Genomic DNA, 57,671 nt, shown 5'->3' with positions numbered 1-57,671 from the left:
CAGGCCGCTGATCTGGAAGAACATGCTGGCCACCACCGCCGCCAGCAACACGAAGAAACCTGCGGTGATGAAGCCACCCAGGAAGCTCATGTCCTTACGGCTGATAAGCACGTAGGCCGACAGACCACCAAACACCAGGGCCGTCATGGCAAACGCCGAACTGACCACTTCCGCACCGCCGGCCATGCCCAGGTAACGGTTGAGGATCGGGCCGAGGATAAAGCCCATGAAACCGGTCAAGGCAAACGCCGACACCAGGCCCCAGGCCGAGTCACGCAGCTTGTTGGTCAGGAAGAACAGACCATAGAAGCCGATCAACACGACAAAGATATTCGGGTAACCGACGCGCATCTGCTGGGCCACGTAAGCCATCACGCCGCTGAATGCGAGGGTAAGGGCGAGCAAGCCGTAGGTGTTGCGCAACACGCGGCTGACTTCAAGCTGCTCAGCCTGCGCGTTGCCATTCACTGCGTAATTCTGTTCGCGCATGGCGACACTCCTTCAGTTTTGAAACGTTCAGTCGCAAAGATCATAACAGACGCCTTGTAACAAGCGATGCAGAGAGTTTGACAGTGTGTTTCATTCGGGTATTATGGCGCCCGCTGACACGGGATGGGCTACTATAATCCTGTGATGCACAAGGGAAATTGGCAGAGTGGTTGAATGCACCGGTCTTGAAAACCGGCGGACGTTAATAGCGTCTCCAGGGTTCGAATCCCTGGTTTCCCGCCAAGATTTACACGAAAGCCCCGCGAAAGCGGGGCTTTTGCGTTTCTGGGGTTTGGCCGTGGCGGGTTTGTATTTGTTCCGCGTTCAATAACTATTGTGGATGTGTTCAAGAACTTCTCTATTTTGACGGCTTCGCAGTGGCGCCAAGCCTTCTGTAAACGCGCTTTGTGATTTCCTGATCGCTATGCCCAAGCAACAAGCTTGCATCGCCAGTATCTACGATTTCCGACGCCGCTTTAGGCCGAATATCCCGGAACTGGAACCCGCCGATCTTTGCGGCAAGCGCAGGATCTCCCTGCTCAATTGTTTTCTCGCAAGCCATCGCGCGCGCCTTGCCCCAGCGCAAGCGCAGCATTCCCTTCGCCATCCTCTTCCCATGCTGTTGATGCCCGAGACGGGTTACGAACCAGAGCATGAGGGCCGGGCGGATGTGCAGCGTTATATTTCGCGCTACAACATCACCAAGCCCCACAGTTACAACGATTACCGGTCGCCGGTGGTCAGGGAGAGACTGGCGGCGTGAACCCTAAATGGTGTCCAAGAATACTTGACCAGTTCACGCTGCTCCACCTAGTTGGACAATTCCAGGATGGAAGCTTTGAGGGCGAGTTGGTTTTCGTAGAGTTTGGAAAGCGGCGAAGGGAGTAGATCTGAGTTCGGCATCTTTGTTTCTCCGTGGAGCAAACAGCGTAGCGGGCAAATTATTGAGTGGGGTATCGTTCGACAGGACACCGGGGGAGGGTGAAAACAGTGCGGCTGACCGGGTATTGTCTGGCACGGCACCCGACCCGACCCGACCAGCGGGCCACGCCCTGCTACGCCACCACACTGCCCAGAGCCCCTGCCCGGGCGGAGATGGCAAAGCAAACGCTGCGCCTTGGGCATTACGTCTTCTTCAAAGACGTGCCGTGATGAGGCCAGGGCGGATGTTTGGCTTGAGTATGCTGGCGCTGGCCATCGGGTTTGCTGGCGCGTGGTAGGTTCAAGCCTGGCGCACGTGCTAGCAGCACGATATGCCTTATATTTGTATGTTCGTTCAAATGTAGATCAGTGCAAACACCCGGGGGAGCTTACTCGTAAGCTAGAGTGACGGTAACTCCCGCATTGACTTTGCCCGGTCTTACTATTTCATTGCCACGGACATAGCCCACGCTCAGCATCTTTTTTTGAATTCCACCCGTAATTGCCATCGTTCCTATTGGTTTGAGACTGCCTTTAAGTCCGAAACTTACCGGTTGCCCGTCGTCGAGCACTTTTAGCCCCACACCAGATGCTTGGTCTGGTAGAGGAGCCAGTGTCAAATTACTAGAGGTGTTGGAGGGGGGGTTCACATCAGTCATACTGTAGTACACACTATAGGCAGCAAGTGATTTGTTACAGGAGACTCCCAACTGAAAAGATGCAACCTCGACTGTTGCGCCCCCACTTGGAAGGCTAGAAGTATCGATCGATCGCAATTTGACCAGAGCGGGTGCGTCCAGTGTGCATGAGATGCTATTTACGTTAAATGATACTGGGCTAATGAAGATAGAGGGAGTGCCCCAATAGCAACCGCCGGTGCACGGATATAAGTTGTCTCCTGTAAAATGTGAAGCTAGAAGCTGCAAATCTGTAAGGGTTTTAAGTCCGGCTTTCAAGTTTAAGTTTTTTGAAAAATATCTGATGCGCACCCGAATTGTCTCATGTATATTCCCATTGGAGTCTGCTTTTGGAATATCTACATAGTTTGTGTGGTAATCGGAGTTGGTGAGAGGGGAATAATTTCCGGTCGAGTTAGCGATAGAGCCGATCATGAAAATATCTGGATCGCTCGTCGACCATAACAGGTAGGATTGTCCCTCAAACTGTATTGAAGAGCCAGCATACACGGCTTTCATGAAATATCTATACTTGAACGTTGCGTTAGAGTTGGTGGACATCTCTGTACAAGACAGCGGTTGTGCGAATTCATGCCACGCACTCGATAGCATCCCACCTTTGCCGGCGGCATTGGCGGCAAATTGAAATTCACTGGCCGTGGGTTTTATATATACATTATCGGTCTTGCAGCTAGTAGCGCTGCCAAATGAAGAGTATATAATGAGTATTATAAATATTCCTAGATGTTGTAAATTTTTACATTTAATGGATGGGGTCATGATTTCATCGTGCTCTCTGAGCTGAGTTTACATTGATAGAGTCGCCCTGGTAAGTTTTCGCTAAAACCCATCTAGGTAATTGAGGATTATCCATTGCGGCGCGACCGGAAAAAACTAGATGTTTCCAGCTAAGTCTTAAGAAAAATCTTAGTATCGCGATGAAAGCTCTGAAAAATTGGCGAGCGCGGCCATACGATGAATCTCAAAGCTGGTGGCCTTTTTGGAGGTTTTTTCCGGTCAGCAGGACGCCGAGGGAGGGGGGGAACAGTTCCAAAACTACAACCGCACTCCTTGCAGAATGCGGCTTTCAGGTCGGTTGATTCTGCTGAGTAATGGAACTCCTTAAGCATTCAAGGCCGCAGCCAGCCTGCATTTGCATAGCGGTCTTGAAAACCGGCGGACGTTAATAGCCTCTCCAGGGTTCGAATCCCTGGTTTCCCGCCAAGATTTATACGAAAGCCTCGCGAAAGCGGGGCTTTTGCTTTTCTGGGGTTCGTCTCAGCAGAAGCTCTAAAGCCTGATCGTTTCCGCATCATTTCCGGCAGTTCCCGTACCTCTTGCTCATCGCGGTCAGCGCGTCGGCTTCGCAATCTCCCCAACACGACGGTAAACCGTCTCGGTTATCCGCTTGTCCGTATGCCCCAGCAGGCGGCTGGCATCGCCCAGGTCCAGGATCTCACTGGCAGCTTTTGAGCGGATGTCTCGGAATCGAAACTGTCGAACACTGGATGCAGGAACACTATCGCCTGCCTCTCTGGCGATGGCGATGGCGATTGCGGCGTCACGAGCGTCATCGAAGCGTAGGCGGAGCATGTGCTTAGTTACCTGCCTGCCGTCTTCGGTAATTATCAGGTAGAGGGTTCGTACGCCCCGGGAGCGTCTTTGTTCTATCAACTTTGCAACCAAGGTGCCCAGATCATTGAGTGCCCCGGCAGCGGTGATGCTCAAGCTCTACGGCGCCCACATAGAGCGCAAGGTGTGGGGTCGGGACTGGGAACAGGCGTGGAATTTACCTGCTCGATGCCATTGAGGACATGGATATTCGCGTGTAGATGCCTGTTTGGCAGGTCGTTAATTCAGAAAAAGAATACCTGCAGGTATAAAGGTGTTGTTACGTTGGGTTGTTGATGTACTTGTCCGATAGTGCACAAGTAACGCGGACCGCACACGAAACCCCAAGTCCGCCCAAGAGCCGGTTTTTTTATGAGCTTGGTATATGCCTGATCTGTTGTAATGATGGCTATTGGGATTGCAGAAGAAATAGTCAGCGAGGTTTGTGTGTCATACCGGCGTTTCTGGCAACGAATCGCCGGGCTGCATCAGCATGGGTTTTTCGCGTCGTTCTTTTGTACATGCTAGTGTTCTCGCCAAACCAAAGAGGGATCGACATGCGGGTTTTGATGGCGGCTGTAACGATAATTGGATTGCTGGCAAGCAATGCGGTATTCGCTGAAAATAATGCCGGAACAAGATTTTTAAGCGGATGCAAGGTTGCCTTACGCTTTTTTGAAACGAAACATATGGCTGCGGACGAAAATCAAGTTGATATGGGTTACTGCGTGGGTGTGGTTGCTGGGGTTCGTGAAACTCTTCAATATCTTACCGGGGGAGCTGTAAACAAGTTCCCCGGTATTTGCTTACCTGAAAACTACGTTGATCAAATGGGCGTACAGGCAATCGTCAAGCACTCTGAAGGTCGCTCTGATCTCTCAACGAAAAGACCTACGCTAACAGTATTGCTCGCACTCAAAGCTGAGTACCCCTGTAAATAGCACCACATCCACACTGGATGCCTGGCCAGGACGATAGCATGTTGTACGCCCGCTTCCGACACAAAGCTGTGTTTCGCAGAAGGCAGCAATCGGCCGAAGCGATCACTTATTATTTAAAAATCAATGACGATTTACGGCGCTTTGTAAAGAACACATTCACTTGGCGATTAGTGCGTTTTTTCTTATCGCGACTTCATCCTTGCCCCGGTCCGTTCTCGGCTACCATTCATGTCGAATGGGTATTGCATACGCCATGGAGGGCCGATTATGCAGAAGCGGATAATTATTGTGGGCGGTGGCCTGGGCGGCACGATGCTTGCTAATCAACTAGTCACCAAGCTCTATCCTGAAATTCTGCGGGGGGAGCTGAAGATCGTTCTGCTCTCTAACTCTGAGGACCACTTCTACAAGCCCGCCTTCATGTACGTTGCATTCAATCTTTTTTTTCAGGAAGAGCTCAAACGTCCAGAGCGCTCATTGTTACGTCCGGAAATAGATTTTCAAGTCGACGAGGTAATTCGTTTTGACTTCGCCAGACAAGAGCTGAGAACCCTTACTGGAAAGCGTCATGGCTATGATTTTCTGGTGATCGCCACCGGTTGCGTACCTGCTCCGGAACGTATCGAAGGCCTCAAGGAGGCCGGCGACCACTTCTACCAATACGAGCCAGCGCGACAACTGGCTCAACGGCTAAGTACCATTGAAAAAGGTCGAGTTTTTGTCACGGTCTCCTTTCCCCAGACCCCCAATGTACCGCATCAGTGCGGCATTGCTCCCATCGAAACGACGTTGATGCTTGATGACTTCCTTCGGCGTCGCGGCGTCAGGGACAAGGTAGATATCATTTACACCTATCCCACTACTGCCCAGTTGTTGCGCAATTGCTTATTCCTACAACGACCCACCGGGGAGATTTTGCCGGGGATTTTCGAACAGAAGAATATTCGCTTTCAACGGGGTTTCACACTGAGCAGAGTCGACCCGGAACAACGAATAGCTTACTCGGAAGAGGGAGATGCACAGCCGTTCGACATTCTGATGGCGACCCCGCCGATTCGTGCAGTTGATGTGGTGCTTGAGTCCGGTGTTTCACAGGCTCAGAACAATGAAGGCTGGCTGCCAACTCATCATGAGACGCTACAGGTCTATGGGCTTGAAGGTGTTTATGTGATCGGTGACACGGTCGATCTACCAGTCAGTAAGGCGGGTGGGGCTTGCCACAACCAGGCGCCGGTGATCGCCAACAATATCGCCGCTGAAATCCGCTTGGGTAGCCCCAATGCAGTGTATGACGGGCGTGTCCAAGCTGTGGCGCAGATGGGCCTAAATGCTGGGATGCCACTTTGGTACGACTATGCCCACGATGTGATGCCGACCCCGCCAAGTAAACTGGGTGGCCTTCTGCGCAATGGATTCAATCGCGGCCTTTATTGGGCTGTGGCTCGCGGAATGCTTTAACCACGCACAGGGAGGAGTAAATTCACATGGATGTCTTCAATGAGTCACTCGCAAAGAGTGCAGATAGTAATACCGACTCGCTAGACCAGAATGCGGGGATAGAGGCATTACTGGACAAGCTGAAACCGCTTCTGGATGGTGGGCGTCTGGACAATCTGGTCGACCTGCTGTCACTGATATCCGACACCGTAGACCTGCTTGACCTCGCCACTGTGGAAAAACTCGCCCGGTTGTTCGAGAGCACCACCGCCGTCACCTGGAGTCTTGGAAATGCGCTACGCATGGCCACGGCTGAGACTGCCGCAGAGGCGGCGCCTCCCAACCTCTATGGGTTGCTGTCGCTCCTGCGCGAAACGGACACCCGCCGTGGCGTTGCACTGCTCCTCAGAACTTTGAATGTCATTGGACGACAACTCTGATCGGAAGGAATCACGTATGGACATTAAGCCTCAGCCGTCCACGGCAAGGCCTAGTAATACTCAATGGGACCCTCAGGCCTATCTGAAATTTGCTCGACTACGGGAGCGTCCGGTGGTCGAGTTACTGGACCATATTTGCTTGGAAAACCCAGAACGAATCTATGACTTGGGATGCGGTACTGGCATTGCCACGCACCTCCTGGCCAAGCGCTGGCCGCATGCCGATCTGACGGGAGTCGATAGCTCGGCAGAGATGCTTGGTGAGGCCAGCTATCTGCCGATCAAGGCCCTTTGGCATAAAAGCGACTTACAGAGTTGGCAGGCAGAGCAACCTGCTGACCTACTGTTTGCTGCAGCAGTACTGCATTTCATCAGTGATCACGACGTGTTGCTTCCACGCCTGCTGCGGCAACTCAACCCTGGAGGTTGTCTAGCAGCACACATGCCTAATTGGCGTGACGCGCCGTGGTATCAATTGATGCTAGAAACTCTTGATCACGCAGGACTCGACGGCGGTCCATTGGGTACAGTGGAGTTACGTCGGTTCATGGCTGAGCGCCCGGTGCTATCGCTGGATCGTTATTACCGTTTGCTGGCACCACTGACCAAGGATTTGGATATCTGGGAGACTGAACACCTACAGGTGGTGGAAGGTCAGTCGCCGATTTTCGATTGGGTCAAGGTTTCGGCGCTACGGCCGGTGCTCTTGGCGCTGGATGAGTTCGAGCGGCAGTGTTTCCTAGATCACTTCCTGAAGCTGGTTCATGAGTATTACCCGCCTGAGGGGGATGGGCGAACGTTGTTTCCGTTCAAACGCATCTTTATTCTCGCTACCGTCTGAGTATTTATGCCGGAACGCAGTTGATGTGTGACTTTGCTCATCTTTTGCAATCAATGGCGTTTACAGTCATCGTCACTTGATGGGCCGCTAGTGAGTGAGGAAACAGTGCGGTTGCTCGATGAGACCGCCGGACTTTTTTATGATGGTGCAAGACAGTCTGTGGGACTCAGCTCTTCTTGGGATTTGCAGATTAGCTGATCCGCCACAGATGTCCGGGAAACAAAACCTCTCGATTCAAGCTTTACCACCCCTGATTACAAACGAGAGGGCGCGACAACAAGTTGTTAGCGTATGGTTCTAGGGGGAGGTAGGCTTCGGTCAGTTTTTTTGCGGCCAACGACCATCGCACGGACGATCATGATCAGGCGTTCCAGCCTTGTTGGCGCAGCTACTTTACCAAGCGAAGAATCGTCACTCGTGAAAGGTCCGTCTGGATTTCGGCGTGACTTTCAATCGAATTGGGTTCCTTTCTGAATCAGCTCGATTTTGAATCCGTCGGGGTCCTCAAGAAACGCGATCAACGTGCGCCCGTGCTTCATCACCCCAGCTTCGCGGGTTACGAGGTAGCCCATTTTTTTTGCTTGGGCACAAGTTGCAGCCACGTCCGCCACCTCTATTGCAATATGGCCAAAGCCGTCACCCAAGGTATATGCATTTCGATCCCAGTTGTGAGTCAACTCCAGTACCGGGGAATCCTGTTCACTACCGTAACCGACGAACGCCAATGTGAATCGTCCCTCCGGGTAGTCCTTACGTCGTTGCAGGCGCATACCTAAAACTTGTGTATAGAAGCCAAGCGCGATCTCGAGATCGGCTACACGTAGCATGGAGTGCAAAATTCGCATGGAACCTCTCCGTTAAGGGTCCGGCAACATTGCGCCGGACCAAGAAGGTTAACCTTCGATGCGGTAGCCCTTAAATAAGAACACCGGGCCAAAGGCATAGTTGTCGATTAGCTCGTAGAACCGGGCGATCGTTTCGTTTTTGCAGTGTTGAAGGAACGCTGCCTCGTCGGTGTATACCTCGTCCAAGTAGAAGCGATTACGGTTGTTCTCATCGCGAATTACCTCAAAACGAAGCGTGCCTGGCTCGTTTTCCAAGGAGCCATTTGCATCGAACAGACCCGCGCTTGCAAACGCTTCGCGCTTGTCAGAAGGAACGTCAAATTGGACCAGTACGTGATAAGTCATAGCTATTTTCCTCATTAAGAATCGCTGGAAGCGATTGCGTCGAGGATGGTAGGCTGAGCGTACAGTCATTAAAAGTGACTAATAATCAACTGGTAGCTCACAAAAAGAGAATGCGTTGAAACTCTCTCAATTAGGCTTTTTCTGTGCAGTAGTAGAGCGTGGCACCGTCGCAGCCGCGGCAGCTCAATTGCACTGCGTACCGTCGAACGTTACTACTCGTCTGCGTGAGCTGGAGGACCAGCTAGGCGTGGCTTTGTTTAATCGCGAAAAAAACCGTCTACTAGTGACGCCGGAAGGGCGTCTGCTGTACCGCAATGCCAAGCAGCTTTTGGCACTGGCAGATAAAACGCGTTCGCTCTTTACCGACGATGATGTGAGAGGCGTGCTCCGTGTGGGCGCGCTAGACGTAGCGCTGGATAACCACCTGCCTCAAAGACTTGCACGCTATCGCGGCGAGGCGCCATTGGTGGAGTTGCACATTCGCCCTGAGCACTCCTTAATGTTAGAGCGTCTACTCATGGAGGGTGAGTTGGACCTGATACTCACTGACGGCCCAATTGTGCATCCGCTGTTGGTTAGTCGTCTGGCCTTTCGTGAGCGCTTAGTGAGGGTTACGCCTATCAACCTGACGACTCCAACCATTGATGATTTGGCCAGGCTCGAGCTATATGTATTCGGCCATACGTGCCATTACCGTCGTCAAATAGACCACTGGCTGGAGATGAGTGGTATAGAGCCGCAAGTGACATTGGAGATGGAGTCGTACCCAAGCATCTTTGCCTGTATCGAGGCGGGGCTAGGTTTCGCCTGCGTGCCAGAAAGCGTCGTCGCGCAGGTTTCTCTTACGAAGAAAAAGGTTCATGCCGAAGCCGTTGCTAGTTTGGACTCAAGTGATATCCACTTCGTCTGGCGGAAAAATCAAGCATCTCCTTTGATTCAGCGTTTCATTGACAGTATTAGCTCTAGTTAACGTAAATGTAATCCGCCAAGTTATTCTGAATGTCCTTGGCTTCGTACGCTGTTCCTCGAGCGCGACGTCACGCTGTAACACCAATGGGCGCCGGATCGAGTACAAGGTTGAGCTGGTGACTGACGGTTGTACCACCATTCGTCTAACGCCCGGCACTCTCAATCCCGTTGCAGCCTCTGAATCTTAAGCACGGATATCCCGAGCCTATGAACGGAGTGCCAGCATGGAAATCAACGAAAAAGCCCCAGGCAATATTTCCCAGCAAGCGGTTACCCGGGGCACCGATAACGAAACAGGGCACGACCCGCGGCGTGATGAGGACAATATCCCGCTGCCGCCGGACGACGAGGCGCCTCTTGAAGAAGATATGTCGGATGTGGACGCGGCCGACTCAGTAGCTACTGAACATCCCAAGACCTGAAGGCGTTCAGGCAAACGAGCCCGGCCCCGTGCCGGGCTTTGTCTGCTGGTCACCGTGGTCTCGTTCACCTCCCTGTTGCTGTAGTCCTATGCTGATCTGACCCGCACCGCTGCACTTTTTTCCATTTTGCTGATCTACCCCTGTCCCGGCCACCCGACTCCCGCGCGTGGCCCACAGAATTAGACCCGGTGCCGATGGATCGAACATTAACGGTTTTTACCACCCGATGGCCGCTGTTGCTGGCTGCGATGTTCGCGCTGTGCGCAGTGGGCTGCAGCCAGCAGCAGGGCCGCGATATCGCCAGGCAGTTCAGCGATGGCAAGCCCGATGAATTCTTCCAGACCAGCGTCGATCGCATGGCCACCCTGGGGATGCGTGACAACCTGCAAAGCCTCTACTTGCTGATGAGCAAGCTCTACCTGCGCAACCCCAACCAGTGGCGTCAATCGGGCTATCCGGATGCGGTGACCGCCGCCCGGCAAATCCGCCAGGCCATCGAAAATCGCCAACCCTTGCCCGCACTGGGAGATCGTAGTGACCTGGCTGCCCTGAGTTATTCCTTGAGCCCTGACTTTCGGGGCGACCGCGTCGGCGCGTTCATCTACGCGATTGGCAGCATGCTCGTGACCGCTCACGGCGGGCGTACGCAGTTTTATGTGACCGACTCGATCAACCCGCAGTTTGTCAGCAATGCCGCGCGCAATATCGAAAAGGCCACCTGGCTGCTCAGTCAGCGTCAGGATGCCAATGGCGTGCTGCTGTTGTTTTCCAACGAGATATCAGAGGAGGGCAGTAACCTCAGTTTTGCCGTTGAGTTCGGCAAGATCGTCGCGCGTTTGGACCTGCTTACCCAAATCCTTGATGAGCGTTACCGGCGCATTGGCCTCAATTATGCACAAAGTCTGTTGCTGATGAACTTCCTGCCGGTGCAGTGAGGCCATTGCATGGACCAATCGGTGCGGTGTTTCCCTTTCCGTTGTAGGAAGCGGCCTATCTTGCCTCGCGCTGCTTGAAACGCCTGCCTGCGGGCAATAGCCTCGGATTTTTCTTAAACACGAGGCCCTCCCTTGGGTAAACGAAAAACGGTTTGGCCCACGGATCGCGAAATACGCTTGCGGTTTATCCTCTATGCGGTGATTGACGCCGCGACCGCCCAGGGCGTGTCTGCCGAGTTATTGCTGCCGGCGCATAAGTTATTGCGTGACTCGCCCACGGAAGTCCAGTTGCGCGACACCTTGGGGGAGATTCTCGCCACTGACGAAATGTATGGCTTCCGCTTTCCGCCGGGGTCGGATGCCGATGACCTGATGCGGGCATTGGCAACGCCTGACGGGCAAACCTGATCCATCCTGTTTTTAAAACGCCCCTGTCCGTCATCAAGGAGTGACCTGACGGGCATGCCTGCCTTCCCATCACTGTTCGCGTGGTGGGTTTGGCCCGGCACGTTCCCGGATTCCAAGGACCTGCCCCAATGCTGCTGCGCCACCCCCCGTTTATTTTTGCCGCCTTGACCCTCAGTTCGCTGGTACAGGCTGAAGGCTTGCAATTGGCGCCGGTTGAAGTCACCACGGCTGAGGCCAGCGCCGCAGAAATCGCCCAGGCACAGCTCAAAAGCGTGCCCGGTGGCACCAATTACATCGATATGGATAGTGTGCAACAGGGACGGGTCAGCACCAACGAGGATGTCTTCAAGTACCAGGCCGGTGTGTACGCCAAGACGGCCAATAACGAAGGGGTGAAGGTGTCCATTCGTGGCTCGGGCCTGAACCGCGCCCCCGGTGCCCATGCATCCGGCCTGTATGAAATGTTCGACGGTCTGCCGCTTACCGGCCCAGGCGGCACGCCCTATGAGCTCAAGGACCCGCTGTGGCAAAGCCGGGTAGAGGTGCTGCGTGGCGCCAACGGGTTCGATCAGGGTGCATTGGCCTTGGGCGGTGCGGTCAACTACGTCACCCGCACCGGCTTGGACGCGCCCAAGCTACAGGTGCGCTATGAGGTCGGCAGTCGCGGCTATGCCCAGCGTGAAGTCAGTTCCGGGCAAGTGCTGGGGGACGCCGACTATTACATCAGCCTCACCGATTCGGAGTCCGACGGTTATCAGCACCAAAGCGCTGGTACCGGCAAGGGCATCGCCGCCAACTTCGGCTACCGCTTTAACCCGGACCTGGAAACGCGCTTCTACTTGCGTTATCGCGAAACCACCAACGATTCTCCCGGCAGGCTCACGCGTGACCAGATCAGCCATGATCCGCGTGCCGCCAACAGCCTCAATGCCGCCCGCGATTCAAAGCGCCTGCAACCGGGCTCTACCTGGATTGCCAACAAGACCATCTTGCGGTTGGACGATAACGCTCGGGTCGAGGTCGGGCTGGCCTATCACGATTACCCCATGGACCTGCGCGAAGGCACCAATCGCCTCAAAGTTGCCTACACCGATATCAGCGGCACCCTGAATTACATCCGCCAGGACAGCCTGTTTGGCCACGCCAGCACCACTACCCTCGGCCTGCGTACCACCCAGGCGATGCCGAACAACGGCGCGTCGGAATACGTGCGCATCCCTGCGGGCAATACTGCCATTTATGCCCCCGGCACCAAGACCCGTGACTACAGCTACCTGGGCTCCGATACTGTGCTGCATGTAGGCAACGAGCTGGAATTGGTGGAGGATCTGTGGCTGACCACCGGCCTTGCCGCCATCTATACGCGCCGCGAAACCCAGGTCACTTACCCCGACGGCCAGGCGCCTCTCAGTCAGCATGATTGGGACTACGCGCCGCGCATTGGCCTGCGTTACGACTTCACCCCGCAGCTGCAGATTTACGGCAACCTGAGCCGCTCGGTGGAGCCACCGCACGCGTGGTCGATGATCTGGGGCTCGAACAAATACTTTGGCCCGGGCAGTGGGGCAGCCACGGGGTTGCAGCGCGAAGGCGTGAAGCTGCGTAATCAGACCGCCACCACCCTGGAAGTCGGCGGGCGCGGTGAAGCCTGGCTCGGCCAATGGGACCTGGCGCTCTATCGCTCGGAAGTTCGCCACGAGCTGCTTTCCGTGGAGACCCAGGCCCAGACTGCCACCAGCAACGCTATCATCGCCGAATCCAACGCCAGCCCCACCGTGCACCAGGGCGTGGAACTGAGCCTGCTCAGCCCGCTGTGGGACGGCGGCGGCAGCGGTAAGCTCGAGCTGCGCCAGGCCTACACCTTCAGCGACTTCCACTACCGCGACGACGAGCGTTTCGGCGACAACACCTTGCCCGGCATCCCCAAGCATTACTATCAGGCGCAGGTGCGCTACAGCCACCCGACGGGTTTCTACACCAGCCTCAATACCGAGCATGCATCACGGGTAGCGGTGGACTACGCCAATTCCTACTACGCGGCGGCCTACACCACCCTCGGCGCCACTTTCGGCTACGACGCGCCCAAGCAGGACTGGCAAGCCTGGGTCGACCTGCGCAACCTCACCAACCGCCGTTACGCCAACACCGTCACGCCGGGCTACGACGACAAAGGCATGGACGCTGCACGCTCCACCCCCGCTGATGGGCGGGGTATCTACACCGGCGTTTCCTGGAGCTGGCGTTAAATCAACCTTCGTGTTGGCGCAGGCGCTTGTACAGGGTGTTGCGACTCACCCCCAGCTCTCGCGCCAGGTGGGAAATATTCCCGCCCACGGCTTCCAGGCGCTGGCTCAGGTCGAGACTTTCATCCAGGTGTTCAGGTTTAGGCAGCGGCACTGTCGCCTGCAAATCCACAAAAAAATCATCGGGCAGGTGCTCTGCGCGGATCGGCTGCTCCTCGGCCATTGCCAGCGCCACCTGCAACACGCTGCTCACTTGGCGTAAATTCCCCGGCCACGGGTGTTGCTCGAATAGCCTTAGCACCTCGGCGCTCAGCCCGGCCCATTGCGTCGGCTCGCGGTGTTGCTGCCACAGTTGCTGGAACAGCGCCTGCTTGTCGGTACGCTCGCGCAACGGCGGCAATTCCAGGCTCAGGCCGCCGATGCGGTAGTACAAATCCTCGCGAAAGCGCCCGGCCTGCACCAGCTCGCGCAGTGCGCGGTTGGTCGCCGAGATGATGCGCAAGTCCACCGGGAACACCTCGCTACTGCCCACCGGCTGCACACAGCGCTCCTGCAATACCCGTAACAGGCGGGCCTGGGTGGGCAGCGGCATATCACCGATTTCGTCGAGAAACAGCGTGCCCTTGTCGGCCTTGCGGATCAGGCCGATGCTGCCTTTTTGGTTGGCGCCGGTGAAGGCGCCTTTTTCGTAGCCGAACAGTTCCGATTCCACCAGTTCTGCGGGAATCGCCGCACAGTTCACTGCGATTAACGCCTGCCGGCTGCGGGAACTGGCCTGGTGCAGGGCTTTGACGAACACCTCTTTGCCCACGCCGGTCTCGCCGTGAATCAACAACGGAATGTCCTTTTCCAGCAGGCGCTCGGCCTGGCGCACGGCTTTTTCCACGCGCACATCGCCAAAATGCAGGGTTTGGAGGTTGATCGAGGTCGGTGCTGGCGGCTGCGGTTGGCTGAACACCCGGGCCTGCACCGGCATCTGCCTGGGGCGCTTCAACAGGCACTGGAACCGATTGCGTCCCGCCGCTTGCAACGCAAAGGGCAGCCCTTCCGGCTGGTTGAGCAACTCCAGCAGCGACACCTTGAACAGACTGTCGATCATCACCCGCGAGAGGCTGATGCCCAGCAGGTTATCCGCACGCCGATTGGCCGACAGCACCTGGCCGCTTTCATCAAAAATCAGGAGGCCGGCCCATTGGCTGTCGAGGTTGCTCAGGCCGGTGTTGAAGGTCAGTTGGAAATGTTCGCCGCGAAAGAGGTTGAGGATCAGCCGGTTTTCCACGGTCTGGCTCATCATCTTGACCATGCCCAGGGTGTGGGAGGGCGGCAGGTAACTGTCGCTGGACACGTCCAGCACCGCGATGATTTCGCGCTGGGCGTCGAAAATCGGTGCCGCGGAACCGGTCATGAAACGGTTGGCCTTGAGGAAGTGTTCATCGTGCTCAATATGCACGGCCTGGGCGCAGGCCAGCGCTGTGCCGATGGCGTTGGTGCCACTGGCGCGTTCCATCCAACTGGCGCCGGGGCTGAAGCCACGGGCCAGCGTGGGTTCGATAAACCGTTGGGTGCCCCACGACGTCAGGACCTGGCCCTGATTGTCGGCCAGCATGATCAGGCAATTGGAATTGCTGAGGATGTTCTCGTAGTAGGGCAATACTTCCTGGTGGGTGGTCTGCACCAGGGAATGCTGGCTTTCCAGGAGCTGGCGAATGCCTTCGGCGGGCAGTTGGTCAAAGCTGGGGGTGCTCTGGTGGTCCAGGCCGTAGGCGCGGCAACGGCGCCAGGATTCCTGGATAAGGGTGTCGTGGGTCAAGGGTTCGGCCATCGTGCGACCTTCTTTTTTATTGTTGTCGGGTCTTGCGCCATCTAACGTCGGACATCGAACAATGTGGGAGCGGGCTTGCCCGCGATGGCAGAGGGTCAGGCACAGCATCTACAAACTGATGCACCGCCATCGCGGGCAAGCCCGCTCCCACATTTGATCTTCGTCGCGCATAAAGTGTTGTTCACAACTGTTCATTGTCAACCCCGGCAGTGTTCAGTTGTTCAGCCGGATTGTTCACGCCTGAACATCATGATTCACCCATCTCCTTACACATCAAGCGCTTGCGGTTTTGGCACGAAACTCGCTCTGACAACGGACCAGATTCATTCCAATAATAAAAAAGGTCGTGTCATGTCATTGACCCTGGAACATGTCTCCCGCGTTGTCGACGGCCAAATCTGGATCGACGACGCCAACCTGCGGTTCGAAGCCGGTTCTTTCAACGTCCTGCTCGGTCGCACCCTGTCGGGCAAGACCAGCCTGATGCGCCTGATGGCCGGCCTGGACAAGCCCGACAGCGGCTGCATCCTGATGAACGGCGTGGATGTCACGCAAAAGCCGGTGCGCCTGCGCAATGTGTCGATGGTCTACCAGCAGTTCATCAACTATCCGACCATGACCGTGTTCGAGAACATCGCCTCGCCGTTGCGTCAGGCCGGTGTGTCCCAGGAGGTGATCCAGAGCAAGGTGCTGGAAACCGCCAAGATGCTGCGCATCGAGAAATTCCTGCAGCGCCACCCCTTGGAGTTATCCGGTGGTCAGCAGCAACGCACCGCCATGGCCCGCGCCCTGGTGAAAGACGCCGAACTGATTCTGTTCGATGAGCCGCTGGTCAACCTGGACTACAAACTGCGCGAAGAGCTGCGTCAGGAAATGCGCGAACTGTTCAAGGCGCGCCACACCATCGCCATTTACGCCACCACCGAGCCCAACGAGGCCCTGGCCTTGGGTGGCACCACCACCATTCTTCACGAGGGGCGAGTGATTCAGAGCGGCAAGGCCGCCGAGGTCTACCACCAGCCGCAAACGGTCCTCGCCGCTGAGCTGTTCTCCGAGCCGCCGATCAACCTGATGCCAGGGCGCATCAGCGGCAACGAAGTGAGCTTCGCCAATTTCGTGCATTTCCCACTCAATGTTGACCTGCGTCCTATCGGCGAAGGCGAATTCCGCTTTGGCGTGCGCCCCAGCCATATCAGCCTGGTGCCCAGCAACGATGATGATCTGGAGCTGGCGGTGACCGTGGAAGTCGCCGAAATCAGCGGCTCGGAAACCTTCCTGCATGTGCGCAGTGAGCATTTCCTGCTGGTGCTGCACCTGCCGGGGGTACATGAATACGATGTCGACGCGCCGATCCGCGTGTATATCCCCACCCATAAACTGTTTGTGTTCGATGGTCAGGGCCGCTTGGTCCAGGCCCCCGGGCGCCGTGTCGCGAGGGTTGCCTGATGGCCGAAATCCATTTGCGCAACCTGGCCCATAGCTACAGCCCTACGCCCACAGGGCCAGAAGACTACGCCATTCGGGAAATGAACCATGTGTGGGAGCAGGGCGGTGCCTACGCCTTGCTCGGGCCGTCAGGCTGCGGCAAGTCCACGCTGCTCAATATCATTTCCGGCCTGCTCAGCCCGTCCGAAGGCCAGGTGCTGTTTGATACCCAAGTGGTCAACGACTTGACCCCGGAAAAGCGCAATATCGCCCAGGTGTTCCAGTTCCCGGTGGTGTACGACACCATGACGGTGTTCGACAACCTGGCGTTTCCGCTGCGCAACCAGGGCATGGCCGAAGCGAAAATTCACAGCAAGGTGCAGGAAATTGCCGAAGTCCTCGACCTGCAAAACCTGCTGAGCAAAAAAGCCCGCAACCTCACGGCCGACGAAAAACAGAAAGTCTCCATGGGCCGTGGCCTGGTGCGCGATGACGTGTCGGCCATTCTGTTCGATGAGCCGCTGACGGTGATCGACCCGCACCTGAAGTGGAAACTGCGGCGCAAGCTCAAGCAGATTCACGAGCAGTTCAATATCACCATGGTCTACGTTACCCACGATCAACTGGAAGCCTCCACCTTCGCCGACAAGATCGCGGTGATGTACGGCGGGCAGATTGTGCAGTTCGGTACGCCGCGTGAATTGTTCGAGCGGCCCAGCCACACCTTTGTCGGTTACTTCATCGGCAGCCCTGGGATGAATCTGATCGAGGTGCAGGCCAAGGCTGGCGGTGTAGGGTTCGCCAATACCCTGTTGCCGCTGTCCGAAGCGGTGCAGCAACGTCTCGACACCACCGACTACAAAAAGCTCCAGGTCGGCATTCGTCCGGAATTTATCCACGTGTGGGACGAGTACAACCCTGACGCCCTGCAAGCCGACGTCGTACATGTGGAAGACCTCGGCACCTACAAGATCATGACCCTCAACCTCGATGGCGCCACCCTCAAGGTGCGCCTGGCCGAGGACAAACCGGTGCCGGAAGGCAAGGCTTCCATCAGCTTCCCCGCGCAATGGCTGATGCTCTACGCCGACGATTACCTGCTGGAGGTGGCGCCATGAACAAGGTGCAGAACAACAAGGCCTGGTGGCTGGTGCTGCCGGTGTTCCTGCTGGTGGCGTTCAGTGCGGTGATCCCGATGATGACCGTGGTCAACTATTCGGTGCAGGACATTTTCGACCAGTCCAGCCGCTATTTCGTTGGGGCCGACTGGTACAAGCAGGTGCTGCTCGACCCACGCCTGCACGACTCGCTGCTGCGCCAGTTCATCTACTCGGCCTGTGTGCTGTTGATCGAGATCCCGCTGGGCATCGCCATCGCCCTGACCATGCCCACCAAGGGCCGCTGGTCCTCGCTGGTGCTGATCATCCTCGCCATTCCCTTGCTGATTCCGTGGAACGTGGTCGGCACTATCTGGCAGATTTTTGGTCGCGCCGACATCGGCCTGCTGGGCTCGACCCTCAATGCCATGGGCATCAGCTACAACTATGCGGCCAACACCATGGACGCCTGGGTCACCGTGCTGGTGATGGACGTATGGCACTGGACCTCATTGGTGGCGCTGCTGTGCTACTCCAGCTTGCGCGCTATTCCCGATGTGTACTACCAGGCCGCGCGGATTGATCGTGCATCGGCCTGGGCGGTGTTCCGACATATCCAGTTGCCGAAGATGAAGAGCGTGCTGCTGATCGCGGTGATGTTGCGCTTCATGGACAGCTTCATGATCTACACCGAACCTTTCGTGCTCACCGGCGGCGGGCCGGGTAATGCCACCACCTTCCTGAGTCAGACGCTTACTCAAATGGCCGTCGGCCAATTCGACCTGGGCCCGGCGGCGGCGTTTTCCCTGGTGTACTTCCTGATCATCCTGTTGGTGTCCTGGCTGTTCTACACCGCCATGACCCATTCCGACGCCAACCGCTGAGGCCGCCAGCATGAGCAAACGCAAGCTAATTCCATTACTGATCTACATCCTGTTCCTGCTGGTGCCGATTTACTGGCTGCTGAACATGTCCTTCAAGAGCAACACCGAAATCCTCGGCGGCCTGACCCTGTTTCCCCAGGACTTCACCCTGGCCAACTACAAGGTGATCTTCACCGACCCGAGTTGGTACACCGGCTATCTCAACTCGCTGTACTACGTGAGCCTGAACACGGTGATCTCCCTGAGCGTGGCGCTGCCGGCGGCGTATGCGTTCTCGCGCTATCGCTTCCTGGGTGACAAGCACCTGTTCTTCTGGCTGCTGACCAACCGCATGGCGCCGCCTGCGGTGTTTTTGCTGCCGTTTTTCCAGCTGTATTCCTCCATCGGGTTGTTCGACACGCACATTGCCGTGGCCCTGGCCCATTGCCTGTTCAACGTGCCGTTGGCGGTATGGATCCTTGAAGGCTTCATGTCCGGCGTACCCAAGGAAATCGACGAAACCGCCTACATCGACGGGTATAGTTTTCCCAAGTTCTTCGTGAAGATTTTTATCCCGCTGATCGGCTCCGGTATCGGTGTTACGGCGTTTTTCTGTTTCATGTTTTCCTGGGTAGAACTGCTGCTGGCGCGCACGCTCACCTCGGTCAACGCCAAACCCATCGCAGCGGTGATGACCCGTACGGTGTCGGCTTCCGGCATTGATTGGGGCGTGCTGGCAGCGGCGGGGGTGTTGACCATCCTGCCGGGCATGCTGGTGATCTGGTTTGTTCGCAACCACGTGGCCAAGGGCTTTGCCCTGGGCCGGGTCTAGAGGAGTCGATGATGGAATGGATGGCCTGGACCACCCCCACTGCGCTGTTCTTTGGCGGCATTGCCCTGATTCTGGCGGGCATGACCACTTGGGAATTGCGTTCGCCGAGTATCCTGCGGCGCGGTTTGCTGCCGATCAGTACCACCCGTGGCGATCGCTTGTTTATCGGTCTTCTCGGCAGCGCCTACCTGCATTTGCTGGTCATTGGCGTTACCGACTGGAGCATCTGGGTGGCGTCCGCGCTCTCCCTTGTTTGGCTGTTGAGTGTGATGCGTTGGGGCTAGCAAGCTCGCTCCTGCAAGCCCCCGTTTGAAATTAACCTGGAGGTCTCTATGTTGAATAAAAACAATAAGCTGCGACATAGCATTTCATTGGCCGCCGTACTGGCCCTCAGTGGTTTGAGCGCTTCGGCCTGGGCCGATGCGTATGAAGATGCCGCGAAAAAATGGATCGGCAGCGAGTTCAAACCCTCGACCCTTACCGAAGCCCAACAGCTTGAAGAGTTGAAGTGGTTTATCAAGGCGTCGGAGCCGTTCCGTGGGATGAAGATCAACGTGGTGTCGGAAACCCTCACCACCCACGAGTACGAATCCAAGGTGCTGGCCAAGGCCTTCAGTGAAATCACCGGCATCACGCTGACCCACGACCTGCTGCAGGAAGGCGACGTGGTGGAGAAGCTGCAAACCCAGATGCAGTCCGACAAGAACATCTATGACGGCTGGGTCAACGATTCCGACTTGATCGGTACGCACTTTCGCTACGGCAAGACCGAATCCATCACCGACCTGATGGCCAACGAAGGCAAGGATTTCACCTCGCCCACCCTGGACCTCAAGGACTTTATCGGCCTGTCTTTCACCACCGCGCCGGACGGCAAGATCTACCAGTTGCCCGACCAGCAGTTCGCCAACCTCTATTGGTTCCGCGCCGACTGGTTCGAGCGGCCGGAACTGAAGGCCAAGTTCAAGGAGAAATACGGCTACGACCTGGGCGTGCCGGTGAACTGGTCGGCTTATGAAGACATCGCCAAGTTCTTCAGCGAAGACGTCAAGGAAATCGATGGCAAGCGCATTTATGGGCACATGGACTACGGCAAGAAAGACCCGTCCCTGGGCTGGCGTTTCACCGATGCCTGGTTCTCCATGGCCGGCGGCGGCGACAAAGGCTTGCCCAACGGCTTGCCGGTGGACGAGTGGGGCATCCGTGTAGAGGACTGCCACCCGGTGGGCTCCAGCGTCACCCGTGGCGGCGACACCAACGGCCCGGCGGCGGTGTTCGCCACGCAGAAGTACGTGGACTGGATGAAAGCCTACGCGCCACCGGAAGCGGCGGGCATGACCTTCTCCGAATCCGGCCCGGTGCCGTCCCAGGGCAACATCGCCCAGCAGATCTTCTGGTACACCGCGTTTACCGCCGACATGGTCAAGCCGGGCCTGCCGGTGGTAAATGCCGACGGTACGCCAAAATGGCGCATGGCACCGTCCCCAGTCGGGCCGTATTGGGAAAAGGGCATGAAGAAGGGCTATCAGGACGTAGGTTCCTGGACCTTCCTCAAGTCCACGCCCGAAAAGCAGAAACTCGCGGCCTGGCTCTACGCGCAATTCGTGACCTCAAAAACGGTGTCGCTGAAGAAAACCATCGTTGGCCTGACGCCGATTCGTGAGTCCGATATCAACTCCCAGGCCATGACCGACATGGCGCCCAAACTCGGGGGGCTGGTGGAGTTCTACCGCAGCCCGGCCCGCACCGAGTGGTCCCCGACGGGCACCAACGTGCCGGACTACCCGCGCCTGGCGCAACTGTGGTGGAGCAATATCGCCGCAGCGGCCAGCGGCGAGAAGACCCCGCAACAGGCGCTGGACAACCTGGCCAAGGAGCAGGATGCGATCATGACGCGCCTGGAACGCTCCAAGGTGCAACCGGTGTGCGGCCCGAAAATGAACCCCGAGCGTGACGCGCAATACTGGTTCGACCAGCCGGGTGCACCGAAGCCGAAACTGGCCAACGAAAAGCCCAAGGGCGAAACCGTGAACTACAACGACCTGCTCAAGCAGTGGGAGGCGGCGCGTAAGTAATTTCGCTGAATGAGCTGAACACAACGGCACGCTTGCGTGCCGTTGTTTTTTTGTGGGTGAGCCACCTGCATTTCATCTGGTGCTCCGAGACAGCTTGCTAGCTTGGGACTAAACTGCTGAGCATTCATACAGGAGGTCATCTTATGGGTGTTCCACTTTCCCCAATTGTTTCCGAATTTGAAACCGAGGAGCAGGCAAATAGTCATGATCTTTGGTTTCGCGCCAAAGTCGAAAAAAGCTTGGCCAATCCCGGACCCGGTGTACCCCATGACGAAGTCATGGCGAGGGTCGAGGCGATTATCCTTGAAGCAGAACGTAAGCAGAGGGCCAAAGCCTGATGTTAAGCGTTGTTTGGCTTGATGAGGCTATCAGCGACCTGATTGACATCGTTACTTTCATTGCAGAAGAGAATCCTGGGGCGGCGCGACGTATCAAGACACGTCTTGAAGGTGCGCCTCTGCCACTGACCGAGCATCCTTACCTGTATCCGAACGGCCGTGTGCCCGGTACGCGGGAGGTCGTCGTTCACCCCAATTACGTCCTGGTGTATCGAGTAACAGCAGAGCGCATCGAGATAGTCAGCGTGTTGCACGCTCGGCAAGAGTATCCCTGATTTTCTCCTCATATCGCGTGGGGCACGATTTAGTGACCCAATGTCCCCATCTCAATAGCACCGCGACCGCTTGTCCCCACGTTAACAATCCAATCTGAATTTTCCGCACATCTCAAGGTTCTGCATCTTAGAAGCGCATGTTTTCAAGCGCTCTTGCAGGGCCACCTTGTGGGAGGCCCGTTGTAACGGACTTTGCGGAAACTGCCATCATGACACTCCTCACAGCGCTGTCAGGCCAGCCGGCCTCTCTCATCGACTCGGCCCAGGGTCGCCATCAACGGGTGTACCAACAGCTGCATGGCGAAGCCCGGGACGCAGCTGAGCTGGCACGTGAATACCTGCAGGATCAATTGGCCCTGGTGGAGGCAACCGACGGCGATTTGCCTGAGGCCCCCGAACAGCTGATGGCCTGGGTCGAGCAACGCTGCGCCGAGGTGGCCCAGGCCTATGCCGACTACCTTGAGCAGCGCCGGCAAGGGGGGCCACGTCGGTATTTTCAGAACAAGGCCCATGCGTTGTACTTTCTGCAGCGTGTTGCACCCACCAAACAGGTCGACGGCGCCTGGCTCTATGGCTTGCTGCGCTATTGGCAAGACCAGCGCTTCGACGGCCTGCTCACCACTTACCTGGAAGAATTGGGCGATGGTGAAGCCGCGCAGAACCATGTGGTGATCTACCGCAAGTTGCTCAGCGAGCACGATGCCGACAGCGAAGCCGGCCTGGAGGATGACCATTACCTGCAAGGCGCGCTGCAACTGGCGCTTGGCGTGTGCGCCGACGAGTTCCTGCCGGAGGTTATTGGCTTCAACCTGGGTTACGAGCAACTGCCGCTGCACCTGTTGATCACCGCCTATGAACTCAGTGAGCTGGGTATCGACCCTTATTACTTCACGCTGCATGTCACCATCGACAACGCCAGCAGCGGCCACGCGAGCAAGGCGGCGCAATCGGTGCTGAACCTGTTGCCGCTAGGCGAGGGCAGGGCGGATTTTTATCGTCGCGTGGCCGCAGGCTACCGCCTGAACGATCTGGGGCCGGGTACTACGGCTGTGATCAAACAGTTCAACCTGCAGGACGAGGTGGTGGCGATGCTCGAACGCAAGCGCGCCTTCGGCCAGCACATGCATTCGGACTATTGCCGCTTCGAAGGGCAGACCGTCAACCAATGGCTGGCTCAGCCTGGGCAGATCGGCGCGTTCCTCAAGGCCCTCGAAGACAAAGGCTGGATCAAACACAACCAGGACCCCGCCAACAGCCGCTTCTGGCAATTGGTCGAGGGCGCTGGCGCCGCGATGTTCGGGGTGTTCAGCGGTTATGAAAAACAACTGATCCATGACTGGATTGCGGGTGAATGGGTTGCCAGCGAACGCGTGCCGCCCGTGCGGCCGGGACGCGGCAGCCGGTTTTCCCGCGAGCAGCATCGTCCCGCGGATCCTGATACCCAGGCCCTGGCGGAATCGTTGTGCAACTTGCCCGATGTGCAACAGCTCAATGCACTGATCCCGTGGCTGTCGGCACGCCGTCACTGCACGCCTGCCGGGCTGTATGCCACTCGCCGCTTTATCCAACTGCGCGCGCGCCTGCGCTAAGGAATGTGCCTATGTCTGCGCAACAGCTGGCTGATCGTGCCTTGTTGAATTTGGGCCGCGGGTTGAAGGAGGGTGGTTATCGCTTTATCACGCCAACGCCCTTGACCCATGAGCGTGTCTATCGGCGGCTGGCGACGCCCCTGGCAATGACGCTGCGCGATGTGTTCGGTTGGTCGATGCCGTTCGATCAAGGCTTGTTGCCCGAGGCCCTGCGTGAAGAATTGCAGCAAGCGGATGTGATCGAAAAGCACGGCGCGTTATGGCGCAGCGCAGTGCGTTGGTCGAGCCTCGACGGGCTTCTGTTCGCCCATTCGCCTTATCCCACCGACCAGGCGGACGCGGTGTTTTTCGGCCCCGACAGCTACCGCTTTGCCCACGTGATTGAAGCCTATCTGCAACAGCGTTTCGAGCCGCTCAAGCGCGCTGTGGACATTGGCTGTGGCGCCGGCGTCGGTGCGCTGGTGATTGCTAAAGCCCGGCATGACGCCCAGGTGCTGGCGGTAGATATCAACCCCCGTGCCCTGCGCATGACCGCGGTGAATGCCGAGCTGGCCGCGCTGAATAACATCAGCGTGTACCACAGTGACGTGCTGGCCAGCGTGGAGGGCGAATTCGACCTGATCGTCGCCAACCCGCCGTACATGAAAGATGACCGCCAGCGCGCCTATCGCCATGGCGGCGGCGCCTTGGGGGAGCAGTTGTCGCTGCGCATCGTCAGTGAGTCCATCGGGCGCCTGGCCCTGGGCGGTAGCCTGTTGCTGTATACCGGGGTGGCGATGGTGGCCGGCAGCGACCCTTTCCTGGAGGCAGTCAAGCCATTGCTGGGCAGCGACGCCTACGGCTGGACCTACCGCGAACTGGACCCGGACGTTTTCGGTGAAGAACTGGAAAAGCCAGGCTATGAGCAGGTGGAGCGCATCGCCGTGGTCGCGCTGACTGTCACCCGATTGCGCTGAATACCCGATGCTCACCTTTGGCATTGAAGAGGAATACTTCATCACCGACCTGCACAGCCGCCAGATGATCGGCGAGCCCTCGGCGGCAGTGCTGGCGGCCTGTCGCGAAGCGATTGGCGCGGGCTTCTCGTTTGAGATGTTCCAGGGCCAGATCGAGGCGGCCTCTCCGGTGTTCACCTCCAGCGCCGAAGCGGCGGACTACTTCCGGGCAGTGCGCGGCAACCTGGCGCAATCCCTGGCTGAGTTCGGCCTCGGTGTGGTGTGCGCCGGCAGCCACCCCCTGGCCGATTGGCGTGGGCAGCGGCCAACCGATCAGGCGCATTTCCGGCAACTGTTCGACGATATTCAATATGTAGCGCGGCGCAGTGTGTTGTGCGGGCTGCATGTGCATGTGCAGGTGCCGCAAACGCTGGACCGCATCGCGGTGATGAACCAGGTGTCGCCGTGGTTGCCGTTGTTGCTGCTGCTCAGTTGCTCGTCCCCCTTCTGGGACGGCGCGCCCAGCGGCTTCATGAGCTACCGCCAGGCCGCGTGCGACGAGTGGCCCCGCATGGGCGTGCCGGAACACTTCAGCGATTGGGCCGAGTACCAGCGCTACCTGGCCCTGTTACAGCGAATCGGCGCGATCAAGGCCGATGGCAATGGCTGGTGGGGAATTCGCCCAGCGGCACGTTATCCCACCCTGGAACTGCGCATGACCGACGCCTGTCCACGGCTGACGGACGCCTTGGCCCTCGCCACGCTGTTTCGGGTGATGGTCGCCCATGCCTGCGCGATGCAGCGCCCTGGCGCCGGGTTCAGTGCCGAGGCGCGCTGGCTGCTCAAGGAAAATCGCTGGCAGGCCAAACGTTATGGTGCCGCTGGCACCTTCGCGTTGGACGACGCAGGCACCCTGGGCAGCGCTGAGCAATGGCTGCAGTGCGCCCGGCAGACCTTTGCCGCCACCGCAGAGGCCATGGGCGAGCCGCTGCTGTTCGATACCCTGCAGGCGCTGCTGCGACGCGGCAACAGCGCGGCCGAGCAGTTGCGCTGGCAGGCCCAGGCCCAGGCGAGCGGCGCCGATGCGCTTGCCAGCTTGCGCCAGGTAGTCGACCTGCTGTTGGCCCAGACTCGCGGCGACCATTGATCGGGTCTTGATCAAGGTTGATGGAACACTGAAGGGGCTGCTTCGCCCTTAAGAGGAATGCCGCAAGGTGATCCTGCTGCCGGGTGGGAGCGACCGGCCGCTCACCGAGCCGCTGGACGAACTGACCCCTGAGTTGCGCGTACAAAGCGTTCCCGGTTTCTAAATCAATACCCGGAAAAGTGTGGGAGCTGGTTTGCCTGCTATAGCGGTGGTTCAGTTGAATATTCAGTGACTGACACGCCGCCTTCGCGGGCAAGCCCGCTCCCACAGGGGATCTGTGCCGGACGCTGATTTTGTGGGCGATGCATGACCAATGTGGGAGCTGGCTTGCCTGCGAAGGCGGCGTGTCAGTCACTGCATCTGTGACTGCGCTACTGCTATAGCAGGCAAGCCACACATGGATCTTCTTTGCTTCGACAGTGCTGTTTCCCACATTGGCCGGTGTCAGGCTGCGGCTTGCGGCTGGATGCGCAATTCACCTTCGACATCTTTGACCAACCCACTGGCGACAAACAGCGGCGCCAGGCGTTTGTGCAACTGTGGCTCGACAAACTCCTTCACTGTATCCAGCGCCAACGCACCACTGAGCGGCAGCTCGGCCTTGGTGTACGACAACCATGCCTTCTTCAACACCATCAACACATCACTGCCCGCCGTCGAAGCAAAGCGACGGTGCACCGGCTTACCCTCGAAGGCGAAGGTGTGTTGGAACTCATAACCGCTTTCATCGCCACCGTTGGCCGTGCAGCGCACGCAGGTGCAAGGGCCGTCGCCGAAGGCGCTGCGCAGGTAGGCGTTGAAGTCCACCACGGGCTTGAGTGACAGGCGCTTATCAACCTCGAACAGGTCCCCGGTCATTTTTTCGTCAGTGTTCAACGTCCATTTCCTCGCAGTCGGTTGCTGTGTTTCAAAGCGCGGCACAATACCAGCCGAGCGTGGGTTTGGGGATTATTTGCGTCGTGGGAGGGTCAGCGGAAGAATTCACCGGGGGTGGAATCGAACTGCTGACGAAATGCATTGATAAAGGCTGAGGTCGATTCATAGCCACACCCCAGTGCCACATCCGTCACCCGCTCGCCTTGTTCCAGGGCGGGCAGGGCGCTCAACAGGCGCAGGCGCTGGCGCCACGCGCGGAATGTCAGCCCGGTGTCACTCAGGAACACCCGACTGAGGGTCTTTTCACTAACCTCCAGCTTGCGGCTCCAATCGCCCAACGTCGTCTGCTGCTCGGGATGCAGGTTGAGGCTGCGGTAGATCTGCCGCAGCCGTGGGTCGTGAGGCAGCGGCAACATCAAATCCACCTGGGGCGCGGCGGCGAGCTGATCGAGCAGTACCTGAGCCAGGCGCCCGTCCGGCCCGTCCTCGGTATATTCCACCGGCAATTGGCTGAAGTTGCGGATCAGCTCGCGTAACAAACTGCTCACCTCCAGCACCTGGCAACGCTCGGCGGCCCAGGCGGTGACGCTGCAATCGAGGTACAAGCTGCGCATTTCCGTATGGGGCGAACTGAACACACGATGGGGCATGCCGGCCGGAATCCATACGGCGCGCTGCGGTGGCGCGACAAAACGACCGACGCTGGTCTGGATCTCCAGCACCCCGGAAATCGCGTAGGACAACTGCACCCACGGGTGGCTGTGGCGTCGTGTCAGCGCCCGGTTGGGCAAGGATTCAGTACGCCCGTACACCGGCCTCGGCAGGCTGGAAAGCCCAGGTACACTGCGGCGCACGGCTTTTTCATGTCCTTTAGGCGGCATTTACTGGCTCATTGGCGTTAGTCGGTAACAGGTGGTTACGTTAGAGTCGTCGCGACGCTCTTGGCAACCCCTGGAAGAATTGCTTATGACCCGGCCCCGGTTTCTCCCCGACAACTTCACCCTCACCCTGATCGGCACCGTGATCCTCGCCTCACTGCTGCCCGCCAGCGGCCAGACCGCCGTGGCGTTCGGCTGGGTCACCAACCTGGCCATCGCGCTGCTGTTTTTCCTGCACGGCGCCAAGCTGTCGCGCAAGGCCATCGTCGCCGGTGCCGGCCACTGGCGTTTGCATTTGCTGGTGTTCAGCCTGACCTTCGTACTGTTTCCGTTGCTGGGCCTGGCGCTCAAGCCAGTGCTGTCGCCGCTGATCGGCAACGAGCTGTACATGGGCATGCTCTACCTCTGCGCCTTGCCGGCCACTGTGCAATCGGCGATTGCCTTTACCTCCCTGGCCCGCGGCAATATCCCGGCGGCCATCTGCAGCGCGGCGGCGTCCAGCCTGTTCGGCATCTTCCTGACGCCGCTGCTGGTAGCGCTGCTGCTCAACGTGCATGGGGATGGCGGCTCCACAGTCGATGCGATTGTCAAAATCAGCGTGCAGTTGTTGCTGCCGTTCATTGCCGGGCAAGTCGCCAGCCGCTGGATTGGGGGCTGGGTCGGGCGTAACAAAGCCTGGCTGAAATTCGTCGACCAGGGCTCGATTCTGTTGGTGGTCTACGGGGCTTTCAGCGAGGCGGTCAACGAAGGCATCTGGCACCAGATCCCGCTGTGGGAATTGGGCGGGTTGGTGGTGGCCTGCTGCGTATTGCTGGCCCTGGTGTTGGTGGCGTCGACGCTGCTGGGCAAGGCGTTTGGCTTTAACCAGGAAGACCGCATCACCATCCTGTTCTGCGGCTCGAAGAAAAGCCTGGCGACCGGCGTGCCGATGGCGCAGGTGCTGTTTGCCGGGGCGAGCATGGGCGTGTTGATTTTGCCGTTGATGTTGTTTCACCAGATCCAGTTGATGGTCTGCGCGGCGTTGGCCCAACGCTATGCCCAGCGGCCGGAGAGCATTCCTGAATTGATGGGGCAGGTGGATCCGTGATGCACCTCTCATTCGCGGGTAAATAAGCTCAAGTTAACCGGCGTGCCGACGACTTACTTCTTAACTAACCCAAGAAGGAGTGTCGGCATGAACGTTCGTCGTGTTGCGGTAATGACTGGCCTCCTGGGCCTGTGGGCAAGTACCTGCGGCGCCGCCCAGACCGTGGGGCAGGGCACCATCAGGTTCAGCGGCGCGATTGTCGAGTCAGGGTGTGCGACAAATGCGCGCAGCGGCTCGGTAATGGAACTGCGCGGTTGCGCCCAATCCAGTCGTGGCAGCCGAATCGAGGTGCGCAGTGTCGCGCCGGTGGTCAGCGTCGACGTACCCCACGTGCGGCTGGTAGCGGACACCGGCGAGGGGCGCTATTACGATCAGCGGTACGTGCTGGTAGACCGCGCCGGCAAGCTGATTCAGTCGGGCAATTACGTGATTACCATGACCTCGCCATAAACCCTGGGGCGACGATCCGCAGCAACAGCGGTGCGAGAAACCTATAGAATGCTCGGCGGCGGCGCTTGTCCTGGGTGGCCGCTTGATCATCGTCAGAGTACCGCGCCCGTCAATGAGCCTTTCAGCCGCAACCCCCCAAGCCAATTGGCAACCGGTCATCGCCCTCGCGCTGGCCGCGTTTGTGTTCAATACCACCGAATTTGTCCCCGTCGGGCTGCTCAGCGCCATTGGTGCCAGCTTTGACATGCCCGTGGCCAGCGTCGGCCTGATGCTCACCATTTACGCGTGGATCGTGTCGCTGACCTCGCTGCCGGTGATGCTGCTGACCCGCAACGTCGAACGGCGCAAGCTGCTGATCGTATTGTTCGGTCTGTTTATCGCCAGCCATATCCTCTCCAGCGTGGCCACCAGCTTCGGCTTGCTGATGGTCAGTCGGGTCGGCATTGCCCTGGCCCATGCGTTGTTCTGGTCGATCACGGCTTCACTGGCTGTGCGCCTGGCGCCAGAGGGCAAGCAGGTGCAGGCCCTTGGTTTGCTGGCCACCGGCACGTCCCTGGCGATGGTGCTGGGTATTCCGTTAGGCCGTCTGTTGGGCGAGGCCATGGGCTGGCGTACCACCTTTCTGGTGATCGCCGCCTTCGCCGCCGCCCTGGTGTTCTGGCTGGCGCGCAGCTTGCCGCTGCTGCCCAGCCAGAACTCCGGCTCCCTGCGCAGCCTGCCGTTGCTGTTCAAGCGCCCGGCGCTGGTGGCGCTCTACGTGCTGACCGCAATGACCGTCACCGCGCAATTCACCGCCTACAGCTACATCGAACCCTTCGTCGAAGGCGTCGCCGGCCTGGGCGGCAGTGCCGTGACCTTGATCCTGCTGGTGTTCGGTGGTGCTGGCATCATCGGCTCGTTGTTGTTCAGCCTGGTGCATCGCTTCAACCCCCACCTGTTCGTGATCGGCGCAGTGTCTATCCTCGCCGCGTGCCTGGCGCTGATGCTGCCGTTGAGCGGTGCCGAGTCTTATCTGGTGGGGCTGAGTATTTTCTGGGGCATGGCGATCATGGGGTTTGGCCTGGCCATGCAGTCCAAGGTGCTGGTGCTGGCACCGGATGCCACGGATGTGGCCATGGCGATGTTTTCCGGGATCTACAACATTGGCATCGGCGGCGGCGCGTTGATGGGCAGTTGGGTGGGCAGCCACTTCGGCTTCGCCTGGATCGGCGCGGCGGGCGGTTTGCTGGCTGGGCTGGCGTTGGTGGGGTATTGCCTGGCGATTCGGCGGTTTGGGCAGGGTGGTGCCCCGATGCCAAGCTGATCGCCCCGTATCCACCGGATAACTGCAGACTAAGTGTGGGAGCTGGCTTGCCTGCGATGGCGGTGTGTCAGCCACTGCATCTGTTGCTGCACGACCGCTTTTGCAGGCAAGCCAGCTCCCACATTTGATCTTCACTGCCTTGAGCAATGCGTTCGCTTGACTGACTGTTCTACGCCACCGGAATCAACGGATCGGCCGCTGCCAGTGCCACTGCTCTATCCGCCATCGGTGGGTAGATCCACACGCTATTGATCTGCTGTTTGAGTTCCTTGGCTTCCTGGCCCACCAGCTTGAGCTGACGGTCCCAGCCTTCGGTGTACACCGCGCCCCAAGCGCCGAGGTCGAGGCAGGTGACGTATTTGGGTTGGCTGTAGGTCATGGGGGCCACGCCGATCAGATCGGCGGCGACGTTGTTGCCGGCGTAGCGGCCCAGCGCGATGGCGTGCTGGCAGGACATGGCAGCGAAGTTGCCCAGCGCGTCTGTGGCGGCGTAGGCCACGTCGCCAGCGGCGAAGATGTCAGCCTGGCCCTTGACCTTGAGGTGGGCGTCCACGTGCAGGCGGCCCTGGGCATCGCGGGTGCCCTCAATCTGTTCGGTCAGCGGGTTGGCGCGAAAGCCGATGGTCCAGATCACGGTGCTCGATTCAATCCGCTGCCCATCTGCCAGGGTCACACCACCGGCATCCACCGAGGCGACCGAGGTGTTCAGTACCCATTCAAGTCCCAGTGCCTGGCTGGCTTCGATGATCGATGGGCGTATGCCATCGCCCATGGACGCGGCAATCTGCGGCCCGCGGTCGACCACGATCACACGGATGTTGGCCGTCTCACCCAGTGCAGCACGCAGGCGCGCCGGCATTTCGGTGGCGGTCTCGATACCGGTAAAGCCGCCGCCGGCCACTACCACGGTATTGCGGGCCGGGGTGTCGGGCAGGTTTTTGAGGGCGTTGATATGGGCTTCAAGGTGCGCGGCGTCTTCGATCTGATCCACATCGAACACATGCTCGATGCCGTCCATGCCGGGGCGGTTCAAGCGGCTGCCGGCGGCCACTACCAGGCGATCGTAGGCGAGGGTGGCCGGGATGCCGGCCGCGTTGCGGTAGGTCACTTGCTTATTAGTGGCGTCGATGCTGTCGGCGGCGCCTTGCACAAAGGTCACGCCCACAGCGTCGAACAGCGCATCAAGCGGGGCCAGCATGGTATGTACATCGGGCTCGTAGAACCGCGGGCGGATACGCAGCTCCGCTTGGGGGGCGAGCAGGCTGATGCGCACATCGTTGCGGTCGTGTTTATCCAGTAGCCGAGCCGCGCTCAAGGCGCTCCACACGCCACCGAACCCGGCGCCAATGATCAGAATGTGTTGTTTCATGGGGTTGCTCCAGAGACCAGGTAAGCCGCAAGGCATTGCCGGATCACTGTAAAAGCAGCAGGGTCTGTCCGAAAGGACATATAACCCTGGATGACTGCCAGCTCTGCCGGCCTAGCGGGAAAAGCGCTCGCGGTAGTCGCGGGGTGAGATGGCCAGGTGGCGGTGGAAGGTGCAGCGCATGCGTTCCTCATCGCCAAACCCGCAAAGCCCGGCGATCTGGTCGATGCTGCGCTGGGAGTCTTCGAGCATGCGGCGCGCCGCTTCCATGCGAAACAGTTCGATGGCCTTGGCCGGGGTGCGACCGGTTTTTTGCTTATAGACCCGGGCAAAGTTGCGTGGGCTCATATGGCTCTGCGCGGCCAGGCGCTCGACACTGAGGTCGCTGTCGCGCAGGTTGTCGCTGATCCACGCATGCAGCGCATCAAAGCTGGCGCTGTCGGCGGTTTGCGCTTGCAGCACCTGGCTGAACTGCGCCTGGCCACCGGGGCGCTTGAGGAACACCACCAATTCGCGTGCCACTTGCAGCGCCACTTCGCGCCCGCAGTCAGCCTCCACCAGCGCGAGCGCCAGGTCGATCCCGGCGCTGACGCCCGCCGAGGTCCACACCTGGCCTTGCTGCACGAAGATCGCGTCCACGTCCACCTCGATGCTCGGGAAGCGTTGCTTGAGCAGCTCGCACATGGCCCAATGCGTTGCCGCGCGGCGCCCCTCCAGCAAGCCCGCCAGCGCCAGCAAAAACGTGCCGCTGCACACCGAGGCGGTCCGTCGCGCCTGGCCGGAGGCGTTGCGCAACCAGTCCACCAGCGCGGTATTTTCCAGCATGGCTTGCTCAATGGCCGGCGCGCCGGGTACCACCAGGGTGTCGATGGCAGCGGGGTCAAACTGTGCCAAGGCGACGGTGTCGACGCTCAAGCCCTCGGCGGTCGGCATCAGCCCGCCCGCCAGGCTGGCGTTGTGCAACACATAACCTTGCAAACCGCGCTCGGCCATGGCCTTGGTCGCGGCCCAGAACACCGTCTGGGCGCCAGTCAGATCGAGCAAGCCCATGTGCGGGTAGGTCAGGAACACCAACGTGCGTGGTTGGGCCAGAGGAGAGAGTGCAGTCATGCGCAGGCCAGCAGCTTTTCCAGTTTTTCCTGATCCCGCGCAAACTGTCGGATCCCTTCGGTACGCAATCGCTCTGCGTATTCCGGGATGGCGCAGGCCTTGAGCAGCAGCGACGGGTTGGTGGTGGCGCCCACGGGCCGCAGGCGGCTGATGGCTTCCAGATTGCCGGTGTCGCAGACCACAGTGGTGAATGGCTTGAGTTGTTCAAGTTTGGACGTCATCGCCGCGTTCTCCGGAAAAGGGCACGGCGCTGTTTTACCATGTCCCGCGCACCTTGTTTACCCTGAGGCTGTCAGGTCCGGGCCGCCCTGGCATCCACAGAGAGGGGTAACCGCCAGAGTCCGGCGGAACCCTTCAGCCGGGCACTTGTCCCCGCTTCCCATGTCACCCCCCAGCCCACAGATACCTTAATTTTCCAAGCCTGCCGGAAGCCACTCCAGGCCCTCGGCTGCGCCCGCTATTTTTTCCTGGGCGCCCGGCACTGCCGATCCAAGCGGCAAAACTGAATACGGACATTCTCGTCAACCGTGAATTATCAGGCAGGTTACCCATGCAGTTCAGCGACTTACTGGCAGCGATCTCCACCCATGCGATCCGTCTGCAGACCGAAGAGGGCGACCTGATCGTCCTGGGCGATGACGAAGCGTTGGACGACGCGCTCTGGGATCAATTGATCGCGCACAAACCCCAACTGTTGCAGTTGGTCGCCGAACATGGCGGTGACTGGCTGAGCCCGGCCTACCGCATCACACCGGACATGCTGGCCCTGGTCAACCTCGACCAGCCGGCCATCGACCGCATCGTCGCGGCGGTCCCAGGCGGGGCGGCGAATGTGCAGGATATCTACCCCCTGGCGCCGCTCCAGGAAGGCATGCTTTATCACCATCTTTCGGCGCAGAAGGGTGACCCTTACGTGCTGCACGCGCAGTTCGTGTTCGACAGCCGTGCACGCCTTGACGCTTTTGCCGAGGCGCTGCAATGGGTCATCGATCGTCACGACATCCTGCGCACCTCGATGGTCTGGGAGCGCCTGGACGAGCCGCTGCAAGTGGTGTGGCGCAAGGCTGTGCTGGCCTGCGAAGAGGTGCCTCTGGACGATGCTGACCGCCTGGTTCAATTGCTCGCTCGCTATGATGCCCGCGCTTATCGCATGGATCTGGGCCAGGCGCCGCTGCTGCGCCTGGTATTCGCTGACGACCCGGCCAACCAGCGGGTGGTGGCGATGCTGCTGTTCCACCACACCATCCTTGATCACACGGCCCTGGATGGCGTTCGGCATGAAATCCAGCTGTACCTGGCCGGGCAGCAAGCCCAGGCCCGTGCACCGATAGCGTTTCGCAGCTATATCGCCCAGGTGCGCCATGGCGTCAGCGAGCAGGCCCATGAGGCGTTCTTCCGCGACATGCTGGCGGATATCGATGAACCGACGCTGCCGTTCGGTCTGCAAGATGTGCAGGGCGGCGGCCAGGGGATCGACGAAGTGCGCATTCCCGTCGACAGCGCTCTGAGTCGCCGCCTGCGCAGCATGGCGCGCCCGCTGGGGGTGAGTGTGGCGAGCCTGATGCACCTGGCTTTGGCGCGAGTGCTGGGTGCAGTCTCCGGTCAGGAGGCGGTGGTATTTGGCACTGTGATGCTCGGGCGCATGGGCGCAGGTGAGGGCGGTGAGCGGGCCTTGGGCATGTTCATCAACACCTTGCCACTGCGGGTGGATGTGGGTGAGCAGGGCGTGCGCGCTGCGGTCAAGATCACCCATGAGCGCCTCACGCGCTTGCTCGATCACGAACATGCGTCCCTGGCGCTGGCACAACGGTGCAGCGGCGTGGCGGCGCCTACGCCGCTGTTCAGCGCGATACTCAACTACCGTCACAGCGCCGCCACCGACATGGCGGCGGTGATCGAAGTCGCCGACGGCATCCGGGTGTTGGGCGCCGAGGAGCGCACCAATTACCCGCTGACGCTGAACGTCGATGACCTGGGTGAAGACTTCGCCCTGACCGTGATGGTCGATGCGTCCATTGGCGCGCAGCGGGTTGCGGGTTATCTGCATACGGCCTTGCAAAGCCTGGCCGACGCCCTTGAACAACGACCGGATATGCCGCTCTGCGGCCTGAACATCCTGCCTGACGCTGAACGCCACCATTTGCTGCACACCTTGAATCATTGCCCCACGCATTACGCCGACACCCAACTGATCCACCAGCAAGTCGAAACCCACGCCGCTGCCCAGCCCGATGCCATTGCGTTGCGCTTCGAGCACCACGCCCTGACCTACCGCCAACTCAACGAACGCGCCAACCAGGTCGCCCACGCGCTCCTGGCCCACGGTGTGTGCCCCGACGCGCGCGTGGCCATTTGCGTGGAGCGTGGCCCGCAGATGATCATCGGCCTGCTTGGCATTCTCAAGGCCGGTGCGGGCTATGTGCCCATCGACCCGGCCTATCCCCAGGAACGCATCGCCTACACCCTGGCCGACAGCCAGCCGGTGGTGGTGCTGGTGCAGGCAAACACGGCGCAGCGGGCCGGCGCACTGGCCCGGATCGACCTGGACCACCTGGGCCCGTTGCCCATCTCCAACCCTGGGTTGCACCTGAGCCCGGCCAACCTGGCCTACGTCATCTACACCTCCGGCTCCACTGGTCAGCCCAAGGGCGTGATGATCGAGCATCGCCAAGTCGCACGCCTGTTCAGCGCCACCCACCACTGGTTCGGGTTCAACCCGCACGATGTGTGGGCGCTGTTCCATTCCTTCGCGTTCGACTTTTCCGTGTGGGAAATCTGGGGCGCGCTGATGCACGGCGGCCAGTTGCTGATCGTGCCGCAACTGGTCAGCCGCTCGCCGGATGAGTGCTACGCGCTGTTGTGCGACGCCCAGGTGAGCATCCTCAACCAGACGCCGAGCGCGTTCCGCCAGTTGATCGCGGCCCAGGGCAACAGTGCCCAGTCCCATTCCTTGCGCCAAGTGATTTTCGGCGGCGAAGCCCTGGAACCGGGCATGCTCAAGCCGTGGTACGCACGGGCAGTGAATGCCGGTACGCAACTGGTGAACATGTACGGCATCACTGAAACCACCGTGCATGTGACCTACCGTGCGCTGGAAGCGGCCGACGCGCACTTGGTCGGCGTGAGCCCGATTGGCGTGCGTATTCCCGATTTGCAGTTGTATGTGCTGGATGAGCGCCATGAGCCCTTGCCCCTGGGTGTGGTGGGCGAGTTGTACGTGGGCGGTGCCGGGGTGGCGCGTGGTTACCTCAACCGCCAGGCGCTGAATGCCGAACGCTTCCTTGCCGACCCGGCCACCGGCTTGCGCATGTACAAGACCGGCGACCTCGGCCGCCTGCTGGCCGACGGCAGTGTCGAGTACCTGGGGCGTAACGATGACCAGGTCAAGATCCGTGGTTTCCGTATCGAACTGGGTGAAATCCAGGCGCACCTGGCCACTGCCAGCGGCGTGCGCGATGCGGTGGTGATCGCCCGTGAAGATCAGCCGGGCGATAAACGCCTGGTGGCCTATGTGATCAGCGATGGCGAACTCAACGTGGCCGCCCTGCGTGACCATCTGCTGCTGAGCCTGGCTGAACACATGGTGCCCAGCGCCTTCGTGCGCCTGGACACGCTGCCGCTGACCACCAACGGCAAACTCGACCGCAAGGCCTTGCCCGCACCCGATGCCGACGCCGTGGCCCGGCGCGAGTATGCGGCGCCCCAGGGTGCGGTGGAAACCACCCTCGCCATGCTCTGGCAAGACCTGCTCAACGTCGACCGTGTCGGTCGTGAGGACAATTTCTTCGAACTCGGTGGCCATTCACTGCTGGCGGTCAAACTGATCGAGCGCATGCGCCAGGTCGACCTCAGCGCCGATGTGCGCGTGCTGTTCGGCCAACCGACCTTGGCGGCGCTCGCTGCGGCGGTGGGCGGCCAGCAGACCGTGCAGGTGCCGGCCAACCCTATTCAAGCAGACACCCAGGCCATCACCCCGGACATGCTGCCCCTGGTCGAGCTGGATCAGGCCGCTATCGACCATATCCTTGAGGCCGTGCCCGGTGGCGTTGCCAACGTGCAGGACATTTATGGCCTGGCGCCGTTGCAGGCCGGCATTCTCTACCATCACCTGGCGACCACCGAGGGCGACCCCTACGTGTTGCAGGTGCAGTTGCGGTTTCACGACCAGGGCGCTGTCGACGGGTTTGTCAACGCGCTGCACACGGTGATCGAGCGCAACGATATCCTGCGCACCGCCATCCTCTGGGAGGGCCTGGAAGAGCCGGTGCAAGTGGTGTTACGCCAGGCACCCTTGGTGATCGAACGCCTGGATGCGCTGGGCAGTGATGCACTGGAGCATCTGCAACAGCGTTTCGACCCACGCCACTATCGCCTGGACCTGTCACGCGCCTCGCTGATGCGCCTGGCGTATGCGCAGGACAGCCATGGCTTGGTCGGCATTTTGCTGCTGCACCATATCCTCCTCGACCACACGGCCCTGCACGTGCTGGTCAAAGAGATGAGTGCCAGCCTGCATGGCCACAGCGCGCAACTGCCTGACGCGGTGCAGTATCGCAACTACGTGGCCCAGGCCCGGCTCGGTGTCACCCAGGCCCAGCATGAAGCCTTCTTCAGCCAGATGCTGGGCGACATCGACGAGCCGACCCTGGCCTTCGGCTTGCAGGACGTGAATGGTGACGGCAGCGGCATCCATGAAGCGCGCCTGCCGCTGGAGCCTGCGCTCAACCTGGGCTTGCGCGAACAGGCGCGGCAACTGGGCGTGAGCACCGCGAGCCTGGTACATCTGGCCTGGGCCCAGGTGCTGGGCCAGGTGTCTGGCCAGCAGGAGGTGGTATTCGGCACCGTGTTGCTGGGCCGTATGCAGGGCGGTGAGGGCGCGGACCGGGCGCTGGGGATGTTTATCAATACCTTGCCGCTGCGGGTCAGCGTTGGCAGCGTCGGCGTGCAGGCCGGCGTGCGCGCCACCCATGCGCGCCTGGCGCAACTGCTCGGGCACGAACATGCCTCGTTGTCCCTGGCCCAGCGTTGCAGTGGCGTGCCGGGCTCGTTGCCGCTGTTCAGCACCTTGCTCAACTACCGGCACAGCGCAGCCGATGAAGCGCCGGGGGACAACCCCTTTGCCGCTTCCGGTATCGAGATTCTCAGCTCCGAAGAACGTAGCAACTATCCGCTGGTGCTCAACGTTGATGACCTGGGGAGTGGCTTTGCCCTGACGGTGCAAGGCGTCGCGCACCTGGATGTGCAACGCGTGGGTGAGTACATGCTCACCGCGTTGCGCCATGTGGTGAAGGCGCTGCAACATGCGCCGACCACGCCGCTGCAGGCGGTGTCGATCCTGCCGCCTTCCGAGCGTCATCAAGTGCTGGTGGGTTTCAACGCCACCGCCCGGCAATACCCCTCGCAACTTACTGTCTCGCAACTGTTTGAAGCCCAGGCGCTGGCTCGCCCTGAAGCGTCGGCGGCGGTGCAGGGCGAGCTGTCACTGAGCTACCGTGACCTCAATCGCCGTGCCAACCGCCTGGCCCATCATCTGATCAGCCAGGGGGTGCAGCCGGGCGAAAGCGTGGCAATTGCCTTGCCGCGTTGCCTGGATCTGCTGGTCTGCCAACTGGCGATCCTCAAGTGCGCTGCGGTGTATGTGCCGCTGGACGTCAACGCGCCTGTCGAACGCCAGGCTTTCATCGTCAAAGACAGCGGCGCACGCCATGTGCTGGACGACCTGGCGCAGTTGGATCTGGAGACGCAGTCGCCCGCTAATCCCGACCTGGCCCAATCCGCGCAGAGCGTTGCCTACATCCTCTACACCTCCGGTTCCACCGGGGCACCCAAGGGCGTGCAAGTGCCCCATCTCGCCATCTCGCGGCTGGTGCTGAACAACGGTTTTGCCGAATTCAATGCCCACGACCGGGTGGCCTTTGCTTCTAACCCGGCATTTGACGCCAGCACCCTCGAAGTGTGGGCACCGTTGCTCAATGGCGGTTGTGTGGTGGTGGTCGAGCAGGTGCAGTTGTTATCCCAAGCCGCGTTCGCCGAGCTGTTGCGGGAACAGACGGTCAGCGTGTTATGGATGACCGCCGGGCTATTTCATCAGTACGCCGATGCGTTGATGCCGGTGTTCCGCCAATTGCGCTACCTGATCGTCGGCGGCGACGTGCTTGACCCTCAGGTGATTGGCCGGGTACTCAAGCTCGGCAAACCCCAGCACCTGCTGAATGGGTATGGCCCGACCGAAGCCACCACGTTCTCCACCACGTTTGAGATCACCACGCTTGGCGAGGGCGCTATTCCGATTGGTCGACCGATTGCCAACGCTCAGGCCTATGTACTGGACGCGCGCCAGCAACCGCTGCCAGTGGGTGTGACCGGCGAGCTCTATATCGGCGGTGCGGGCGTTGCGAAAGGCTACTTGAACCTGCCTCAACTGAGCGCGGAAAAATTTGTCCCGAACCCATTCGGCGATGGCCAACTCTACCGCAGCGGTGATCTGGCCTGCTGGCGAGCCGACGGCAATTTGATGTATCTGGGGCGCAATGACCTGCAGGTGAAGATTCGTGGCTTTCGTATCGAACCCGGTGAAATCGAAGCGTGCCTGTGTGCCTGTGCTGGGATCAGGGACGTTGTGGTATCGGTTCGCGAAGACGAGCCTGGCCACAAACGGTTAGTGGCCTATTACACCGCCGACGCAACGTTGGATATCGCAACCCTGCGAGCTCATGTGCAAGGCCGGTTGCCCGATTACATGGTGCCTTCGGCTTATGTGTGGCTGGCGCAGTTGCCGCTCACCGCCAACGGCAAGCTCGACCGCAAGGCATTGCCGGCACCCGACCAGGCCGCCTTGATCAGCCGTGGCTACGAAGCCCCACAAGGCGAGGTGGAAAGCCTGCTGGCGCAGATCTGGCAGGACGTGCTCAAGCTTGAACGCGTGGGGCGCCATGATCACTTCTTCGAATTGGGCGGGCATTCGTTGCTGGCGGTCAGCCTGATCGAACGCATGCGCCAGGTGGGCCTGAGCGCCGATGTGCGCGTGTTGTTCAGCCAGCCAAGCCTGGCCGCGCTGGCGGCAGCCGTGGGCAGCGGCAGAGAAATCGTGGTGCCCGCCAATGGCATCCCCGCCGGCTGCATAAAGATCACACCGTCGATGCTGAGCCTGGTGCAACTCACCCCGCAGGCCATCGCGCACATTGTCGCCAGCGTGCCGGGTGGTGCAGCGAATATCCAGGATATCTACCCGCTGGCGCCGCTACAGGAAGGCATTCTCTACCACCACATCAGCGCCGAGCAGGGCGACCCGTACCTGCTGCAATCGCGCATGGCCTTTGACACTGCCGAGCGTCTGCACGGCTTTATGGGCACGCTGCAACAAGTGGTGGCGCGCCACGACATTCTGCGTACCGCTGTGGTGTGGGAAGGGCTCGAAAGCCCGGTGCAAGTGGTGTGGCGCACCGCCCAGTTGGGGGTGCACGAGGTGATGCTCGACCCGGGACACGGCGACGTGATGGCGCAACTGCATGAGCGTTTCGATGCGCGCCTCTACCGCCTGGACATTACCCAGGCGCCCTTGCTGCGCATGGTCTATGCCCAGGACCCGGCACACAACCGGGTCGCGGCGATCCTGCTGTTCCACCACCTGGCGCTGGACCACACCGCCATTGAAGTGGTTGGCCAGGAAATGCGTGCCTTCATGTTCAACCAGGCCCAGGACTTGCCCGCCGCCGCGCCGTTTCGCAACTATGTGGCCCAGGCGCGACTGGGCGTCAGTGTGGCGCAGCATGAGCAGTTTTTCCGCGACATGCTCGCCGAGGTCGACGAGCCCACCTTGCCGTTTGGCCTGCAGGATGTGCAGGGCGATGGTCGTGCAATCGAAGAAGCCGAGGTGCACCTGGAAGCGGGCCTGGCCCAGCGCGTACGCCAGCAGGCGCGCCAACTGGGCGTCAGCGCCGCCAGCCTGATGCACCTGGCCTGGGCCCAGGTGTTGGGCCTGGTCTCGGGCCGCGACGAGGTGGTGTTCGGCACGGTGCTGATGGGCCGTATGCAAGCCGGCGAGGGCGCAGACCGTGCGCTGGGGATGTTTATCAACACCTTGCCGCTGCGGGTCGATGTTGCAGCCGGCGCAGCGCAGGCGGTCAAAGCCACCCATGCCCGCTTGAGCGCCTTGCTCGGGCATGAGCATGCGTCACTGGCCCTGGCCCAGCGTTGCAGCGGAGTGCCGACCAGCACGCCGCTGTTCAGCGCCTTGCTCAATTACCGCCACAGCAACCCAGGCGAAATGGCCCGCGACGGCCACGGCATCTGGGAAGGCGTGCAACTGCTGGGCGGTGAAGAACGCAGCAACTACCCGCTGACCCTGAGCGTGGATGACCTGGGCGCAGGCTTTGGCCTGAGCGTGCTGGCCGTGCCGCAAATCGGCGCGCAACGCCTGTGCGACTACATGCTCAGCGCCGTGGAGCAATTGGTTGCCACCCTTGAGACGGCGCCCCACCGCGCGCTGCGCCAGTTACCGATTCTGCCCGCCGCAGAGCGCGACACGGTGCTGCGCGAGTTCAACGCCACTGCCCACGACTTCCCCCATGGCCAGACAGTGCACGGTGCGTTTGAGGTACAGGCCGAGCGCCAGCCCCATCGCATTGCCGTGCAGCAAGGCAGCGAGGCGCTGACGTATCAGCAGCTCAATCAACGGGCCAACCAGTTGGCTCATCACTTGCTGGAACTCGGCGTGCAAGCCGATGACCGCGTGGCACTGTGTTGCCGTCGCGGCCCGCAGATGCTGGTGGGGCTGTTGGGCATTCTCAAGGCTGGCGCGGGCTATGTGCCGATCGACCCGGCGTACCCCGCCGAGCGTATCGCCTACTTGTTGCAAGACAGCGCGCCCGTGGCGGTGCTGGCCGAGACCAGCACCCGGGACCTGCTGGGGTCCGTCGCCGTGGTCGATCTGCAGGACCCCAGTTGGCAGCGCCACGCCGTCAGCAATCCGCAACTGCCCGCCCTCACGCCCGCGCACCTGGCGTATGTGATCTACACCTCCGGCTCCACCGGCCAGCCCAAGGGCGTGATGGTGGAACACCGCACCGTGGAAAACCTGGTGCATTGGCACTGTGAGGCCTTTGGTCTGACAGCGGTAAGCCACACCAGCAGCGTGGCCGGCATGGGGTTTGATGCCATGGCCTGGGAAGTCTGGCCGGCCCTGTGCGTCGGCGCGACCCTGCACCTGCCACCCGCCGACATCGGCAACGAAAACATCGATGAACTGCTGGCCTGGTGGCTGGCACAGCCGTTGGACGTGAGTTTCCTGCCGACCCCGGTGGCCGAGTACGCGTTCAGCCTGCCCCAGCAGCACCCCACCTTGCGCATCCTGCTGATCGGCGGTGACCGCCTGCGTCAGTTCACCCTGGAGCGGCGCTTTGCGGTGGTCAACAACTACGGCCCCACCGAAGCCACGGTGGTTGCCACCTCCGGCCGCGTGCGGGCCGGGCAGGTGTTGCATATCGGCCGGCCCATCGCCAATACCACCAGCTACGTGCTGGATGCGCACCTGCGCCCGGTACCGGTGGGCGTGGCCGGTGAACTCTATGTGGGCGGCAGCGGCGTGGCGCGGGGTTACCTGAACCGTCCCGAGCTGACGGCCGAACGCTTCCTGCAAGACCCGTTCAACCCAGGGCGCATGTACCGCACCGGTGACCTGGTGCGTTGGCTGCCCGATGGCAACCTTGAATACCTGGGCCGTAACGACGACCAGGTAAAACTGCGCGGCGTGCGGGTTGAACTGGGTGAAATCGAAAGCCGCCTGGCGGCACTGGACGGCATCCGCGAGGCCGTGGTGCTGGTGCGCGAAGGCCGCCTGTTGGCCTGGTTCACCGAACAGCGCCCGCTGCAGATCGAGACCTTGCGTGCGCACCTGCAAGCCCAACTTCCCGAGGCGCTGGTGCCGGTCGCCTACATGCGGCTTGATCAGTTGCCCCTGACCGCCAACGGCAAACTGGACCGCAAGGCATTGCCAGAGCCAGACCAGTGCGCCTTGCTAAGCCGTGAATACCAAGCCCCCCAGGGAGACGTCGAAACCACCCTGGCGCGGCTGTGGGCCGAGGTGTTGCAGGTGGAGCACGTGGGTCGCCATGACCACTTCTTCGAACTGGGCGGCCATTCATTGCTGGCCGTCAGCCTCATCGAGCGCATGCGCCAGGCCGGCCTCAGCGCTGATGTGCGCGTGCTGTTCAGCCAGCCAACCCTGGCCGCGCTGGCCGCCGCTGTCGGCAGTGGCCGCGAAGTGCAGGTGCCGGCCAATCGCATCAGTGCCGGTTGCCAGCGCATCACCCCGGACATGCTGGCCCTGGTGGACCTCGATCAGTCGGCGATCGACCAGGTGGTGGCCCAGGTGCCTGGCGGCGCCGCCAACGTGCAGGACATTTACCCGCTGGCGCCGTTGCAGGAAGGGATTTTCTATCACTACCTCACGGCGGCGCAGGGCGATCCTTACCTGCTGCAATCACACCTGGCGTTTGACGGTGTCGAGCGCCTGCAGGCCTTTATGCGCGCACTGCAACAGGTGATCGACCGCCACGACATCCTGCGCACCGGGGTGGTGTGGGAGGGCCTGGCGCAACCGCTGCAAGTGGTGTGGCGCCAGGCGCAGTTGTGCGTACAGGAACTGCAACTGCAAGGCGACGTACTCGCCGGCCTGCACGAGCGGTTTGATGCGCGGCGGTATCGCCTGGAGATCAGCCAGGCGCCGCTGATCCGCTTGATGTACGCCCAGGACCCGGCCAACCAGCGTGTGGTGGCGGTGCTGCTCTATCACCATATCGTGTTGGACCACACCGCCTTCGACGTGGTGTTGCGCGAAATGCAGGGCCACCTGTTGGGCCACGCAGCGCCTACCGCCGCGCCAATGCCGTATCGCAACTATGTGGCCCAGGCCCGTTTGGGTGTCAGCGAACAGGAGCATGAACAGTTCTTCCGCCAGATGTTGGGCGATGTTGACGAACCGACGTTGCCGTTCGGCTGGCAGGACGTGCGCGGCGACGGCAATGCCATCGACGAACACACCCTGCAACTGGACAGCCAGCTCAACCGCCGCCTGCGCAGCCAGGCACGGCTGCTGGGGGTCAGTGCTGCCAGCCTGTTCCATCTGGCCTGGGCGCAGGTGTTGGCCGCGGTATCGGCGCGCCACACGGTGGTGTTCGGAACGGTGCTGGTAGGCCGTTTGCAAGGTGGCGAGGGCGCCGACCGCGCCCTGGGTGTGTTTATCAACACCTTGCCGCTGCGCCTGGATATCGACGACCAGGGCGCCCGCGCCGCCGTGCGGGCCACCCATGCGCGGCTGACCCAATTGCTCGGCCATGAACACGCCTCCCTGGCCTTGGCCCAGCGTTGCAGTGGCGTAGCGGCCCCGGCGCCCTTGTTCAGCTCGATGCTCAACTATCGCCATCGCGGCGCCGCCACCCGTTCGGCGGATGCGCAATTGGCATGGGAAGGCATGCAGACCTTGGTCAATGACGGGCGCACCAATTACCCGCTGACCTTGAACGTGGACGACCTGGGCGACGGCTACGCGTTCACCGCCCTGGCCCAGGTGGATGCACAACGGGTGTGCGGGTATATGCATAACGCGTTGAGCGGCCTGGTCGAGGCTCTTGAGCAGGCCCCGCACCAGGCGCTGAACCGCCTGCCGGTGCTGGGGCTGCAAGAGCGGCAACAACTGCTGGTGCAGTTCAACGCCACCGAGGTGAACTACAACCTCGACCAGACCCTGCACGGGTTGTTTGAAGCCCAGGTTGTACGTACCCCGCAGGCCGTGGCGGTGAACGCCGGCGAGCACACCTTGAGCTACCAGCAACTCAATGAACGCGCCAACCGCCTGGCCCATCACCTGCGTGACAGCGGTGTGCGCCCGGATGCACGGGTGGGCATCTGCGTCGAGCGCGGCCTGGACATGGTCGTCGGCCTGTTCGCCATCCTCAAGGCCGGCGGTGCCTATGTGCCGCTGGACCCGGCGTACCCGCCAGAGCGCATCGCCTACATGCTGCACGACAGCGCGCCGGTGGTGGTGCTGGCCCAAAGCGCCACCCGCACCCTGCTGGGGGACGTGGCGGTAGTCGACCTCGACCACAGCACCTGGCAGCACCAACCCGTCACCAACCCGCAAGTACCGGGCCTCATTGCCCAACACGCGGCCTATGTGATCTACACCTCCGGTTCCACCGGCCAACCCAAGGGCGTGATCAACGAACATGCGGGGGTGGTCAACCGCCTGTTGTGGATGCAGGACGCCTATAGCCTCATGGCCCACGATGCGGTGTTGCAGAAAACCCCGTTCAGCTTCGACGTGTCGGTGTGGGAGTTCTTCTGGCCGCTGTTCACCGGCGCGCGTCTGGTGATGGCGCGCCCTGAAGGGCACAAGGACCCGGTGTACCTGTGCGAGGTGATCGCGACGGAGCACATCACCACCTTGCACTTTGTGCCGTCGATGCTCGATGTATTCCTGGCCCACGGCGATGTCAGCCAGGCGGCGGGGTTGGTGCGGGTGATGTGCAGCGGCGAGGCCTTGCCGGGCAGCCTGGTGCGGCGTTTCAAGCAGCAGTTGCCGGGGATTGGTTTGTACAACCTGTATGGCCCCACTGAGGCGGCAGTGGACGTGACGGCCTGGAACTGCGCACGGCCTGAGGTGCCGGACAACACCCCGATCGGCAAGCCGATTGCCAACACCCGCCTGTATGTACTCGATGGGCAGTTACAGCCGGTGCCGTTGGGCGTGGTCGGTGAGCTGTTCATCGCCGGCGTGCAAGTGGCGCGGGGTTACCTGAACCGCCCTGAGCTGACCGCCGAGCGCTTCCTCGACGACCCGTTCACCCCTGGGCGCATGTACCGCACCGGTGACCTGGGCCGCTACTTGCCCGACGGCACGCTCGAGTACCTGGGGCGTAACGACGATCAGGTGAAGATCCGTGGCCTGCGCATCGAACTGGGAGAAATCCAGGCGCGCCTGATCGAGCATCCGGCGGTCAAGGACGCCGTGGTCGTCGCCCGTGACCAGCGCCTGGTCGCGTATTACACCGGCGCGCCCACCGATATCGAAAGCCTGCGCGCCCAACTGTTGCAGCACCTGCCTGACTTTATGGTGCCGGCGCTGTTCATGCACCTGGACGCCTTGCCCCTGAGCCCCAACGGCAAGCTCGACCGCAAGGCCCTGCCTGCACCCGGTATGGACGCGTTGCAGGTACGTGAGTACGCGGCGCCCGAAGGCGACACCGAGATCCTCCTGGCCCAGCTCTGGGCCGAGCTGCTCAAGGTAGAGCGGGTAGGACGCCACGACAACTTCTTTGAACTGGGCGGGCACTCGCTGCTGGCCGTGAGCTTGATCGGGCGCCTGCGCCAGGAAGGCATGGAAGCCGATGTGCGGGGCTTGTTCGAACAACCGACCCTGGCCGGCTACGCCGCAATGACCGAACGAATGGAGATCGTCCTGTGAACATCCTCGAGCTGCTGGCAACCCTGAAAACCAAGGATGTGCAACTGGCGCTCAAGGGCGAGCAGTTGTCGGTGAACGGCAACAAGCAAGCCTTGAGCGACCCGGCGATATTGGCCGCCTTGCATGAACACAAGCCGGCGCTGATCGAACTGATCAAGGCCGGTGAATACACCGCGACCAAGGCCGGTGAGGTGCAGGTGCCGGCCAATGGCATCCCGGCCAATGCCGAGCGTATCACCCCCGACATGCTGACCCTGTCGACCCTGAGCCAGGACGAGATCGAGCGCATTGTCGCCACGGTGCAGGGCGGCGTGGCGAATATCCAGGACATCTACCCGCTGGCGCCGTTGCAGGAAGGCATCCTGTTCCACCATGTCAGTGCCGAGCAGGGTGACCCCTATGTGATGCAGTCGCAGTTCGCCTTTGACAACCTTGCGCGTTTCGATGCATTTGCCCAGGCGCTGCAACGGGTGATGGACCGTCACGACATCCTGCGTACCGGGGTGGTCTGGGATGGCCTGACGCAACCCTCGCAAGTGGTGTGGCGCCAGGCACGCCTGCCGGTGCAAGCCTTGAGGCTGGACCCGGCCGACGGCGATATCGCCGCGCAACTGCATGACCTGTTTGATGCCCGCCACTATCGCCTCGACGTCACCCAGGCGCCGTTGCTGCGCCTGGTGCACGCTGAAGACCCGGCCAACCAGCGCATCGTCGCCATCCTGTTGTTCCATCACATGGCGCTCGACCACAGCGCCCTGGACGTGGTGTGCCACGAAATGCAGGCGTGCCTGTTGGGCCACGGCGCGGCCCTGGGCCAGGCCGTACCGTTTCGCAACTATGTGGCGCAGGCGCGGTTGGGGATCAGTGAGCAGGAGCACGAACGTTTCTTCCGGCAGATGCTCGGCGATATCAGCGAGCCCACCTTGCCGTTCGGTTTGCAGGACGTGCAAGGTGATGCGCGGGGTATCGCTGAAGTCAGCCTGCCATTGGCGCCGGCACTGGCCCAACGCTTGCGCGGGCAGGCGCGCCAACTGGGCGTGAGCGCCGCCAGCCTGTTTCACTTGGGTTGGGCCCAGGTGCTGGGGGTGTTGGCCGGCAAGGCCCAGGTGGTGTTCGGCACGGTGTTGATGGGGCGCATGCAGGGCAGCCATGACACCGACCGCGCCCTGGGCATTTTCATCAATACCTTGCCGTTTCGCGTGGACGTAGACGCCCAGGACGTACGCACCGCAGTCAAGGCCACCCACGCGCGCCTGACCACCTTGCTGCGCCATGAACACGCAGCCTTGGCCCTGGCCCAGCGTTGCAGTGGCGTGCTCGCGCCGACGCCGCTGTTCAGCGCGCTGCTCAACTATCGCCACAGCGCGCCCGCCGCCAGTGCCGAGGCGGTGTCGGCCTGGCACGGCATCACCGCACTGCGCGCCGAGGAGCGCACCAACTACCCGCTTACCCTGAGCGTGGACGACCTGGGTGAGGGCTTCGGCCTGAGTTTGCTGGCCAGCACCCTGGTTGACCCTCAGCGCGTCTGCGCCTACCTGCACACCGCGCTGGAAAACCTGGTGAGCGCACTGGAGCAGGCCCCCCATACCGCGCTAGACCAACTGTCGGTGGTGCCCGCGGCCGAACAACGCTTGCTGCTGGAGCAGTTCAACACCACCCAGACCGTTTTCCCCCAAGGCACCACCCTGCATGGCCGCGTCGAAGCCCAGGCTAGGCTCACGCCGGACGCGATTGCCGCTGTGCATCAGGGCCGGCAACTGACCTATGCCGAACTGAACCAGCAAGCCAACCTGCTGGCGCATCATCTGCTGGCGCTGGGGGTCAAGCCCGACGACCGCGTGGCCATTGTTGCGCGGCGCGGCCTCGACACCCTGGCCGGGTTGTTGGCGATTCTCAAGGCCGGCGCCGGTTATGTGCCGGTGGACCCGTCCCACCCGGCCGAGCGCCTCCACTATTTGCTCAGTGACAGCGCGCCAGTGGCGGTACTCACCCAGCATGCGTTGCTGACGCGCCTGCCGGTGCTGGAAGTGCCGGTGATCAACCTGGATCGCTTCACCTGGCAGCACCATTCGGCGAGCAACCCCACAATCGCCGTCGGCCCGACGAACCTCGCCTATGTGATCTACACCTCCGGCTCCACTGGCTTGCCCAAGGGGGTGATGGTGGAACACCACAGCGTCGCCAACCTGGTGGACTGGCATTGCAGCGCCTTCGACCTGCGCGCCGGGCGACATACCGCCAGTGTTGCCGGTTTCGGCTTTGACGCGATGGCCTGGGAAGTGTGGCCGGCGCTGTGTGTGGGCGCCACCTTGCACCTGCCACCGGCCCATGAGGGCGGCGAAGATATCGACGCACTGCTGGCCTGGTGGTGCGCGCAGCCACTGGATGTGAGCTTTCTGCCGACGCCGGTGGCGGAATACGCCTTCAGTCAGAACATCGAGCACCCGACCTTGCGCACCTTGCTGGTCGGTGGCGACCGCCTGCGCCAGTTCGGGCGGGCGCAGCGCTTTGAGCTGGTCAACAACTACGGGCCCACCGAAGCCACGGTGGTGGCCACTTCCGGCAAGGTCGAGGCGGGCCAGCCGTTGCATATCGGCAAGCCCATGGCCAATGCCAAGGTCTACGTGCTCGACCCACACCAGCGCCCGGTGCCGCTGGGAGTGGCGGGGGAGTTGTACGTGGGCGGCAAGGGCGTGGCACGCGGTTACCTCAACCGCCCGGAACTCACCGCCGAGCGTTTCGTGCGCGACCCGTTCAACGAAGGACGCATGTACCGCACCGGCGACCTGGTGCGCTGGCTGCCGGACGGCACACTCGATTACCTGGGGCGCAACGATGACCAGGTGAAAATCCGTGGCGTGCGCATCGAGCTGGGCGAAATCGAAACCCAGCTCAACCAACTGCCCGGCATCCTCGAAGCAGTGGCCGTGGTGAGTGAAGAACGGCTGGTGGCCTACTTCATCGAAAACCCACAACTGGACCCGCTGACGGTGGCCCAGATTCGCGCCCACCTGGTGGCGCATCTGCCGGACTACATGGTGCCCGTCGCGTTCATGAAGCTCGACGCACTGCCACTGACGGCCAATGGCAAGCTCGACCGCAAGGCCCTGCCGGCGCCGGACATGGCCGCAGTCTTTACCCGCGAGTACGCCGCGCCCCTGGGCGAAATCGAAACTGTGCTGGCGCAGATCTGGGCCGAGGTGTTGCAGGTGCAGCGCGTGGGGCGCTATGACCATTTCTTTGAGCTGGGAGGGCATTCGCTGCTGGCCATGCGCATGGTGTCCCAGGTGCGCCAGCGGCTGGGCGTCGAATTGGCGTTGGGCGACCTGTTTGCCAACGCCGAACTGGCGGCGGTCGCCGAGGTGCTGGCCCAGGCCGGTCGCAGCACCTTGCCGGATATCCTGCCGGCTAACCGTGATGAGGACGTGCCGCTATCCTTCGCTCAGCAACGCCTGTGGTTCCTGGCCTTGATGGAAGGGGCCAACACCGCCTACAACATTCCCATCGGTTTGCGGTTGCGCGGGCAGTTGCATGTGCAAGCGTTGCAACGGGCCCTGGCGCGCATTGTGGCGCGGCATGAAACCCTGCGCAGCCGCTTCGCCCAACAGGGTGAACAGGCCCAGGTGCTGGTCGTGCCGGCCGAAGAGGTGTTGGCGCTGCAAGTGCAGGACCTGCGTCGCCATCCGCAGCCGCAACAGGCCCTGGACGCGCTGATCCACGGCGAAGCCTCGGCACCGTTCGACCTTGAGCGCGGCCCGTTGCTGCGCGGGCGCCTGGTGGTGATGGCCGATGATCACCATGTGCTGTTGCTGACCCTGCACCATATCGTCTCCGACGGCTGGTCCATGGGCGTGCTGACCCGCGAGCTGATGGCGCTGTACCAGGCTTTCAGCCACGGCCACGCCGACCCGCTGCCGCCCTTGCCGATCCAGTACGCCGACTTTGCCGTGTGGCAACGCCTGTGGCTGAGCGGCGAGGTGCTGCAGCGCCAAAGCAGCTACTGGCAACAGGCGTTGGCCGGTGCGCCGGCGTTGCTGACCTTGCCCACCGACCGCCCGCGCCCGGCGCAGCAGGACTACGCTGGCAGCAGTGTCGAAGTGCGCCTGGATGAACGCCTCACCGCCGGGCTCAAGGCCTTGAGCCAACGCCATGGCACCACCTTGTACATGACCTTGATGAGCGCCTGGGCTTCACTGTTGGCCCGCTTGTCCGGGCAGCCCGAGTTGGTGGTCGGCACGCCGGTGGCCAACCGCATGCGCTCCGAAGTCGAAGGGCTGATTGGCCTGTTCGTCAACACCCTGGCGCTGCGTATCGACACCTCGGGCGAGCTGAGCACCGAGGCGTTGCTGGCGCGGGTCAAGGTGCTGACGCTGCAAGCCCAGGCCCATCAGGACTTGCCCTTCGAGCAGGTGGTGGAAATCACCCGGCCGCCGCGCAGCCTGGCCCACAGCCCGCTGTTCCAGACCCTGCTGAGCTGGCAGGACAGCAGCGCGCCGACCCTGGCCCTGGGCGACCTGGCCCTGGAGAGCATTGTCGAGAACAGTCATTTCGCCAAGTTCGACCTGTCGTTGAACCTGGGGGAAGTGCAGGGCAGCATCCTCGGTGCGCTGGAATACGCCGTGGCCCTGTTTGACGAATCGACGATGCAGCGTTACGTCGGCTATTTCACCCGCGTGTTGCAGGCCATGGTCGATAACGACCAGGCGGTGCTGGCGCAGGTGCCGCTGGTGGATGTGCGCGAGCGTCGGCAACTGCTGGTGGATTTCAACGCCACCGCCGTTGAGTACAACCTCGACCAGACCCTGCACGGCCTGTTTGAAGCCCAGGTACTGCGTACACCCCAGGCCATTGCCCTGAAGGCGGGCGCGCAGCAACTGAGCTATGCCGAACTGAACGCGCGCGCCAACCAACTGGCCCATCACCTGCAAGCCCTGGGTGTGCAGCCCCAGGCGCGGGTGGCGATCTGCGTGGAGCGTGGCCTGGACATGGTCATCGGCCTGTACGCGATCCTCAAGGCCGGCGCCGCCTATGTGCCGCTGGACCCGGCCTACCCGTTGGAACGCATCGCCTACATGCTCCACGACAGCGCGCCGACGGTAGTGCTGGGCCAGTCCAGCACCCTTGGGTTGCTGGGCGAGGTGCCGGTGGTCAACCTGGATTCGCCCACCTGGCAGCACCAGCCCACCCATAACCCGCAGGCGGCCAGCGTGGCGGCCTACGTGATCTACACCTCCGGTTCCACCGGCCAGCCCAAGGGCGTGATCAACGAACACCCTGGGGTGGTCAACCGCCTGCTGTGGATGCAAGACGAATACGCGTTGACCGCCAGCGATACGGTCTTGCAGAAAACCCCGTTCAGCTTCGACGTGTCGGTGTGGGAGTTCTTCTGGCCGCTGTTCACCGGCGCACGCCTGGTCATGGCTCGCCCTGGTGGGCATAAAGACCCTGACTACCTGTGCCAGGTGATCGAGGCCGAGGGGGTCACGACGCTGCATTTTGTGCCGTCGATGCTCGACGTGTTCCTGGCCCATGGCGATGTCAGCCAGGCCGCCGGGCTGGTGCGGGTGATGTGCAGTGGCGAAGCCCTGCCGGGCAGCCTGGTACGGCGCTTCAAACAGCAATTGCCGGGGGTTGGCTTGTACAACCTGTATGGCCCCACCGAAGCGGCGGTGGATGTCACCGCGTGGGACTGCGCAGGCGCTGTGGTGCCGGATAACACCCCCATCGGCAAGCCGATTGCCAATACGCGCCTGTATGTACTGGACGAGCAGTTGCAGCCGGTGCCGTTGGGGGTGGTCGGTGAATTGTTCATCGCCGGCGTGCAGGTGGCGCGGGGTTACCTCAACCGTCCCGAGCTGACCGCCGAACGCTTCCTCGACGACCCGTTTACCCCGGGGCGTATGTACCGCACCGGTGACGTGGGTCGCTACTTGCCCGACGGCATTCTCGAGTACCTGGGGCGCAATGATGACCAGGTGAAGATTCGTGGCCTGCGCATCGAACTGGGGGAAATCCAGGCGCGCCTGACCGAGCATCCAGCGGTGCAGGAAGCCGCCGTGATTGCCCGCGAGCAGCGCCTGATCGCCTACTACACCGGCGTGCCGAGCGACGTCGAAAGCCTGCGCGCCCACCTGCTGCAACACCTGCCGGAATTCATGCTGCCGACGAGCTTTGTGCACCTTCAGGCGCTGCCGCTGAGCCCCAACGGCAAGCTCGACCGCAAGGCGCTGCCGGCGCCGGGCCTGGACGCGTCGAGCGTGCGCGACTATGAAGCGCCCGTGGGTGATACAGAAATCACCCTGGCCGCACTGTGGGCCGAATTGCTCAACGTGGAGCGCGTGGGCCGGCATGACAATTTCTTTGAATTGGGTGGCCACTCATTGCTGGCAGTCAGCCTGATCGGGCGCATGCGCCGCCTGGGCTTGTCGGCGGATGTGAAAGTGCTGTTTGGCCAACCGACCTTGTCCGCCCTGGCTGCGGCCTTGGGCGGTGGGCGTGAAGTGGCGGTGCCGGCCAATCGTATCGCGGCCGATTGCACCCGGATTACGCCGGACATGCTTGCGCTGATCACCCTGGACCCCGCTGCCATCGAGCGCATCGTCGCCAGCATCCCCGGCGGCGCGGCGAATGTGCAGGATATTTATCCGCTGGCACCCTTGCAGGCCGGCATCCTGTATCAGCATCGCGCCGTGCAAGGTGACGACGCCTATGTGCTGCAGGCGCAGTTTGCCTTCGACAGCCGCCTGCGCCTGGACGCCTTTGCCCAAGCCTTGCAGGCGGTGATTCAGCGCCATGACATCCTGCGTTCATCCTTCCACTGGGACGGGTTGGAGGAGCCGGTGCAGGTGGTGTGGCGCACCGCCTCATTACGGGTTGAAAACGGCTCGGTGCCGCCACACCTGGACCTCGCCCAGGCACCCTTGATGCGCCTGGTGTATGCCGAGGAGTCGCAGCGGGTGGTGGCGACGTTGCTGTTCCACCATCTGGTGATGGACCACATCGCGTTGGACATCCTGCAACACGAAATGCAGGCCTTCCTGTTGGGCACGCAAGACACCTTGGCCGCACCCGTGCCGTACCGCAACTACGTGGCCCAGACTCGTCTGGGCGCTGAGGACCACGAGCCGTTTTTCCGCGAAATGCTCGCTGAGGTCGACGAACCCACCGACGTACCGCACCTGGGTGCCGATGAGCGCGTGAAGGTGAGTCTCGACCTGGGGTTGAGTCGGCGCCTGCGCCACCAGGCGCGTCAAGCGGGAGTCAGCGCCGCCAGCCTCATGCACCTGGCCTGGGCCCATGTGCTGGGCACGGTCTGCGCTCGTGAACAGGTGGTGTTCGGCACGGTGATGCTCGGTCGCCTGCAAGGCGGCGAAGGTGCCGAGCGCGCCATGGGGGTGTTTATCAATACCTTGCCGCTGCGAGTCGATCTGGGTGAACACCCGGTACTGACCGCGCTGCGTGCCACCCATGGGCGCCTGACCCAACTGCTCAGCCATGAACACGCGCCTTTGGCGCTGGCCCAGCGTTGCAGCGGCGTACCCATGGCCACGCCGTTGTTCAGCGTGCTGTTCAACTACCGCCACAGTGCGCCCCAGGCCGGGGGCGTGGCCGAGGCGTGGCAGGGGATCGAGGTGCTCAAGACCGAGGAACACACCCACTACGGCGTGTCGGTGAGCGTGGATGACCTGGGTGAAGGTTTCAGCCTCACGGCCATGGGGCAGGGGGCCCGACGCTTGGGCGACTACCTGCATAACGCCTTGGTGCAGGTGGTGCAGGCACTGGAAGAGCGCAGCGACATCGCCCTCAGTTGCTTGCCGATCCTGCCCCTGGCTGAACGTCAGCAATTGCTTGAGGGCTTCAACGCTACGGCCCGCGTGTTCCCCCGTGAACACAGCGTGCAGCAGGTGTTCGAAGCCCAGGCGCAGGCGCGCCCCGACGCGGTGGCGGTGCTGCACGGCGAACAACGGATAAGCTATGGCGAACTCAACCGCCGCGCCAACCGCCTGGCCCATCACCTGCTCGGCCTGGGTGTGTGCCCCGGCGATAACGTGGCGATCCTGCTGCCACGCTCGGTGGCGTTGCTGGTCAGCCAACTGGCGATTCTCAAATGCGCCGCCGCCTATGTGCCGCTGGACATCAGCGCGCCGGCCGAACGCCAGGGCTTCATGCTGCAAGACAGCGGCGCGGCCTGGCTGTTGACCGGTAGCGACTGCAGCGTGGAGAGCGCGGCGCAGCGCCTGGACCTGGACACCCTGGCCCTTGACTCACACCCCGACCACAACCCGGGCCTGCCGCAATCCTCGCAGAGTGTGGCGTACATCATGTACACCTCCGGCTCCACTGGCATGCCCAAAGGCGTATTGGTGCCTCACCGTGGCATCACGCGTCTGGTGCTCAACAACGGCTACGCCGATTTCAATCCCAATGACTGCGTGGCCTTCGCCTCGAACCCGGCCTTCGATGCCAGCACCATGGACGTCTGGGGGCCGTTGCTCAACGGCGGTCAGGTGCAGGTGATCGACCACGCCACCTTGCTCGACCCGCTGGCGTTCGGCGCGGCACTCAAGGGCGCGACGGTGCTGTTCGTTACCACGGCGCTGTTCAACCAGTATGTGCAACTGATTCCCCAGGCCCTGGCCGGCTTGCGTATTTTGCTGTGCGGCGGCGAGCGTGCCGACCCGGCGGCGTTCCGCAACCTGCTTGCGCTGGCTCCGGGGCTGCGCCTGGTGCATTGCTACGGGCCGACCGAAACCACCACCTACGCCACCACTTTTGAAGTGCGCGCCATTGCCACTCAAGCCGACAGCGTGCCGGTAGGGCGACCCATTTCCAACACGCAGGTCTACGTGCTGGATGCGCAGTTGCACCTGCTGCCCCTGGGGGTGACCGGCGAAATCTGCATCGGCGGCGACGGTGTCGCCCAGGGCTACCTGAACCGCCCTGAATTGACGGCGGAAAAGTTCGTGCAGAACCCGTTCAATCCAGGCGCCTTGCTGTACCGCACCGGCGACCTCGGACGCTGGACCGCAGACGGCCTGCTGGAGTGCATCGGGCGCAATGACGATCAAGTGAAGATCCGTGGCTTTCGCATTGAGCTGGGTGAGATCGAAGCACGCTTGGCGACATTCTCCGGAATCCGCGAGGGGGTGGTGCTGGCCCGCGAAGACGTGCCGGGGGACAAACGCCTGGTGGCCTATTTCACCTGGGCGGGCGAGCCGGTCGGCATCGAGCCGGTGCGTGCTTATCTGCAGGCGCATTTGCCGGCCTACATGGTGCCGTCGGCCTTTGTGATCCTTGAGCAACTGCCGTTGACGGCCAATGGCAAGGTCGATCGCAAAGCCTTGCCGGTACCGACGTGGGACGCTTCGGCCAGCGGCACATTTGAAGCACCGGTCGATGCACTGGAGCAGACCTTGGCCCAGCTGTGGGCCGAGGTATTGAAGCTTGAGCAGGTGGGGCGCCATGACAGTTTCTTCGAACTGGGCGGGCATTCCTTGTTGGCAATTCGCCTGGTCAATCGGCTGGACGAGGCCGGGTTGCCAGTGTCGCTGGCCGAGCTGTTCGAGCATGCCAGCGTGGCCTCGGTCGCGGCGCTGCTGCGCCTGCGCGGTGATGACGTGCTACCTGAGGCGGCGGTGATTACGGTGCGCAGCCGTGGGTCGCAGGCACCGTTATTCCTGGTGCATGAGTTCAGTGGCATGGATGTGTACTTCCCGGCGCTGGGCCAGCACCTGCCTGGCGATTACCCGATATATGGCCTGCCGGGCCTGGCCCTGGGCGAGGCGCATCTGGACAGCATGGAAGGCCTGGCCGCGCGCATGGTCGGGCTGATTCGCCAGATCCAGCCCCACGGTCCTTACCGGCTGGCGGGGTGGTCCTTTGGGGGTGTGCTGGCCTATGAAGTTGCCATGCAGTTGCTGGGGCAGGATGAGGCCGTGGCGTTTCTGGGCTTGATCGACAGCTACGTGCCGCGCATGACCGACCAGGGCAAGTCACGCTGGAGCGGGCCGGATGCCCTCAAGCGGCATTTGTTGTTGCAGTGCACGGCCTATTGGAAGGCACAGGGAGGTGTGGATGAACTGGCGAACCTGGAACAACTGGAGGCAGGCCTTGGACAGCTGGACTTTGCGGCTCTGCTGCAACGCTGTCGCGATCAAGGTTTGCTATACGCGCAAATGGCAGCGGCGACGGACGCCGACCTGCTGAGCTTTTTGCAACGGGAAGTCGGCCATGGGCATGCCCTGGCCCACTACAGCCTGTTCCCGCTGCCGATTCCGGTGCACCTGTTCAGCGCCGAGCAGCGGCCTACCGAACTGTCGCGGCGCAGTGCCGCGCTGGGTTGGGACACCGCCCTGGCGCCTGGGCAACTGCGCCAGGTGCAGGTCCCGGGGGATCACCAGAGCATGATGCAGGCGCCGCATATCCAGAGCCTTGGGCAGGCCATGAGCCGAGCGCTGGCGGCGAGTACTCCGGCGAGCTGCGCGGCGCACTCACCCTTGCTGCGTATCCAGAGCGGGCGCGCCGGTTATGCGCCGGTGTTCTGCGTACCAGGCGCGGGAGACAGCGTCACCGGCTTTGTGGGTTTGAGCGAAGCGCTGGGACGTGACTGGCCGCTGTATGGCTTGCAGCCGCGGGGGCTGGATGGCGAGGCGGTGCCCCATAGCCAGGTGGAAGCGGCGGCCCAGTGTTACCTGGCGGCGCTGGAACAGGAGTGCCCCGAGGGGCCGGTGCATCTGGTGGGGCATTCGTTCGGCGGCTGGGTGGCACTGGAAATGGCGCTGCGCTTGCAGGCAATGGGGCGTGAGGTGGGGTCGTTGACGGTGATCGACAGCGAGTCGCCGGGGCGTGCGGGCAAGGCATATACCTCGACGGCGGCGTTGTTGCGGTTGATCGAGGCGATGCAGTTGGCGGCTGGGAAGTCACTGGGGATTGATCCTGTGGACTTTGCCGGGCGCGATGAGGTGGCGCAGCGACAAGCGTTGCATGGGGGAATGGTGAGTGTGGGGTTGTTGCCGGCGCGTGCGGCGCTGGAGGCGATGGATGGACCGGCGCGCACTTACGCGGCGGCGTTGCGCACGGTGTATCAGCCGCAAGGGCGGTATGACGGGGTGGTGCGCCTGGTGTTGGCGCAGGACCCGGCGTTGGATTCGGCGGGGAACCAGCGTGAGCAGGGGGTGATGATCGAGGGGTGGCGAGGGCAGGGCGGTGGGTTGGAGG

37 protein-coding genes, 1 tRNA gene and 2 pseudogenes (1 of these 40 running past the window's edge) are annotated in these 57,671 nt (G+C 61.4%); 29 read left to right on the top strand and 11 right to left on the bottom strand.

Annotation, left to right across the window (positions count from 1 at the left end):
• Window positions 1-489: the 5' portion of a Bax inhibitor-1/YccA family protein gene (locus GIV35_RS08575; protein ID WP_003192030.1), read on the bottom strand. The gene continues 183 nt to the left of window position 1, outside the view; 489 of the gene's 672 nt are visible here — the first part of the coding sequence; the start codon lies at window positions 487-489; its stop codon lies off the left edge, out of view.
• Between the two features lie 152 nt (window positions 490-641).
• Here GIV35_RS08575 and GIV35_RS08570 point away from each other — a divergent pair.
• The 3 genes and pseudogenes from GIV35_RS08570 to GIV35_RS08560 all read left to right on the top strand — a co-directional run.
• Window positions 642-732, top strand: a tRNA-Ser gene (locus tag GIV35_RS08570).
• A gap of 181 nt (window positions 733-913) precedes the next feature.
• The gene (locus GIV35_RS27455; protein ID WP_223023850.1) at window positions 914-1,252 is read left to right on the top strand and encodes a hypothetical protein; all 339 of its coding nucleotides are present in this window, start codon (window positions 914-916) and stop codon (window positions 1,250-1,252) included.
• Window positions 1,253-1,481: 229 nt separating this feature from the next.
• A pseudogene (locus tag GIV35_RS08560) lies at window positions 1,482-1,641 on the top strand (cell wall hydrolase); the annotation flags it as partial.
• A gap of 158 nt (window positions 1,642-1,799) precedes the next feature.
• Here the strand turns inward: GIV35_RS08560 and GIV35_RS08555 are convergent.
• Entirely contained in the window at window positions 1,800-2,867 is a 1,068-nt protein-coding gene (locus tag GIV35_RS08555; RefSeq protein ID WP_236304380.1) for a fimbrial protein, read from the bottom strand.
• 570 nt (window positions 2,868-3,437) lie between these two features.
• The gene (locus GIV35_RS08550) at window positions 3,438-3,815 is read right to left on the bottom strand and encodes an integrase (RefSeq protein ID WP_419789555.1); all 378 of its coding nucleotides are present in this window, start codon (window positions 3,813-3,815) and stop codon (window positions 3,438-3,440) included.
• Between the two features lie 440 nt (window positions 3,816-4,255).
• Here GIV35_RS08550 and GIV35_RS08545 point away from each other — a divergent pair, with 440 nt between their 5' ends.
• The 5 genes from GIV35_RS08545 to GIV35_RS27450 all read left to right on the top strand — a co-directional run bounded on the left by GIV35_RS08545 (window position 4,256) and on the right by GIV35_RS27450 (window position 7,658).
• Window positions 4,256-4,639, top strand: coding sequence for a Rap1a/Tai family immunity protein (locus tag GIV35_RS08545; RefSeq protein WP_223023852.1), 384 nt, complete (start codon window positions 4,256-4,258; stop codon window positions 4,637-4,639).
• A gap of 267 nt (window positions 4,640-4,906) precedes the next feature.
• Window positions 4,907-6,097 carry an NAD(P)/FAD-dependent oxidoreductase gene (locus GIV35_RS08540; protein ID WP_223023853.1) on the top strand — a complete coding sequence of 397 codons (1,191 nt, stop codon included), beginning with the start codon at window positions 4,907-4,909 and terminating at the stop codon, window positions 6,095-6,097.
• 26 nt (window positions 6,098-6,123) lie between these two features.
• Complete coding sequence (locus GIV35_RS08535; RefSeq protein WP_223023854.1) at window positions 6,124-6,516, top strand: hypothetical protein; 393 nt, start codon at window positions 6,124-6,126, stop codon at window positions 6,514-6,516.
• A 16-nt stretch (window positions 6,517-6,532) separates the two neighbouring features.
• Window positions 6,533-7,357 carry a methyltransferase domain-containing protein gene (locus GIV35_RS08530; RefSeq protein ID WP_223023855.1) on the top strand — a complete coding sequence of 275 codons (825 nt, stop codon included), beginning with the start codon at window positions 6,533-6,535 and terminating at the stop codon, window positions 7,355-7,357.
• Between the two features lie 118 nt (window positions 7,358-7,475).
• Window positions 7,476-7,658 (top strand): AbiU2 domain-containing protein, encoded by a 183-nt coding sequence (locus GIV35_RS27450; RefSeq protein ID WP_419789740.1) that lies wholly within the window; start codon window positions 7,476-7,478, stop codon window positions 7,656-7,658.
• A 148-nt stretch (window positions 7,659-7,806) separates the two neighbouring features.
• Here the strand turns inward: GIV35_RS27450 and gloA are convergent, their stop codons facing one another.
• Both gloA and GIV35_RS08520 read right to left on the bottom strand, forming a co-directional pair.
• Entirely contained in the window at window positions 7,807-8,202 is a 396-nt protein-coding gene (gloA, locus tag GIV35_RS08525; protein ID WP_223023857.1) for a lactoylglutathione lyase, read from the bottom strand.
• A 48-nt stretch (window positions 8,203-8,250) separates the two neighbouring features.
• Window positions 8,251-8,547 carry a putative quinol monooxygenase gene (locus tag GIV35_RS08520; RefSeq protein WP_200648397.1) on the bottom strand — a complete coding sequence of 99 codons (297 nt, stop codon included), beginning with the start codon at window positions 8,545-8,547 and terminating at the stop codon, window positions 8,251-8,253.
• A 115-nt stretch (window positions 8,548-8,662) separates the two neighbouring features.
• Here GIV35_RS08520 and GIV35_RS08515 point away from each other — a divergent pair, with 115 nt between their 5' ends.
• The 5 genes from GIV35_RS08515 (at window position 8,663) to GIV35_RS08495 (ending at window position 13,527) form a co-directional block, all read left to right on the top strand.
• Window positions 8,663-9,517: a LysR family transcriptional regulator gene (locus tag GIV35_RS08515; RefSeq protein WP_223023858.1), complete on the top strand. Its 855-nt coding sequence runs from the start codon at window positions 8,663-8,665 to the stop codon at window positions 9,515-9,517.
• A gap of 223 nt (window positions 9,518-9,740) precedes the next feature.
• On the top strand, window positions 9,741-9,938 hold the full coding sequence (locus GIV35_RS08510) for a hypothetical protein (RefSeq protein ID WP_014718870.1): 198 nt from the start codon (window positions 9,741-9,743) through the stop codon (window positions 9,936-9,938).
• A gap of 194 nt (window positions 9,939-10,132) precedes the next feature.
• Window positions 10,133-10,873, top strand: coding sequence for a hypothetical protein (locus GIV35_RS08505; RefSeq protein ID WP_105227137.1), 741 nt, complete (start codon window positions 10,133-10,135; stop codon window positions 10,871-10,873).
• 132 nt (window positions 10,874-11,005) lie between these two features.
• Entirely contained in the window at window positions 11,006-11,281 is a 276-nt protein-coding gene (locus tag GIV35_RS08500; RefSeq protein ID WP_054917154.1) for a hypothetical protein, read from the top strand.
• A 128-nt stretch (window positions 11,282-11,409) separates the two neighbouring features.
• Window positions 11,410-13,527: a TonB-dependent receptor family protein gene (locus GIV35_RS08495; RefSeq protein WP_236265647.1), complete on the top strand. Its 2,118-nt coding sequence runs from the start codon at window positions 11,410-11,412 to the stop codon at window positions 13,525-13,527.
• Window position 13,528: 1 nt separating this feature from the next.
• On the opposite strand, the gene GIV35_RS08490 is transcribed toward GIV35_RS08495, so the two are convergent.
• Entirely contained in the window at window positions 13,529-15,346 is a 1,818-nt protein-coding gene (locus GIV35_RS08490; protein WP_236304359.1) for a sigma-54-dependent Fis family transcriptional regulator, read from the bottom strand.
• Window positions 15,347-15,697: 351 nt separating this feature from the next.
• Here GIV35_RS08490 and GIV35_RS08485 point away from each other — a divergent pair, with 351 nt between their 5' ends.
• The 11 genes from GIV35_RS08485 (at window position 15,698) to GIV35_RS08435 (ending at window position 25,922) form a co-directional block, all read left to right on the top strand.
• Window positions 15,698-16,792, top strand: a complete 1,095-nt coding sequence (locus GIV35_RS08485) for an ABC transporter ATP-binding protein (RefSeq protein ID WP_236265856.1) — start codon at window positions 15,698-15,700, stop codon at window positions 16,790-16,792.
• Complete coding sequence (locus GIV35_RS08480; RefSeq protein ID WP_198716314.1) at window positions 16,792-17,889, top strand: ABC transporter ATP-binding protein; 1,098 nt, start codon at window positions 16,792-16,794, stop codon at window positions 17,887-17,889. Before GIV35_RS08485 ends, GIV35_RS08480 begins: the two co-directional genes overlap by 1 nt.
• Complete coding sequence (locus GIV35_RS08475; RefSeq protein ID WP_236265855.1) at window positions 17,886-18,752, top strand: carbohydrate ABC transporter permease; 867 nt, start codon at window positions 17,886-17,888, stop codon at window positions 18,750-18,752. The genes GIV35_RS08480 and GIV35_RS08475 overlap by 4 nt, the downstream gene beginning before the upstream one ends.
• 10 nt (window positions 18,753-18,762) lie before the next feature.
• Window positions 18,763-19,563, top strand: a complete 801-nt coding sequence (locus tag GIV35_RS08470) for a carbohydrate ABC transporter permease (RefSeq protein ID WP_003232361.1) — start codon at window positions 18,763-18,765, stop codon at window positions 19,561-19,563.
• Window positions 19,564-19,574: 11 nt separating this feature from the next.
• Entirely contained in the window at window positions 19,575-19,847 is a 273-nt protein-coding gene (locus tag GIV35_RS08465; RefSeq protein WP_236264884.1) for a DUF2160 domain-containing protein, read from the top strand.
• Between the two features lie 48 nt (window positions 19,848-19,895).
• Window positions 19,896-21,638, top strand: coding sequence for an ABC transporter substrate-binding protein (locus tag GIV35_RS08460; RefSeq protein WP_236264883.1), 1,743 nt, complete (start codon window positions 19,896-19,898; stop codon window positions 21,636-21,638).
• 143 nt (window positions 21,639-21,781) lie between these two features.
• Window positions 21,782-21,976 (top strand): type II toxin-antitoxin system RelB family antitoxin, encoded by a 195-nt coding sequence (relB, locus tag GIV35_RS08455; RefSeq protein WP_105227131.1) that lies wholly within the window; start codon window positions 21,782-21,784, stop codon window positions 21,974-21,976.
• Complete coding sequence (locus GIV35_RS08450; RefSeq protein WP_105227130.1) at window positions 21,976-22,251, top strand: type II toxin-antitoxin system RelE/ParE family toxin; 276 nt, start codon at window positions 21,976-21,978, stop codon at window positions 22,249-22,251. The genes relB and GIV35_RS08450 overlap by 1 nt, the downstream gene beginning before the upstream one ends.
• 209 nt (window positions 22,252-22,460) lie before the next feature.
• Window positions 22,461-23,840, top strand: a complete 1,380-nt coding sequence (locus tag GIV35_RS08445) for an iron-containing redox enzyme family protein (RefSeq protein ID WP_200648403.1) — start codon at window positions 22,461-22,463, stop codon at window positions 23,838-23,840.
• Window positions 23,841-23,851: 11 nt separating this feature from the next.
• A complete protein-coding gene (locus GIV35_RS08440; RefSeq protein WP_236264881.1) occupies window positions 23,852-24,796 on the top strand; it encodes a methyltransferase in 945 nt (314 codons plus the stop codon).
• 7 nt (window positions 24,797-24,803) lie between these two features.
• Entirely contained in the window at window positions 24,804-25,922 is a 1,119-nt protein-coding gene (locus GIV35_RS08435; protein WP_236264879.1) for a carboxylate-amine ligase, read from the top strand.
• A gap of 444 nt (window positions 25,923-26,366) precedes the next feature.
• On the opposite strand, the gene GIV35_RS08430 is transcribed toward GIV35_RS08435, so the two are convergent.
• A complete protein-coding gene (locus GIV35_RS08430; RefSeq protein WP_105227126.1) occupies window positions 26,367-26,798 on the bottom strand; it encodes a hypothetical protein in 432 nt (143 codons plus the stop codon).
• Between the two features lie 92 nt (window positions 26,799-26,890).
• The gene (locus GIV35_RS08425) at window positions 26,891-27,679 is read right to left on the bottom strand and encodes an AraC family transcriptional regulator (RefSeq protein WP_212614412.1); all 789 of its coding nucleotides are present in this window, start codon (window positions 27,677-27,679) and stop codon (window positions 26,891-26,893) included.
• An 85-nt stretch (window positions 27,680-27,764) separates the two neighbouring features.
• Here GIV35_RS08425 and GIV35_RS08420 point away from each other — a divergent pair, with 85 nt between their 5' ends.
• The 3 genes from GIV35_RS08420 to GIV35_RS08410 all read left to right on the top strand — a co-directional run bounded on the left by GIV35_RS08420 (window position 27,765) and on the right by GIV35_RS08410 (window position 30,516).
• Window positions 27,765-28,763 carry a bile acid:sodium symporter family protein gene (locus GIV35_RS08420; RefSeq protein ID WP_105227124.1) on the top strand — a complete coding sequence of 333 codons (999 nt, stop codon included), beginning with the start codon at window positions 27,765-27,767 and terminating at the stop codon, window positions 28,761-28,763.
• Between the two features lie 87 nt (window positions 28,764-28,850).
• On the top strand, window positions 28,851-29,213 hold the full coding sequence (locus GIV35_RS08415; RefSeq protein WP_105227123.1) for a type 1 fimbrial protein: 363 nt from the start codon (window positions 28,851-28,853) through the stop codon (window positions 29,211-29,213).
• A gap of 112 nt (window positions 29,214-29,325) precedes the next feature.
• Entirely contained in the window at window positions 29,326-30,516 is a 1,191-nt protein-coding gene (locus tag GIV35_RS08410) for a sugar transporter (protein WP_105227122.1), read from the top strand.
• A gap of 169 nt (window positions 30,517-30,685) precedes the next feature.
• On the opposite strand, the gene GIV35_RS08405 is transcribed toward GIV35_RS08410, so the two are convergent.
• From GIV35_RS08405 to GIV35_RS08395, 3 genes and pseudogenes are all read right to left on the bottom strand, one after another.
• Window positions 30,686-31,885, bottom strand: a complete 1,200-nt coding sequence (locus GIV35_RS08405; protein WP_236264877.1) for an NAD(P)/FAD-dependent oxidoreductase — start codon at window positions 31,883-31,885, stop codon at window positions 30,686-30,688.
• Between the two features lie 111 nt (window positions 31,886-31,996).
• On the bottom strand, window positions 31,997-32,992 hold the full coding sequence (locus GIV35_RS08400; RefSeq protein WP_072445993.1) for a GlxA family transcriptional regulator: 996 nt from the start codon (window positions 32,990-32,992) through the stop codon (window positions 31,997-31,999).
• A 62-nt stretch (window positions 32,993-33,054) separates the two neighbouring features.
• A pseudogene (locus GIV35_RS08395) lies at window positions 33,055-33,213 on the bottom strand (transaldolase family protein); the annotation flags it as partial.
• A 329-nt stretch (window positions 33,214-33,542) separates the two neighbouring features.
• On the opposite strand from GIV35_RS08395, the gene GIV35_RS08390 reads away from it, so the two are divergent.
• Both GIV35_RS08390 and GIV35_RS08385 read left to right on the top strand, forming a co-directional pair.
• Window positions 33,543-46,454 (top strand): non-ribosomal peptide synthetase, encoded by a 12,912-nt coding sequence (locus tag GIV35_RS08390; RefSeq protein ID WP_236485895.1) that lies wholly within the window; start codon window positions 33,543-33,545, stop codon window positions 46,452-46,454.
• The coding region (locus GIV35_RS08385) for a non-ribosomal peptide synthetase (protein WP_236491382.1) at window positions 46,451-57,671 on the top strand (11,221 nt) is incomplete at its 3' end. The genes GIV35_RS08390 and GIV35_RS08385, both read left to right, overlap by 4 nt.

This window comes from Pseudomonas sp. PA-1-6B, from assembly GCF_021609545.1.
GTDB classification, from domain to species: Bacteria; Pseudomonadota; Gammaproteobacteria; order Pseudomonadales; family Pseudomonadaceae; genus Aquipseudomonas; species Aquipseudomonas fluorescens_BV.
Note: the sequence above shows the minus strand (reverse complement) of the source record. Positions and strands in the feature narration are given on the sequence as shown.

Coding starts and splice junctions, on each gene's coding strand:
- GIV35_RS27455 (WP_223023850.1), top strand. CDS start 914: ATGCCCAAGCAACAAGCTTGCATCGCCAGTATCTACGATTTCCGACGC.
- GIV35_RS08555 (WP_236304380.1), bottom strand. CDS start 2,867: ATGACCCCATCCATTAAATGTAAAAATTTACAACATCTAGGAATATTT.
- GIV35_RS08545 (WP_223023852.1), top strand. CDS start 4,256: ATGCGGGTTTTGATGGCGGCTGTAACGATAATTGGATTGCTGGCAAGC.
- GIV35_RS08540 (WP_223023853.1), top strand. CDS start 4,907: ATGCAGAAGCGGATAATTATTGTGGGCGGTGGCCTGGGCGGCACGATG.
- GIV35_RS08535 (WP_223023854.1), top strand. CDS start 6,124: ATGGATGTCTTCAATGAGTCACTCGCAAAGAGTGCAGATAGTAATACC.
- GIV35_RS08530 (WP_223023855.1), top strand. CDS start 6,533: ATGGACATTAAGCCTCAGCCGTCCACGGCAAGGCCTAGTAATACTCAA.
- GIV35_RS27450 (WP_419789740.1), top strand. CDS start 7,476: ATGAGACCGCCGGACTTTTTTATGATGGTGCAAGACAGTCTGTGGGAC.
- gloA (WP_223023857.1), bottom strand. CDS start 8,202: ATGCGAATTTTGCACTCCATGCTACGTGTAGCCGATCTCGAGATCGCG.
- GIV35_RS08520 (WP_200648397.1), bottom strand. CDS start 8,547: ATGACTTATCACGTACTGGTCCAATTTGACGTTCCTTCTGACAAGCGC.
- GIV35_RS08510 (WP_014718870.1), top strand. CDS start 9,741: ATGGAAATCAACGAAAAAGCCCCAGGCAATATTTCCCAGCAAGCGGTT.
- GIV35_RS08505 (WP_105227137.1), top strand. CDS start 10,133: ATGGATCGAACATTAACGGTTTTTACCACCCGATGGCCGCTGTTGCTG.
- GIV35_RS08495 (WP_236265647.1), top strand. CDS start 11,410: ATGCTGCTGCGCCACCCCCCGTTTATTTTTGCCGCCTTGACCCTCAGT.
- GIV35_RS08490 (WP_236304359.1), bottom strand. CDS start 15,346: ATGGCCGAACCCTTGACCCACGACACCCTTATCCAGGAATCCTGGCGC.
- GIV35_RS08485 (WP_236265856.1), top strand. CDS start 15,698: ATGTCATTGACCCTGGAACATGTCTCCCGCGTTGTCGACGGCCAAATC.
- GIV35_RS08480 (WP_198716314.1), top strand. CDS start 16,792: ATGGCCGAAATCCATTTGCGCAACCTGGCCCATAGCTACAGCCCTACG.
- GIV35_RS08475 (WP_236265855.1), top strand. CDS start 17,886: ATGAACAAGGTGCAGAACAACAAGGCCTGGTGGCTGGTGCTGCCGGTG.
- GIV35_RS08470 (WP_003232361.1), top strand. CDS start 18,763: ATGAGCAAACGCAAGCTAATTCCATTACTGATCTACATCCTGTTCCTG.
- GIV35_RS08465 (WP_236264884.1), top strand. CDS start 19,575: ATGGAATGGATGGCCTGGACCACCCCCACTGCGCTGTTCTTTGGCGGC.
- GIV35_RS08460 (WP_236264883.1), top strand. CDS start 19,896: ATGTTGAATAAAAACAATAAGCTGCGACATAGCATTTCATTGGCCGCC.
- relB (WP_105227131.1), top strand. CDS start 21,782: ATGGGTGTTCCACTTTCCCCAATTGTTTCCGAATTTGAAACCGAGGAG.
- GIV35_RS08450 (WP_105227130.1), top strand. CDS start 21,976: ATGTTAAGCGTTGTTTGGCTTGATGAGGCTATCAGCGACCTGATTGAC.
- GIV35_RS08445 (WP_200648403.1), top strand. CDS start 22,461: ATGACACTCCTCACAGCGCTGTCAGGCCAGCCGGCCTCTCTCATCGAC.
- GIV35_RS08440 (WP_236264881.1), top strand. CDS start 23,852: ATGTCTGCGCAACAGCTGGCTGATCGTGCCTTGTTGAATTTGGGCCGC.
- GIV35_RS08435 (WP_236264879.1), top strand. CDS start 24,804: ATGCTCACCTTTGGCATTGAAGAGGAATACTTCATCACCGACCTGCAC.
- GIV35_RS08425 (WP_212614412.1), bottom strand. CDS start 27,679: ATGCCGCCTAAAGGACATGAAAAAGCCGTGCGCCGCAGTGTACCTGGG.
- GIV35_RS08420 (WP_105227124.1), top strand. CDS start 27,765: ATGACCCGGCCCCGGTTTCTCCCCGACAACTTCACCCTCACCCTGATC.
- GIV35_RS08415 (WP_105227123.1), top strand. CDS start 28,851: ATGAACGTTCGTCGTGTTGCGGTAATGACTGGCCTCCTGGGCCTGTGG.
- GIV35_RS08410 (WP_105227122.1), top strand. CDS start 29,326: ATGAGCCTTTCAGCCGCAACCCCCCAAGCCAATTGGCAACCGGTCATC.
- GIV35_RS08405 (WP_236264877.1), bottom strand. CDS start 31,885: ATGAAACAACACATTCTGATCATTGGCGCCGGGTTCGGTGGCGTGTGG.
- GIV35_RS08400 (WP_072445993.1), bottom strand. CDS start 32,992: ATGACTGCACTCTCTCCTCTGGCCCAACCACGCACGTTGGTGTTCCTG.
- GIV35_RS08390 (WP_236485895.1), top strand. CDS start 33,543: ATGCAGTTCAGCGACTTACTGGCAGCGATCTCCACCCATGCGATCCGT.